The organism is Roseovarius halotolerans (assembly GCF_900172255.1).
GTDB classification, from domain to species: Bacteria; Pseudomonadota; Alphaproteobacteria; order Rhodobacterales; family Rhodobacteraceae; genus Roseovarius; species Roseovarius halotolerans.
This window is the reverse complement of sequence record NZ_FWFU01000001.1, coordinates 452,919-508,237: the sequence shown is the minus strand read 5'-3', so window position 1 is coordinate 508,237 and position 55,319 is coordinate 452,919. Positions and strand designations below refer to the sequence as shown.

Annotated in this window: 56 protein-coding genes and 1 riboswitch (2 of these 57 cut by a window edge); of the genes, 28 read left to right on the top strand and 28 right to left on the bottom strand. The window is 65.7% G+C overall.

Going from position 1 to position 55,319, the window contains the following annotated elements:
* Positions 1–305, top strand: partial view of a metal-dependent hydrolase gene (locus ROH8110_RS02435; RefSeq protein ID WP_085816184.1) — the end only. 388 nt of this gene lie to the left of the window's left edge; only the last 305 of its 693 coding nucleotides appear in the window; its start codon lies off the left edge, out of view; it ends in the stop codon at positions 303–305.
* On the opposite strand, the gene ROH8110_RS02430 is transcribed toward ROH8110_RS02435, so the two are convergent.
* Positions 302–757, bottom strand: a complete 456-nt coding sequence (locus ROH8110_RS02430) for a nucleoside deaminase (protein WP_085816183.1) — start codon at positions 755–757, stop codon at positions 302–304. The two genes, ROH8110_RS02435 and ROH8110_RS02430, sit on opposite strands and share 4 nt — an antisense overlap.
* A gap of 65 nt (positions 758–822) precedes the next feature.
* On the opposite strand from ROH8110_RS02430, the gene ROH8110_RS02425 reads away from it, so the two are divergent.
* On the top strand, positions 823–1,647 hold the full coding sequence (locus ROH8110_RS02425; RefSeq protein ID WP_085816182.1) for a pseudouridine synthase: 825 nt from the start codon (positions 823–825) through the stop codon (positions 1,645–1,647).
* A 243-nt stretch (positions 1,648–1,890) separates the two neighbouring features.
* On the opposite strand, the gene ROH8110_RS02420 is transcribed toward ROH8110_RS02425, so the two are convergent.
* On the bottom strand, positions 1,891–2,907 hold the full coding sequence (locus ROH8110_RS02420; RefSeq protein ID WP_085816181.1) for a GlxA family transcriptional regulator: 1,017 nt from the start codon (positions 2,905–2,907) through the stop codon (positions 1,891–1,893).
* 258 nt (positions 2,908–3,165) lie between these two features.
* Here ROH8110_RS02420 and ROH8110_RS02415 point away from each other — a divergent pair, with 258 nt between their 5' ends.
* The 6 genes from ROH8110_RS02415 to ROH8110_RS02390 all read left to right on the top strand — a co-directional run bounded on the left by ROH8110_RS02415 (position 3,166) and on the right by ROH8110_RS02390 (position 9,274).
* Positions 3,166–4,065: a 5-bromo-4-chloroindolyl phosphate hydrolysis family protein gene (locus tag ROH8110_RS02415; RefSeq protein ID WP_085816180.1), complete on the top strand. Its 900-nt coding sequence runs from the start codon at positions 3,166–3,168 to the stop codon at positions 4,063–4,065.
* A 10-nt stretch (positions 4,066–4,075) separates the two neighbouring features.
* Positions 4,076–5,275 (top strand): toxic anion resistance protein, encoded by a 1,200-nt coding sequence (locus ROH8110_RS02410; protein ID WP_085816179.1) that lies wholly within the window; start codon positions 4,076–4,078, stop codon positions 5,273–5,275.
* Positions 5,276–5,301: 26 nt separating this feature from the next.
* Positions 5,302–6,243 (top strand): DUF2927 domain-containing protein, encoded by a 942-nt coding sequence (locus ROH8110_RS02405; RefSeq protein WP_245962766.1) that lies wholly within the window; start codon positions 5,302–5,304, stop codon positions 6,241–6,243.
* A 20-nt stretch (positions 6,244–6,263) separates the two neighbouring features.
* Positions 6,264–7,388 carry an SPFH domain-containing protein gene (locus ROH8110_RS02400; protein WP_085816177.1) on the top strand — a complete coding sequence of 375 codons (1,125 nt, stop codon included), beginning with the start codon at positions 6,264–6,266 and terminating at the stop codon, positions 7,386–7,388.
* A 93-nt stretch (positions 7,389–7,481) separates the two neighbouring features.
* A complete protein-coding gene (locus ROH8110_RS02395; protein ID WP_085816176.1) occupies positions 7,482–8,600 on the top strand; it encodes a TFIIB-type zinc finger domain-containing protein in 1,119 nt (372 codons plus the stop codon).
* Positions 8,600–9,274, top strand: coding sequence for a nitroreductase (locus ROH8110_RS02390; RefSeq protein WP_085816175.1), 675 nt, complete (start codon positions 8,600–8,602; stop codon positions 9,272–9,274). The genes ROH8110_RS02395 and ROH8110_RS02390 overlap by 1 nt, the downstream gene beginning before the upstream one ends.
* 8 nt (positions 9,275–9,282) lie before the next feature.
* On the opposite strand, the gene ROH8110_RS02385 is transcribed toward ROH8110_RS02390, so the two are convergent.
* On the bottom strand, positions 9,283–9,699 hold the full coding sequence (locus ROH8110_RS02385; protein WP_085816174.1) for an Hsp20/alpha crystallin family protein: 417 nt from the start codon (positions 9,697–9,699) through the stop codon (positions 9,283–9,285).
* A gap of 146 nt (positions 9,700–9,845) precedes the next feature.
* On the opposite strand from ROH8110_RS02385, the gene dtd reads away from it, so the two are divergent.
* A complete protein-coding gene (gene dtd, locus ROH8110_RS02380; protein WP_085816173.1) occupies positions 9,846–10,283 on the top strand; it encodes a D-aminoacyl-tRNA deacylase in 438 nt (145 codons plus the stop codon).
* Between the two features lie 9 nt (positions 10,284–10,292).
* Here dtd and ROH8110_RS02375 read toward each other — a convergent pair whose 3' ends face one another.
* The 5 genes from ROH8110_RS02375 to ROH8110_RS02355 form a co-directional block, all read right to left on the bottom strand.
* Positions 10,293–11,549, bottom strand: a complete 1,257-nt coding sequence (locus ROH8110_RS02375) for a M24 family metallopeptidase (protein WP_085816172.1) — start codon at positions 11,547–11,549, stop codon at positions 10,293–10,295.
* Between the two features lie 88 nt (positions 11,550–11,637).
* Complete coding sequence (locus tag ROH8110_RS02370; RefSeq protein WP_085816171.1) at positions 11,638–12,831, bottom strand: HlyD family type I secretion periplasmic adaptor subunit; 1,194 nt, start codon at positions 12,829–12,831, stop codon at positions 11,638–11,640.
* Positions 12,832–12,834: 3 nt separating this feature from the next.
* Positions 12,835–15,042: an ATP-binding cassette domain-containing protein gene (locus ROH8110_RS02365; protein WP_121143661.1), complete on the bottom strand. Its 2,208-nt coding sequence runs from the start codon at positions 15,040–15,042 to the stop codon at positions 12,835–12,837.
* Positions 15,043–15,065: 23 nt separating this feature from the next.
* Entirely contained in the window at positions 15,066–16,334 is a 1,269-nt protein-coding gene (locus ROH8110_RS02360) for a TolC family protein (protein ID WP_085816950.1), read from the bottom strand.
* 116 nt (positions 16,335–16,450) lie between these two features.
* Positions 16,451–19,705: a hypothetical protein gene (locus ROH8110_RS02355; protein WP_085816169.1), complete on the bottom strand. Its 3,255-nt coding sequence runs from the start codon at positions 19,703–19,705 to the stop codon at positions 16,451–16,453.
* Positions 19,706–20,021: 316 nt separating this feature from the next.
* Between ROH8110_RS02355 and argE the strand changes: the two genes are divergently transcribed.
* Entirely contained in the window at positions 20,022–21,185 is a 1,164-nt protein-coding gene (gene argE / locus ROH8110_RS02350) for an acetylornithine deacetylase (protein WP_245962767.1), read from the top strand.
* A 27-nt stretch (positions 21,186–21,212) separates the two neighbouring features.
* Here argE and trmB read toward each other — a convergent pair whose 3' ends face one another.
* The 9 genes from trmB to miaB all read right to left on the bottom strand — a co-directional run bounded on the left by trmB (position 21,213) and on the right by miaB (position 29,954).
* Positions 21,213–21,926 carry a tRNA (guanine(46)-N(7))-methyltransferase TrmB gene (gene trmB / locus ROH8110_RS02345; protein ID WP_085816167.1) on the bottom strand — a complete coding sequence of 238 codons (714 nt, stop codon included), beginning with the start codon at positions 21,924–21,926 and terminating at the stop codon, positions 21,213–21,215.
* A gap of 106 nt (positions 21,927–22,032) precedes the next feature.
* Positions 22,033–23,199 (bottom strand): methionine adenosyltransferase, encoded by a 1,167-nt coding sequence (gene metK / locus ROH8110_RS02340; protein ID WP_085816166.1) that lies wholly within the window; start codon positions 23,197–23,199, stop codon positions 22,033–22,035.
* 8 nt (positions 23,200–23,207) lie between these two features.
* Positions 23,208–23,255, bottom strand: a riboswitch (SAM-SAH riboswitch).
* 39 nt (positions 23,256–23,294) lie between these two features.
* The gene (lnt, locus tag ROH8110_RS02335; protein WP_085816165.1) at positions 23,295–24,839 is read right to left on the bottom strand and encodes an apolipoprotein N-acyltransferase; all 1,545 of its coding nucleotides are present in this window, start codon (positions 24,837–24,839) and stop codon (positions 23,295–23,297) included.
* Entirely contained in the window at positions 24,832–25,722 is an 891-nt protein-coding gene (locus ROH8110_RS02330; RefSeq protein ID WP_085816164.1) for a transporter associated domain-containing protein, read from the bottom strand. Before ROH8110_RS02330 ends, lnt begins: the two co-directional genes overlap by 8 nt.
* A gap of 48 nt (positions 25,723–25,770) precedes the next feature.
* The gene (gene ybeY / locus ROH8110_RS02325) at positions 25,771–26,271 is read right to left on the bottom strand and encodes an rRNA maturation RNase YbeY (RefSeq protein ID WP_085816163.1); all 501 of its coding nucleotides are present in this window, start codon (positions 26,269–26,271) and stop codon (positions 25,771–25,773) included.
* Between the two features lie 85 nt (positions 26,272–26,356).
* Positions 26,357–27,370, bottom strand: a complete 1,014-nt coding sequence (locus ROH8110_RS02320; protein ID WP_085816162.1) for a PhoH family protein — start codon at positions 27,368–27,370, stop codon at positions 26,357–26,359.
* 148 nt (positions 27,371–27,518) lie between these two features.
* Entirely contained in the window at positions 27,519–27,818 is a 300-nt protein-coding gene (locus tag ROH8110_RS02315; protein ID WP_085816161.1) for a hypothetical protein, read from the bottom strand.
* Between the two features lie 13 nt (positions 27,819–27,831).
* A complete protein-coding gene (locus tag ROH8110_RS02310) occupies positions 27,832–28,404 on the bottom strand; it encodes an OmpA family protein (protein WP_370738106.1) in 573 nt (190 codons plus the stop codon).
* 209 nt (positions 28,405–28,613) lie between these two features.
* Positions 28,614–29,954: a tRNA (N6-isopentenyl adenosine(37)-C2)-methylthiotransferase MiaB gene (miaB, locus tag ROH8110_RS02305; protein ID WP_085816160.1), complete on the bottom strand. Its 1,341-nt coding sequence runs from the start codon at positions 29,952–29,954 to the stop codon at positions 28,614–28,616.
* A gap of 106 nt (positions 29,955–30,060) precedes the next feature.
* On the opposite strand from miaB, the gene ROH8110_RS02300 reads away from it, so the two are divergent.
* From ROH8110_RS02300 to ROH8110_RS02290, 3 genes are all read left to right on the top strand, one after another.
* On the top strand, positions 30,061–30,930 hold the full coding sequence (locus ROH8110_RS02300) for a glycosyltransferase family protein (protein WP_085816948.1): 870 nt from the start codon (positions 30,061–30,063) through the stop codon (positions 30,928–30,930).
* Positions 30,931–31,032: 102 nt separating this feature from the next.
* A complete protein-coding gene (locus ROH8110_RS02295) occupies positions 31,033–31,743 on the top strand; it encodes an ArsR/SmtB family transcription factor (protein WP_085816159.1) in 711 nt (236 codons plus the stop codon).
* 68 nt (positions 31,744–31,811) lie between these two features.
* Positions 31,812–32,255, top strand: coding sequence for a YqfO family protein (locus ROH8110_RS02290; RefSeq protein ID WP_085816158.1), 444 nt, complete (start codon positions 31,812–31,814; stop codon positions 32,253–32,255).
* Between the two features lie 30 nt (positions 32,256–32,285).
* Here ROH8110_RS02290 and ROH8110_RS02285 read toward each other — a convergent pair whose 3' ends face one another.
* Entirely contained in the window at positions 32,286–32,690 is a 405-nt protein-coding gene (locus tag ROH8110_RS02285; protein WP_139837377.1) for a hypothetical protein, read from the bottom strand.
* A gap of 123 nt (positions 32,691–32,813) precedes the next feature.
* Here ROH8110_RS02285 and ROH8110_RS02280 point away from each other — a divergent pair, with 123 nt between their 5' ends.
* Positions 32,814–33,350, top strand: a complete 537-nt coding sequence (locus tag ROH8110_RS02280) for a GNAT family N-acetyltransferase (RefSeq protein WP_085816156.1) — start codon at positions 32,814–32,816, stop codon at positions 33,348–33,350.
* Between the two features lie 117 nt (positions 33,351–33,467).
* Here ROH8110_RS02280 and ROH8110_RS02275 read toward each other — a convergent pair whose 3' ends face one another.
* Genes ROH8110_RS02275 through fabA form a run of 3 tightly spaced genes read right to left on the bottom strand, consistent with a single transcriptional unit; the run spans position 33,468 to position 36,035 of the window.
* Positions 33,468–34,259, bottom strand: a complete 792-nt coding sequence (locus ROH8110_RS02275) for an enoyl-ACP reductase FabI (RefSeq protein ID WP_085816155.1) — start codon at positions 34,257–34,259, stop codon at positions 33,468–33,470.
* Positions 34,260–34,265: 6 nt separating this feature from the next.
* On the bottom strand, positions 34,266–35,495 hold the full coding sequence (gene fabB / locus ROH8110_RS02270) for a beta-ketoacyl-ACP synthase I (RefSeq protein WP_085816154.1): 1,230 nt from the start codon (positions 35,493–35,495) through the stop codon (positions 34,266–34,268).
* 30 nt (positions 35,496–35,525) lie between these two features.
* Positions 35,526–36,035 (bottom strand): bifunctional 3-hydroxydecanoyl-ACP dehydratase/trans-2-decenoyl-ACP isomerase, encoded by a 510-nt coding sequence (gene fabA / locus ROH8110_RS02265; RefSeq protein WP_085816153.1) that lies wholly within the window; start codon positions 36,033–36,035, stop codon positions 35,526–35,528.
* Between the two features lie 176 nt (positions 36,036–36,211).
* Here fabA and irrA point away from each other — a divergent pair, with 176 nt between their 5' ends.
* Positions 36,212–36,628 carry an iron response transcriptional regulator IrrA gene (gene irrA, locus ROH8110_RS02260; protein WP_085816152.1) on the top strand — a complete coding sequence of 139 codons (417 nt, stop codon included), beginning with the start codon at positions 36,212–36,214 and terminating at the stop codon, positions 36,626–36,628.
* A 54-nt stretch (positions 36,629–36,682) separates the two neighbouring features.
* The gene (locus tag ROH8110_RS02255) at positions 36,683–37,672 is read left to right on the top strand and encodes an NADPH:quinone reductase (protein ID WP_085816151.1); all 990 of its coding nucleotides are present in this window, start codon (positions 36,683–36,685) and stop codon (positions 37,670–37,672) included.
* A gap of 34 nt (positions 37,673–37,706) precedes the next feature.
* On the opposite strand, the gene ROH8110_RS02250 is transcribed toward ROH8110_RS02255, so the two are convergent.
* Together ROH8110_RS02250 and ROH8110_RS02245 are read right to left on the bottom strand one after the other, a co-directional pair.
* Entirely contained in the window at positions 37,707–38,318 is a 612-nt protein-coding gene (locus tag ROH8110_RS02250; protein ID WP_085816150.1) for a hypothetical protein, read from the bottom strand.
* 176 nt (positions 38,319–38,494) lie between these two features.
* Positions 38,495–38,923 (bottom strand): FKBP-type peptidyl-prolyl cis-trans isomerase, encoded by a 429-nt coding sequence (locus tag ROH8110_RS02245; RefSeq protein ID WP_085816149.1) that lies wholly within the window; start codon positions 38,921–38,923, stop codon positions 38,495–38,497.
* Between the two features lie 242 nt (positions 38,924–39,165).
* On the opposite strand from ROH8110_RS02245, the gene ROH8110_RS02240 reads away from it, so the two are divergent.
* The 6 genes from ROH8110_RS02240 (at position 39,166) to adh (ending at position 45,789) form a co-directional block, all read left to right on the top strand.
* Positions 39,166–39,852, top strand: coding sequence for a haloacid dehalogenase type II (locus ROH8110_RS02240; protein WP_085816148.1), 687 nt, complete (start codon positions 39,166–39,168; stop codon positions 39,850–39,852).
* A 2-nt stretch (positions 39,853–39,854) separates the two neighbouring features.
* Complete coding sequence (locus ROH8110_RS02235) at positions 39,855–40,691, top strand: alpha/beta fold hydrolase (protein WP_085816147.1); 837 nt, start codon at positions 39,855–39,857, stop codon at positions 40,689–40,691.
* Positions 40,688–41,668: a threonine ammonia-lyase gene (locus ROH8110_RS02230; protein ID WP_085816146.1), complete on the top strand. Its 981-nt coding sequence runs from the start codon at positions 40,688–40,690 to the stop codon at positions 41,666–41,668. Before ROH8110_RS02235 ends, ROH8110_RS02230 begins: the two co-directional genes overlap by 4 nt.
* Positions 41,669–41,880: 212 nt before the next feature.
* On the top strand, positions 41,881–43,050 hold the full coding sequence (pobA, locus tag ROH8110_RS02225) for a 4-hydroxybenzoate 3-monooxygenase (protein WP_085816947.1): 1,170 nt from the start codon (positions 41,881–41,883) through the stop codon (positions 43,048–43,050).
* A 158-nt stretch (positions 43,051–43,208) separates the two neighbouring features.
* The gene (locus ROH8110_RS02220) at positions 43,209–44,165 is read left to right on the top strand and encodes a helix-turn-helix domain-containing protein (RefSeq protein WP_245962768.1); all 957 of its coding nucleotides are present in this window, start codon (positions 43,209–43,211) and stop codon (positions 44,163–44,165) included.
* Positions 44,166–44,268: 103 nt separating this feature from the next.
* On the top strand, positions 44,269–45,789 hold the full coding sequence (gene adh / locus ROH8110_RS02215; RefSeq protein ID WP_085816145.1) for an aldehyde dehydrogenase: 1,521 nt from the start codon (positions 44,269–44,271) through the stop codon (positions 45,787–45,789).
* A 53-nt stretch (positions 45,790–45,842) separates the two neighbouring features.
* Here adh and ROH8110_RS02210 read toward each other — a convergent pair whose 3' ends face one another.
* Positions 45,843–46,715, bottom strand: coding sequence for a helix-turn-helix transcriptional regulator (locus ROH8110_RS02210; RefSeq protein WP_085816144.1), 873 nt, complete (start codon positions 46,713–46,715; stop codon positions 45,843–45,845).
* Positions 46,716–46,837: 122 nt separating this feature from the next.
* Between ROH8110_RS02210 and ROH8110_RS02205 the strand changes: the two genes are divergently transcribed.
* The 6 genes from ROH8110_RS02205 (at position 46,838) to ROH8110_RS02180 (ending at position 52,230) form a co-directional block, all read left to right on the top strand.
* The gene (locus ROH8110_RS02205; RefSeq protein WP_085816143.1) at positions 46,838–47,734 is read left to right on the top strand and encodes a DMT family transporter; all 897 of its coding nucleotides are present in this window, start codon (positions 46,838–46,840) and stop codon (positions 47,732–47,734) included.
* A gap of 54 nt (positions 47,735–47,788) precedes the next feature.
* Positions 47,789–48,580 carry a 3-oxoadipate enol-lactonase gene (gene pcaD, locus ROH8110_RS02200; protein ID WP_085816142.1) on the top strand — a complete coding sequence of 264 codons (792 nt, stop codon included), beginning with the start codon at positions 47,789–47,791 and terminating at the stop codon, positions 48,578–48,580.
* Entirely contained in the window at positions 48,573–49,283 is a 711-nt protein-coding gene (locus ROH8110_RS02195) for an alpha/beta fold hydrolase (protein ID WP_085816141.1), read from the top strand. The genes pcaD and ROH8110_RS02195 overlap by 8 nt, the downstream gene beginning before the upstream one ends.
* A gap of 127 nt (positions 49,284–49,410) precedes the next feature.
* Positions 49,411–50,496 carry a zinc-binding dehydrogenase gene (locus ROH8110_RS02190; protein WP_085816140.1) on the top strand — a complete coding sequence of 362 codons (1,086 nt, stop codon included), beginning with the start codon at positions 49,411–49,413 and terminating at the stop codon, positions 50,494–50,496.
* Positions 50,497–50,605: 109 nt separating this feature from the next.
* Positions 50,606–51,838, top strand: coding sequence for a mandelate racemase/muconate lactonizing enzyme family protein (locus ROH8110_RS02185; RefSeq protein ID WP_085816139.1), 1,233 nt, complete (start codon positions 50,606–50,608; stop codon positions 51,836–51,838).
* Between the two features lie 113 nt (positions 51,839–51,951).
* A complete protein-coding gene (locus tag ROH8110_RS02180; protein ID WP_085816945.1) occupies positions 51,952–52,230 on the top strand; it encodes an ArsR/SmtB family transcription factor in 279 nt (92 codons plus the stop codon).
* A gap of 24 nt (positions 52,231–52,254) precedes the next feature.
* Here the strand turns inward: ROH8110_RS02180 and ROH8110_RS02175 are convergent, their stop codons facing one another.
* The 4 genes in view from ROH8110_RS02175 to ROH8110_RS02160 are tightly spaced (at most 21 nt apart) and all read right to left on the bottom strand, a layout consistent with a single transcriptional unit that may run on beyond the window.
* Positions 52,255–53,184: an AEC family transporter gene (locus tag ROH8110_RS02175; protein WP_085816138.1), complete on the bottom strand. Its 930-nt coding sequence runs from the start codon at positions 53,182–53,184 to the stop codon at positions 52,255–52,257.
* A 4-nt stretch (positions 53,185–53,188) separates the two neighbouring features.
* Positions 53,189–53,986, bottom strand: a complete 798-nt coding sequence (locus ROH8110_RS02170; RefSeq protein WP_085816137.1) for an MBL fold metallo-hydrolase — start codon at positions 53,984–53,986, stop codon at positions 53,189–53,191.
* Positions 53,986–54,792, bottom strand: coding sequence for a TatD family hydrolase (locus ROH8110_RS02165; RefSeq protein ID WP_085816136.1), 807 nt, complete (start codon positions 54,790–54,792; stop codon positions 53,986–53,988). The genes ROH8110_RS02170 and ROH8110_RS02165 overlap by 1 nt, the downstream gene beginning before the upstream one ends.
* A gap of 21 nt (positions 54,793–54,813) precedes the next feature.
* Positions 54,814–55,319: the final stretch of a DNA polymerase III subunit delta' gene (locus tag ROH8110_RS02160; protein ID WP_085816135.1), read on the bottom strand. The gene runs 667 nt beyond the window's last position; the window shows 506 of its 1,173 coding nt (coding positions 668–1,173); the start codon falls outside the window, past its right edge; it ends in the stop codon at positions 54,814–54,816.

Below are 55,319 nucleotides of genomic sequence, written 5' to 3'. Positions count from 1 at the left end.
GCTACATGATCGCGGGCGAGGGCCACACGATCTATGTCTCGGGCGATACCGACGTCATGGCCGACATGAAGATCTTCAATGACCTGCACGCCCCCGATATCGGCATCCTGTGTGCGGGCGGCCATTTCACGATGGACATGAAGCGCGCGGCCTACGCGGCCAGTAATTTCTTTGACTTCAAGACGGTTATTCCCTGCCATTACAAGACCTTCCCGATCCTCGAGCAATCCGCCGAGGCGCTGGTCGAGGCCCTGCCCGGCGTCGATGTGATCGAACCCGAGGTCATGACCGCGATCGAGATCTAGGGCGCGCGGCGCTCCTGGAAGAACCGCTTCAGGAGGGCCTCGGATTCGGCGGCGGCAATGCCGTCATAGATCTCGGGAACATGGTGGCATTGCGGGTGCGTGAAGACGCGCGCACCATGCGCCACGCCGCCGGACTTGGGATCGGACGCGCCGAAGTAGAGCCGAGCGATGCGCGCGGCGGCGATGGCTGTGGCGCACATCGCGCAGGGTTCGAGCGTGACGTAAAGCGCATGACCCGGCAGTCGCTCGCTCTTGGCGGCCGCGCAGGCGGCGCGGATCGCCAGGATCTCGGCATGGGCGGTCGGATCGCTCAGCTCGCGGGTGCGGTTGCCCGCTCGCGCCACGATACGCCCGGTGGGGTCGACCAGCACGGCGCCGACCGGCACCTCGCCCCGCGCTGCCGCCTGTCGCGCCTCGTCAAGCGCCGCGTCCATATGGCTTTTGAATGTCATGACGTCCCCTCTTGCCCCGCACTCTGCGCTTTCGCAAGCCCCCGCTTTGCGCTAAGCCCTGCGCCATGAACACCACCCCCCATAAGGGCGAGCGCATCGCCAAGGTCATCTCGCGGGCCGGGCTGGCCAGTCGGCGAGAGGCGGAAAGGCTGATCGAGGCGGGGCGGGTCGCGGTCAATGGCAAGGTGATCGACCGGGCCGCGCTCAATGTCACGCCTCAGGACCGGGTCAGCGTGGACGGGCGCGATCTCAAGGCGCCCGAACCGGCGCGGCTCTGGCTCTATCACAAGCCTGCGGGCCTCGTGACCACCACCAGCGACGAACAGGGCCGCCCGACCATCTTTGACGAGCTGCCCGAGGATCTGCCGCGGGTAATGAGCGTGGGGCGGCTCGACATCACCTCCGAAGGGTTGTTGCTGCTGACCAATGATGGCGGCATCAAGCGCAAGCTGGAGCTGCCCTCGACCGGGTGGCTGCGCCGCTACCGCGTGCGCATCAAGGGGCGTCCGAGCGATGAGACCTTCGCGCCGCTGCGCCAAGGCCTTGAAATAGAAGGCGAAAAATTCCAGCCCATGATCGTCTCGCTCGATCGCCAGCAAGGCGCAAATGCCTGGGCCACGGTCGGCATCCGCGAGGGGCGCAACCGCGAGGTGCGCCGAGCGATGGAGGCGGTGGGGCTGACGGTGAACCGGCTGATCCGCATCTCCTACGGGCCGTTCCAGCTGGGCAATCTCAAGCCCGGCGCCGTCGAGGAAATCCGGCCCCGCATCCTGCGCGAACAGCTGGGCATGGAGGAGCAGAAAGAGGCTGCTAAACCCGGCAAACCGGGGCGGCCCGGCAAACCCGGCAAACCGAAACCGACGCCGAAACGCACACGGCGGCGGAACTGACGGCGAATCATCTGCAAGAAACTGATTAACAACGAAAAACACCGATCTGCATCGCATCGGGCTCACGTCGGTATCGCGTCGGTGCGCGGCACCGAGACACCACGCATTAACAGGGCGCGCGCCCGATAAGCGTACAAAATCCGCGCCGTTTTGTACCAGACGCCCGCGCCTTCTTCTGTTCAGAAATATCCCGGGGGAGTCGCGCCTTGCGCGACGGGGGCAGCGCCCCCGCCCTGCCCTGCGCTAGCCGCCCGCGCCACGCCAGCTCTTGCGATAGGCGCGCGGCGAGGTGCCGAAACGCTTGCGAAACCGCGCGGCCATTTGGGAGGTGCTGTTGAAGCCGGTGGCGGCGGCGATCTCGGCGACGCTCAACTCGGTTTCGTTCAGAAGCGCATGCGCGCGCGATATCCGAAGGTCCATGTAGAACTGCGCCGGGGTGATGCCGACATGCGCACCGAAAAGCCGCTCGAGCTGTCGGCGCGAGATACCGATGCGCGCGGCCAGGTCCGATATCTCGAGTGGCGATTCGAGGGTTTCGTTCATCAGCCGCATCGCCGCGATCAGGTGGGGATTGCGGCTGCCAAGCGCAAAGGAATAGGCCGATCTCTGGCGGCTGTGCTGAAGGTTCGAGCGGAAATGCAGGCACATGTCCGCGACCATCGTGGCAAGATCCGCGCCGTGGTCGCGCTCGATGAGGTCGAGCATCATGTCGGTCGCGGCGCTGCCGCCACCGCAGGTGATCAGGCCACGATCGTTTTCATAAAGCGCGCCGGTTGGTTCCAGCCCGAAATAGCGCTCGACGAAGGCGGGCTGGTTTTCCCAATGCAGGGTAAAGCGGCGGCCCTCGAGAAGCCCCGCCTCGGCCAGCGCGAAAGCGCCGGTGCAGATCCCGCCGACCCGCGCCCCGAAGGCGCGCTGTCGCCGGGTCCATTGGGTGACGCGGGACGAGAGCGTATCGGCGGGTTCGATGCCTGCGCAGACAAAGGCCAGTGCCTCGCGCGGGATATCGGCAAGACCGCCGTCGGGTGTGATGTTCACCCCGCAGGAACAGACCACGGGCGCGCCGTCCTCGGTCATCACGAACCAGCGATAAAGCGCGCGCCCCGCCACCTGGTTGGCGACCCGCAGGGGTTCGAGCGCCGAGGTGAAGGCCAGGAGGGTCAGTTTGGGCAGCAACAGGAAATGCACGTCCCGTGGCGGTCCGTCATAAGCCACCTTAAAACTGGCGGCGCCGCGTGGCACGAAAACTTCCGTCGTCATGCGCCCGTCATAGCATCAAGCCGGCCCGGCGGTAAGGTTGTGCGCGCGTTTGCGCCGCCCGCCCCGCGCGGCGGCGGGACACCCCGGTGATCTGGCGGCAGGCGGGCCATCTTCCCCCTAGAATGCTTTGCCTGCATCGCCTAAGTTCAGAATGTCTTTGGGGGTGTACTTGCCTATGTCCGATACCGGTCTGCAAAAACTGGCCTTTTTCCTGCTGGTCCTGCTGATCCTCTATGTCTCGTTGACGGGGGGCGGCTGATGGCGCGGCGCTATGGCGGAAAGTTCAGCCCCGATACGCAATCACAGGTGACATCCGGCCCGGACCAGGGCGGCTATCAGGGCGCGCGGCGCACCCGCGCGGGCGGGCGCGTGAACCTGCTGTTCCTGGCGCCTCTGCCCCTGATCTGGGCGGCTTTCACCGCAGGGCCGGTGGGGCTGGCGCTCAATCTCGGGGCACTTGGAGTCCTGCTGCTGGCGGCGTGGCTGACGCGGGAGGGAATTCTGGCGCAGGAAGCCTATGAGGGGCGCAAGATCGCCCGCCGCCCCGGCTTCCCCCGGAAGATCGCCGCATCGGTGCTGACCGGGATGGGGCTGGCGCTGGCCGGTTTCGCGACTGCGGGCGGCATTGTTGCGCCGGTCATCTATGCCCTGCTGGGCGCGGCGCTGCATTCCTTCGCGTTCGGGCTTGATCCCTTGAAGGACAAGGGGATGGAAGGGGTGGATCTATTCCAGACCGATCGCGTGGCGCGCGCCGTGGACGAGGCCGAGAAGCATCTTGCCGTCATGACCGATGCGATCAAGCGCGCTGGCGACCGGCAGCTCGAAGCGCGCGTCGAGCGGTTCGCCGCCACGGCCCGCAAGCTGTTTCGCACCGTCGAGGAAGACCCGCGCGACCTGACGGCGGCACGCAAGTACCTGTCGGTCTATCTGATGGGCGCACGCGACGCGACGGTGAAGTTCGCCGATATCAATGCACGCAACCGCGACAGCGGCGCAAAGGGTGATTACACCGCGCTGCTGGACGATCTGGAGGGCAATTTCGCCGCCCGCACCGAAGCTCTTCTGCGCGACGACCGGGTCGATCTCGATATCGAGATCGAGGTTCTGCGCGCGCGCCTGCAACGCGAGGGCATCCGCCCGCCCATCACCAGTGAGTAAGGGGACCACCATGTCAGATACCACCCGTCAGAAAGCCGAGGCCACGCTGGCCGAGGTCGAGCAAGTCAGCCGCACCATCCTGCCCGAGCCCGCCAAGGCGGATGAGGTCATCACGCTTGATAAGGCCGATGCGGCGATCGGCGGTGAAATCCGCCGCCGCATGGACGAGATCGACATGAGCGACACCAATTCGATCGTCTCGTTCGGTTCGGGCGCACAGGCCGAGTTGCAGGAAATCAGCCAAGCCATGCTGAACGGCGTGCGCAACAAGGATGTCGGCCCGGCGGGCGACAGCCTGCGCGGGATCGTCACCACGATCCGGGGCTTTTCGGTCAGCGAGCTGGATGTGCGCCGCCAGCGCAGCTGGTGGGAAAAGCTGATCGGGCGCGCCGCGCCTTTCGCCAAGTTCACCGCCCGTTTCGAGACGGTGCAGGCGCAGATCGACAAGGTGACAGACGATCTGCTGCATCACGAGCACAGCCTGCTCAAGGACATCAAGTCGCTTGACCTGCTGTATGAAAAGACGCTGCAGTTCTATGACGAGCTGGCGCTGTACATCGCCGCGGGCGAAGAGAAGCTGCGCGAGCTCGACAGCACTGTCATTCCCGCGAAGGAAGCCGAGGTAAAGGCCGCGCCCGAGGCGGATCAGGTGATCCGTGCGCAGGAATTGCGCGATCTGCGCGCCGCGCGCGACGATCTCGAGCGCCGGGTGCATGACCTCAAGCTGACGCGCCAGGTGACGATGCAGTCGCTGCCCTCGATCCGGCTGGTGCAGGAGAACGACAAGAGCCTCGTGACCAAGATCAACTCGACGCTGGTCAATACCGTGCCTCTGTGGGAAACGCAGCTGGCGCAGGCGGTGACGATCCAGCGCTCGACAGAGGCGGCGGCGGCGGTGCGCGACGCCAATGACCTGACCAACGAGCTGTTGACCTCCAATGCAGCCAACCTGCGCGAGAGCAACAAGATGATCCGCGAGGAAATGGAACGCGGGGTGTTCGACATCGAGGCCGTCAAGAAGGCCAATGCCGACCTGATCGGCACGATCGAAGAAAGCCTGCAGATCGCCGACGAGGGCAAGGCGCGCCGCGCCGCTGCCGAAGAGGATCTCAAGAAGATGGAAGCCGATCTGCGCGACACGCTGGCCTCGGCCAAGGCCCGTCGTGATGGCGTGGGCGACAATGCCGGCACCGCCGTGCCGCAAAGCTGAGGACCAAGGTGCGCTGGACGGGAGTGATGCGGGGAATGGCAGGAGGGCTGGCGGCGCTGGCCCTTGCTGCTTGCGAGTTGCCCGGCGGCGCGCCGGGCCCGAGGCCGGCGGAGCGCCCGCCCGGCCTTGTGCCGCCCGAACCGGCGCCCGCGCGCGCGCAGTCTGATGCCAGCCGCGCCTTGCAGCGGTATTATGCGGCGGTGCAGGCGGACCTGCTGTCGCAGGGCTTGCTGCGCACCGATGGCGGGGGGGCGGATACGCCCTATACCGACAACACGCTGATGCGCAATTTCGAGCGGATCGCCTTTTACGACGAATACGAGCGTGACGCCGGGCTGCAGCCTTCGGGCGGCGAGGCGGTGGGGCTGCGCAAGTGGACGCGCCCGGTGCGGATGTCGGTCGAGTTCGGCGATTCCGTGCCCGAGGACCAGCGCGCGGTGGACGAGGACATGGTGCGCGATTACGTTGCGCGGCTGGGGCGGATCACCGGGCATTCGATATCGGTGGTGCGCGGCAATCCCAATTTCCACGTGCTCTACATGGGCGAGGACGATCGCGATCAGGCGGTTGCGCGCATCAGGGAGGTCGTACCCAATGTGAACCCGGCGACGCTGCGCCTGTTCCAGACCCTGCCGCGCACGATCCATTGCCTTGTCATCGCCTTTTCGGAGCCGCAGAACGAGAACAGCTACGGGCGCGCCATCGCCTTCATCCGCGCCGAGCATCCCGAGCTGATGCGCCGCTCCTGCGTGCATGAAGAGCTGGCGCAGGGGCTGGGGCTGGCCAATGACAGCCCCTATGCGCGCCCCTCGATCTTCAATGACGACGACGAATTCGCGCTGCTGACCGCGCATGACGAGATCCTGCTGCGGCTTCTCTATCACCCCGACCTGACCCCCGGCATGACCCCCGATCAGGCCCGCCCCATCGTCGCGCGCATCCTGGCGCGGCGCGACGGGCCGGTCTGACGGCAAAGGAGACCACTATCATGGGCATTTTCGATTTTCTGACCGGCGAGTTCATCGATGTCATCCACTGGACCGACGACACCAGGGACACGATGGTCTGGCGCTTCGAGCGCGAGGGCCACGAGATCAAATACGGCGCCAAGCTGACCGTGCGCGAGGGCCAGGCGGCGGTGTTCATTCACGAGGGCCAGCTGGCGGATGTGTTCACCCCCGGCCTTTACATGCTGGAAACCAACAACATGCCGGTGCTGACCACGCTCAACCACTGGGATCACGGGTTCCGCTCGCCGTTCAAATCCGAGATCTATTTCGTCAACACCACCCGCTTCAGCAATCTGAAATGGGGCACCAAGAACCCGATCATGCTGCGCGACCCGGAATTCGGCCCGACGCGCCTGCGCGCCTTTGGCACCTACACGGTCAAGGTGGCCGATCCGGCGCGTTTCCTTGCCGAGATCGTCGGCACCGACGGCGAATTCACGATGGATGAGATCAGCTTTCAGATCCGCAACATCATCGTGCAGGCCTTTTCGCGCATCATCGCGGGCGCGGGCATCCCGGTGCTGGACATGGCCGCCAACACCGCCGACCTTGGCAAGCTGGTCGCAAGCGAGATTTCCAAGGTGGTCGCGGAATACGGGCTGACGATCCCGGAATTCTACATCGAGAACATCTCGTTGCCCCCGGCTGTGGAAGAGGCGCTGGACAAGCGCACCTCGATGGGGCTGGCGGGCGATCTGGGAAAGTTCACCCAGTATTCCGCCGCCGAAGCGATGACCGCCGCATCGAAGAACCCCTCGGGGGGTGCCGGGATCGGTGCGGGGCTGGGCATGGGAATGGGCATGGCGATGGCGCAGCAGCTCAATCCGCAGCAGGGACCGTGGGGCGCGGCCCCCGCGTCGAGCGAGGCCGCAGCGCCACCGCCGCCGCCGCCACCCGTCGAGCATGTCTGGCACATCGCCGAGAAGGGCGAGACCCGCGGCCCCTATTCCAGGGCCGCGATGGGGCGCATGGCCGCCGATGGCACGCTGAGCCGCACCGCGTATGTCTGGACCGCCGGGCAGGACGGGTGGAAACGGGCCGAGGACGTGGCCGAACTGGCGCAGCTGTTCACCATTCTGCCGCCGCCCCCGCCCGAGGCCTGAGCCAAAGCAAGGGGGGGGCGCGGACACGCGTGCTCCCGCCCTGCCCCGCACCCAGAGCAAGACCCGATTTCACGCAGTCCCGATGGTTGCTTCATGCCCTTCTCCGACGCAGCATCCCCGATCGAAGAACACCGCTTTCCCTGCGATCAATGCGGGGCGGATTACCGGTTTGATCCGGCTTCGGGGCGGCTGGTCTGCGATCATTGCGGTCACAGCGAAGAGGTGGCGCAGTCCGGCCCCTGGGAGAGCACGATCCGCGAGCTGGATTTCCGCCAGGCGTTGAACAGCGAGCTTCCGGACGAGGACATCGAGGAGACCCGCGTCACCAGCTGCCCCAATTGCGGTGCGCGGGTGGAATTCGACGAGACACTGCATGCTGCCGAATGCCCGTTCTGCGCAACGCCCGTGGTGACGGATACCGGCACGCATCGCCATATCAAGCCGCGCGGGCTGTTGCCCTTTGCGCTGGATGAAGAGGCGGCGCGCGGGGCGATGAATGACTGGTTGGGGCGGCTGTGGTTCGCACCGGGTGGCTTGCAGGACTATGCCCGCAAGGGGCGCAGGATGCAGGGTATCTACGTGCCCTACTGGACCTTCGATGCCGACACGAAATCCGCCTATCGCGGCGAGCGCGGCACCGTCTATTACGAAAACCGCACGGTCACGCGCAACGGCAAACGCGAGACCGTGCGCGTCGCCAAGGTGCGTTGGCGGTCGGTCTCGGGACGGGTGGCGCGGTTCTTCGACGATGTGCTGGTGCTGGCCTCGCGCAGCCTGCCCAAGCGCTTCACCGACGGGCTGGAGCCCTGGGACCTGTCGGCGCTGGAACCCTATGCGCCGCAATACCTGGCGGGGTTTCGCGCCGAGGGCTATGCGGTGGAACTGGACGAAGGGTTCACCGAGGCGCGCCAGATCATGGACCGCGTGATCGCGCGTGATGTGCGTTTCGATATCGGCGGCGATCGCCAGCGCATCCATGACATCCAGACGCAGATCAGCGATGTGACCTTCAAGCATGTTTTGCTGCCGGTCTGGCTGGCGGCCTACAAATACCGCGGCGAGAGCTATCGTTTCGTCGTCAACGGGCGCACCGGGCGGGTACAGGGCGAGCGGCCCTGGTCGGCATGGAAAATCGCGCTGGCGGTGATCGCGGGGCTGTTGGTGGCGGGTGCCATCGGCTACGTGATCGCGATGGAACAGGGGGCGCTGTGATGAGTGAGGCCTATGATACACTGAACGCGCTGTTGCGGGCGCGCCATTCCTGCCGCGCCTTCAAGCCGGAGCCGGTGCCCGAGGACACCGTCGCGCGCATCGTGTCGGCGGCCGCGCAGACGGCGTCGTGGTGCAATGCGCAGCCCTGGCAGGTGACGGTGACACGCGGCGCAGCGACAGAGAGGTTTCGCGCGGCGCTTGTCGAGGCGGCCACATCCGATGCGCCCTGCCCCGACCTGCCCTGGCCCGAAGGCTTTCCGGGTGTCTATGGCGAGCGGCGGCGCGCCTGCGGCTATCAGCTTTACGAGGCGGTCGGCATTGCACGCGACGACCACACGGCACGGGCCGAACAATCCATGCTGAATTTCTACCTGTTCGGTGCGCCGCATGTGGCCATCGTGCATTCCGAGGCCGCACTTCGGGCTTACGGGGCGATGGATACCGGCGGGTTCGTCAGCAACTTCATGCTGGCGGCAAAGGCGCTCGGCGTGGACACGATCGCGCAGGCCTCGGTTGCGGGCCATGCGCCCATGATCCGCGCGCATTTCGGCCTGCCCGAAAGCCGGATGATCCTGTGCGCGATTTCCTTCGGGATCGGCGATGCGGATCACCCGGTGAACAGGTTTCGCACCGCGCGGGCCGATCTTTCCGATATCCTCGACCCGCGCGACTGATGCGCCGGTCAGCCCTTGTTGATGGCGATCTTGCGCGCCGCGCTTTCATCGGGGCCGCGCTTGGGCACCGAAAGGGACAGCACGCCATCCTTGAGGCTGGCCGAGACCGACTCGCCATCGGCATCGGCAGGCAGGCGGAAGGTGCGGCTGAAGGCGCCGTACTGGCGTTCGGAGAAGAACCAGGTATCGCCTTTTTCCTCGCGTTCCTGGGTTTTCTCGCCGCGTACCGTCACCACCCCGTCATGCACCGAGATGTCGATATCGTCTTCGGCGACGCCGGGCAGTTCCATCGTGATGCGATAATTGGACTCATCCGCCGAGGCATCCGAGGCGGGCGAGAGCCAGTCGGCGACACGCTGGCCAAGGTGGCGGAAGGGTTCGTAAAAGGACGGCCACAGGCCGGAGGATTGGGACTTTTCAACCATGTCTGCAACTCCTCTGGTTAGAATGCGTGACGCAGTCTCGCGCGATCAGGCGGGGCGCGCCTTGATGCGCATCAACGCGCGATACTTGCATCGCGGCGCGGTTTTGCGCATTGCGTTCACGAGAACTGCGAAAAGGAATATAGGCAATGCGCGCTCTGCTGCAACGAGTCACCCGGGCCGAAGTCAGCGTCGGGGGCGAGGTGATCGGACGGACTGGTCCGGGCCTCATGGTGCTGGTCTGCGCGATGCAGGGCGACGATGAGGCCGGGGCCGACCGGCTGGCCGCGCGGATCGCCAAGCTGCGCATCTTCAAGGACGAGGCGGGCAAGATGAACCGGTCGCTGCGCGACACGGGGGGCGGCGCGCTGGTGGTGAGCCAGTTCACACTGGCCGCCGACACGAGCCGCGGCAACCGCCCCGGTTTTTCAAGTGCCGCACCGCCCGAGGAAGGCAAGCGCCTTTACGAGCATTTCGCCGCGGCGCTGGCGGCTGAGGGTGTGGCGGTGGAGACCGGCGCCTTCGGGGCCGACATGCAAGTGTCCCTGACCAATGACGGCCCGGTGACGATCTCGATCGAGAGCTGAGCGCGGCGCTCAGCGCAGGAGATCCTCCTCGAAGGGGAAATGCGACAGGAGTTCGATCCCCTCCTCGGTCACCAGCACCTGCTGTTCGAGTTTCACGCCCTCCTGCCCGCCTTCGGCGCCGATATAGCTTTCGACGCAGAGGGTCATGCCGGGCAGGATTTCGCCGTCATAACCGGCATCGGGAAAATCACCGCGGTGGTAGAGATAGGGATATTCCCCGGTCATGCCGCAGCCATGGGCGCTGAGGTAATAGCGGTTAGCGTGAAAGCGCGCGGGAATGTCCCAGGCGGCCTCGGCATAGTCCCGAAAAGACATGTGGGGGCGCAGGATAGCCATGTTGTGATGCACCTGCTCATACGCGACCTTGTAAAGCTCGCGCTGCGATTGGGTGGGTGCGTCGGGGCCGGAATGGAAGCTGCGCGAGAAGTCGGCGTAATAGCCGTGGCAGCCGACCACATCGGTATCGAGGGCGATCAGTTCGTTGGGACCGATCACATTGTCCGAGGTTTCCTGAAACCAGGGGTTCGTGCGCGCACCTGCGTTGAGCAGCCGGGTTTCGACATAATCGCCGTTCTGGGCGATTACCGACTGGTGGAGCACGGACCAGAGCTGCGCCTCGGTGAGGCCGGGGCGGATCGCGTCGCGCAGCTTGCCGACAGCGATCTCGGTGGCGCGCAGCGAGGCGATGACGCATTTCATTTCCTCGGCGGATTTGATCGCGCGGGCCATCTCGACGGGCTCCTGCGCATCGACGATGCGAAATCCCTGAGCCTGAAGCGCGATGGCGCTGCCTGCGTTCAGGCGTTCCAGCCCCACGGTCGCACCCTTGCCGACAAGTTCATGGATGAGGTCGGCCATCCCGGCCGCCCACGCCTGTTCGCGCGTGGCGATATCGGGGCCTGCGGCAACGTAGCTCGCGGTGCGGGCGGGGCGCACCTCGTCCACGGTCTCGAATCCCTCCGCCAGGTGAAGGCAGCCGGTGAATTCAAACAGGATCGCGCGCGATTGCGTCAGCAGCAGATAGCGCGATGGCGCGTTGCGCATCGAGAATACCTGCATGTTGCGGGTGCCGGTGGCGTAGCGGATGTTGACCGGGTCCGACAGGATCACCGCATCGACCCCGCGCGCGGCCATTTCGGAGCGGACCCGGCCCTGCCGGTAGAGGCGCACGGCGGCAAGGTCGATCCCCTCGCTCTCTGGCGCGCGGTCAAGCTGGGCGAGGCCCGCAAGATCGCTGCGTTCTGCGTGCCAGTCGAATTCGGCCATCGGTCGCGCTCTCCCCGTCCCTGTCGCAGCCCTGTTCTGAATCTCTTGCAGATTCCGCAGCCGCCGGAAAGGTCGGAAATGCGGGGCGTCAGGGTTCGTGCATCGCCTCGCGGGATTTGAAGAGCGGCTTGAGCAGGTATTGAAGCACGGTCTTTTCGCCGGTGTGCAATTCGACCTGCGCCTGCATGCCGGGGCGCAGCTCGATCGCGGACTGACGCGGCGAGAGGTCCGAAAGGTCCAGCCTGAGCCTGACCTTGTAATGCGGATCGCCATCCGGGGCGCGCGTGTTTTCGTCCTCGAACGTATCCGCCGAGATCACATCGACCTTGCCCTTGAGGGTGCCGTGAATGGTGTAGTCATAGGCGCTGAGCTTGATCGTGGCGGCCTGACCGGGGCGGATATTCGCGATGTTCTGCGGCGCGACGCGGGCCTCGACCAGAAGTTCCTCGTCCAGTGGGATGATCTCCATGATCTGTTCGCCGGGACGCACGACGCCGCCGATGGTGGTGACGTTGAGGTTGTTCACGATGCCGCGCATCGGGCTGGTCAGGACGGTGCGCTCGAGCTGGTCGAGGCTGGCCGAGAGGTTCTGACGCAAGGTCGCGAGTTCCTTGAGCGTGTCGGAATATTCCTGTGCGCGTTCAAGTTCGGTTTGCGTGACGATCTCGTCATAGCGTTTCTCGGCATCGGCATGTTCCTTGCGCGCACGGGTCACTTCGATCAGCGCGACGATCTTCTTGGCAAGCAGGTCTTCGAGCAGGCGACGTTCCTCGGCGGCCTGCGCCAGCACCTTGCGCGCGCCCTGACTGCGCTTGACGAAATCTTCCTGCCGGGCCTTGAGAAGCACCTTTTCGGAGGCGGCCATTTCGGGGCTGCGGGCGGCAAGCTTCGCGGGGATATCGAAATCGAACTGCCCGGCGAGTTCCGCCTCGAGGCGCAGGCGGCGGATATCATGCGCGGTGATCTGATCGCGCAGGTCTTCGACCGAGGATTTGAATTGCGTGCCGTGCAGCCGCGCCAGAACGGCGCCGCGCGCCACAACGTCGCCTTCCTGCACGAGGAGCTCGGAAAGGATGCCGCCTTCGAGGTTCTGGATGATTTGCGGGCGCGAGGATGAGATGATTTCGCCATCGGCACGCACGATCTCATCGAGCCATGCGAAAGCCGACCAGAGCAGGAACAGCCCCACCACCCCCGCGCAAAGCCGGATCATCAAGCTGGAGCCGCGCAGGCGGGCGTTGAACTGCCGCGCCAGATCGGTCGAGGATGCTGCTGCGGCCATGAGCTATCCCTTCGCCCCGCCAGCGGCACCGGCCTGCGCCAGGTGGGCCAGAACCTGATCGCGCGGCCCGTCCACGGCAAGGCGGCCGTTTTGCAGGATCATGGTGCGGTCGGTCAGTTGCAGGATCGGCACCCGGTGGGTGGCGATGACGGCGGTGCGCCCGTCGAGCCATGTTTCAAGGCGGCTGACAAGGGTGCGCTCCAGCGTCTGATCGAGCGCGGCGGTCGGTTCGTCCAGAAGGCAGATCGCCGGATCCTGAAGCCAGAGCCGCGCCCAGCCGATGGACTGGCGTTGCCCCTGGCTGAGCCCCTGCCCGCCATCGCGGATCTCGAGGTCGAGCCCCTTGGGGTGGGATTTGACGAAGGGGCCGAGCCCGGCGAAATCGAGCGACGCGAGAAGCCGGTCGTCATCGCCTTCGAGCAGCGTCAGGTTGAGGTTGTCGCGCAGGGTGCCGCTGAAGAGGCGCACGTCCTGCCCGAGATAACCGATGAAGCGGCGCAGATCGCGCGGGGCGATATGGGTCATATCGGTGCCATCGACCATCACCCGTCCCTGCGTGGCCGCATAGAGGCCCGAGAGCAGTTTGAGGAAGGTCGATTTGCCCGAGCCGTTGGCGCCAAGCACCGCCAGTTTCTGACCCGGCTGGATGGTCAGTGCGGGAATGTCCAGCACGGGTGGCAGGTCCGGGTCATAGGCGAAGCGGACCTCGCGAAGGTCGAAACCGCCGTGCAGGGCGTCGCGGCGCAGGTAGCTGCGCTCGGGCGCGGTGTCCTGTTGCGCGGTGGCGATGGAGTCGAGGCCGTTGAGAGCGGATTTCACATTGCTCCAGCGCGCCATCGTTCCCGCCAGCTGGGTCAGCGGTGCCAGCGTCCGGCTGGTCAGGATGCTGACTGCGATAATCGAGCCGACGGTGAATTCGCCCGAGAAGACAAGGTAGGTGCCCATGATGATCGCGCAGATATAGGTCGCCTGCTGAATGCCCTGACTCCAGAATGTCAGGCCGGAGGCAAGGCGGCGCTGTGCGCTGGTTGTGAGCGCCTGAAGGGTGGTCAGTTCGACCCAGAGGCGGCGAAAACGATCCTCGGCGCGCTGCGTCTTGAGGGTGTCGAGCTCGAAGATCGCCTCGTGAAGCAGGCGCGAGGCCTTGGACGAGGCGCCCTGTGCGCTTTGAGTAAGGGCAATCATGCGGCGTTGCAGGAAAAGACCGGGCAGCACCATCAGCACCGCACCCAGCACCAGAAGCCAGACCACGTTGCCCGCGATCAACGCCACCAGAAGCAGGAACACGAAGATGAAGGGGACATCGGCAAGACTGCCGATGGTGGCCGAGGTGAAGAACTCACGCACCGAGCCGAATTCGCGCATGGCGCTGAAGAGCTGGCTGGGTGCCCGCCCCGCCAGTTCCGAGCGCATGCCCAGAACGCGATTCATCAGGAGGGTCTGCACGCCGAGTTCGATCTGCTGGCCAGCACCATCCATCAGCCGCGCACGCGCCAGTTTAAGCGCGGCCTCCATCAGGAGCGCCAGCCCGGCGCCGCCCGCCAGCACCCAGAGCGTGGATTCGGATTGATGGGGGATCACGCGATCATAGACCTGGAGCGCAAAGAGCGCGACGGCGACCGCAAGAAGGTTGGCGACGAAAGACCCCAGCACCACTTCGGCGAAGGCACGGCGGAACCCGGCGAATTGCCCCCAGAACCAATGCGCATCTGCGCCGGTCGGGCCATGCACGTCGGACAGCTGGCCAAGGGGGATTTCGGCGCGGATGGTCTCGCCGGTGAAGAAGGGTGCGAATTCGGCCAGCGGCACGATGGCGCGGTTATCGCGACAGGTGCGGTCATAGATCACCAGCCCCGCATCGCCCTGTTCGAGCACGAGGATCATCTGCCCGTTGGTCATGCGCGCCAGCGCCGGCCAGGCGTCGCGCTGACAGGTGACGTCGCAGGCGATTTCGCTCAGGAAACCGGCGGCACGCAGGGCTTCGGCAAGCGCCTGCGAGGTCGGCGCGTCGGCGTGGCGAACGAGGGTCTCGACGATGTCGCGGGGCGGGACGCTCTGCCCCAGCAGCCCGGCATAGACCGCCGCGAGCGCCGCGAGACGTTCGGTGCGGGCCTGGGTCGGTGCCGCGTTGCGCGGCGCTGCGGGAGCGGCGGAGGGCGGCGCGTCGCGGTTCGAGACGGCCCGAAGACGGCCGCGCAGGGCGGCGGTCATCCCGGCTGCGCCCTCGGGCAGCTTCATATCCGGCTCCCTTCGGCCAGGAGGCCCAGATGGCGCGCGATTTCAAGTTGGGTGCGCGCACGTTCGTATTTCAGGTCGATGCTCGCGGCCTGCCGGGTGGCGAAGGTTTCGTAGACGCCGACCACGTCCATCACCTGGCGCTGCCCGGCCTTGTACTGGCGCTGGAACAGATCGAGATTGACCTTGGCGCGCCCGGCGAGGTCTTGCGCCTCGCGTTCCTGGCGGCTGAGTGCGGCAAGCTGGGCATGCAGCCGATTGAGGCGGCGGGCGGAATCCTCTTCTGCCTGCGCCACGCGGCGCGCGGCGGCGTCGCGTGCGGTTTCGGTGGCGTCGAGGCTGTCCCCGGTGCCAAGGCCCAGAAGGCGATCCGAAGAGAGGTTGAGCCCGATGCCGGAGCCGTTCTGGCCAAGGGTGCCGCCCGCTGTCAGCGCCGGCAGAAGGCCCGCGCGCTCCATCCGTGCGCTGGCGATGTCGCGCTCTTTCTCGGCCTCGGCGCGCAGGACGTCGAGCGATCGCGCGGCGGGATCACCAAGCGGCAGGTCCGTCAGCCCGGAGACGTCGTCAAGTGGGCCGTCGGACATGGCGTTGAGTTCGGCAAAGGCGGTGGCCTCGGCCTCTTGCTGAGCGGCAAGGGTCGAGCGGATCTCGGCGAGCTTCTGGCGCAGGACATGAAGGTCGGAGCTGTCCGAGACCCCCCCGCGCACACGTTCGGCCATGATCCATTCAAATTGCTCCATATCCGCCAACGTGCGGGATTCGACGACGGCGCGGTCACGCGCCTTCATCGCATCGAGATACAGCCCAAGCGCGGTCAGGATGCGGTCGTTGGTGTCCTCGACCATCGTTACAGCCGCGATTTCCACGTCGGCGCGCGCAAAGGCGCGCTCGGCCTTGCGGTGGCCATTGTCAAAGAGCATTTGTTCGACCACGAGCTGCGAAACGATCTCGCTCAGGCTGTTGAGGCTGATATTCGGTCCGACCTTGGGCAGCCAGTTCTTGGAAGCAGCCTCGGCCCTGAGCCGCGCGCCACGCAACTCGGCCTCGGCGGGCCTGCTGGCGGCGGCGAGCACGGGGGCGCTGATGCGCGCATAGGGGCTGTCGGGCGGCAGGATGCTGCGCCGCGCCTGAAGATCGGCGATGATGGTCGATTGCGTCTGGTTGTCAGCAGGCCCGATCGTGAAGCGTGACACCTGGCCCGCGCCGCGATCGAGTGACATGCAGCCACTCAATGCCAGTGCCGCCAGAATCCACACCCCGCGTTGCATCGCTCCGCCCTTCTGCCTCGTGATCGCCTTTTGACAGGCTTGTTTTTTGTTCTGTCCGCTGCGCGCGGGCCGGTCCCCGCGCGCAGCGATTGTCATTCGTCCGTCCCGACCGAGCATCAGGTGTCGATGACGTTGATCCTTTCATCGACAATGATGGTCGCATCGTCGCCAAGCGTATAGATGTCGTAGCCCACGGGTTCGGCAGCGCCGCCATTGACCTGTTGCGCGCCGAGCGCGATCAGCGTGTCATCCGTGCCGCCCTCGACCAACAGCGTGTCGGAGGTGTCCGAAAGGGCGAGAATCTGCTCTTCGGTGACCGTCAGCTCGGCGCGGTCCGCGAACTGCAGGTCGATGGTTTCGATACCGAGACCGGCGAGATCGGGGTTGTCGAGGTTTACCGAAGAGGTGTTCACCTCGTCGGGGACGAGATAGGTGGCGGAACTGTTCCCGGCGGTATCGGTGCTGGTCACGACCAGGTGCGAGCCATCGGGAATCGAAGCGGCGTTCCCCTGATCGTCGAGGAAGATGTGGTCGGTCTCGCCAAAGAGCGGATTGTCATCCGAATGGATCGGCACCGCATTCACCGAGCCGTCCGAGGCGACCTCGTGAACGGTGATGTCGTCGGCCGTCATGTCGGTGGTGACATAGCGATACCCGCCGCCCTGACGGAAATACCCAACGATATCCGGCTGGTCGGGTGCCACGAAGTCGAAGGTGAGCGAACCGGGGATGCTCTCGAAATTTCCGGCCGTGTCGGTCACGTTGATGGTCACGCCGACGGTGCCCTCCTGGGCGGGCAGATCATCTTGCGGGATGGTGACCGCCCAGTCGCCGTCTTGGTCGCTGGTGGTGAGATAGCGCCGGTTGAACAATACCAGTTCGACCCGCGAACCCGGCTCGGCGGTTCCGTTCATTTCAAGTCCGCCTTGCGCGGCAGCAAGGTTGGCGATCCCGTTGAAGGATCCTGTCACCTCGCCCTGCGAGACATCCTGCACGACGGTGTCGATGAAGATCGTCTGTTCGAGAGTCGAGATATTGCCCACCGGGTCCATGACTTCGATATGGAGATCCGCGTCGTGCTGCCCGCCGGGAATTGCGCCCGGTTCGAAGGTGACGTGCCATTGCCCGTCATCGCCCGCCGTGAACTGGCGCGTCACATCGTCGATTGTGACCCAGACCACGGAATGCGGTTCAACCGTGCCACTGATCTGAAAGCCGTTGTCGACCGAGTCGCGGTTGATCACAGTGCGCCCGCCCGTCGTGGTCGGAAGCTGCAGCGGCGCAAGCGAAAGGTCGTCGACCCGCGTATCGACATGAAGCGTGCTGCTGACCGTTGCGCTGTTCTCGTAGGGATCGGTGATCGTGGCCGTGACAACCGGGAAATGCTCGCCCGGCGTCAGATCCTGTGTGGAGTAGAACTGCTGCCAGTTGCCGCTGCCGTTGGCGCGCGTCGTGTATTGCACGCCGTCAAGATCCACCTCGACCCAGGCATATGGATCGGCGGTGCCCCGCACCATGACGCCGTCCTGATAGACATCGTGGTTGATGACGCCCTGATCGCCGATGGAAGCAGCATCGAGCGTCAGCGTCCCGGCCTCGGTATCGACATTGATCATGCGCGTCAGGGTCTTGACGTTCTGCGCAGAATCCTTGGCCGTGATGGTCAGCAATTCGCTATAGGTGCCGGGCGGAAGCTGGCTTCCGGCGACGGTTGCGGTCCAGGTTCCGTCGGGAAGAAACTGCACCGGAACGGACTGGTTGCGGAACATCATCGTCACGGTTGAACCGGCCTCGACCGTGCCCGAAAGGGTGAAGCCGCCGCCGATCTCGTCGCCGTTGATATAACCGTCAAGCCCACCCGGCTGCCCGCTCTGGGTGAAGGAATTGACCTCGAGATCGATTCGGACATCCTCGGATGCGGTGCTGATATTGCCCGCAAGGTCCTGCGTATGGGCGCTGATGGTGGCGTCGAATTCGGTTTCGGGGAACTGGGCGGCGTCGAAGGTGACCTGCCAGGTGCCGTCATCGCCAACCAGCATTTCGCGCTGCTGCCCGGCCATTTCGACATAAACGCGCACGCCGGGTTCGGCCGTGCCGGTGACGACCAGCCCGCCGGGTTCCACGAAATCCCCGTTGATCACCCCGTTCGCGCCAAGCGCGCCGGCGTTGATCGCCAGTTGCGGGTGGATCGTGTCGACCGAGACGGTCTCGGTGATGGTGGTCGTGTTGCCCATGGCATCACCCGTCACGATCGTCACGTCGGCGTCGTAATCGCCATCAGGCAGCAGGCCCGGCGCGAAGCTGACCGACCAGCTGCCGTCTGCCAGCACTTCGGTTTCGCGGGTGACGTTCTCGATGGTGACACTGACCCAGGCTTCCGGCTCGCCGGTTCCCGAGATCACCACGCCGTCTTCGTTATATTCCTGGTGGTTGACGATATCACCTGCGGCCACGGTGCCTCCGGTCACGTCGATCACCGGCGGCGTCGTGTCGATGACGACCTGGGGGCCGTCGAGCACGGTTTCGGTGCCATCGGGTTCGGTGATGGTGACCTCGACCGGATAATCGCCGTCCTCGGGGAAATCATCGCCCTCGAACACCACTTCCCAGTTTCCGTCGGCGTCGGCGGTGGTCTCGAGTTCCTCGTCGCCGATTGTGACCACCACGTTCGAGCCGGGTTCGGCCGTGCCGGTGATGGTGATGGAGTCCTGCTGGTTGTCGTCGCCGCCGATGGCGACCTGGCCATTCTCGTTGACGCTGGGCGCGATGCCGTCATCGTCATCGGGCGAAACCGCGGGCACGAAGCCAGCTGCTGGTGTGCCGCCGCTGCCACCGCCAACGGCCTGCATCAGGGCCGAAGAGGCCACGAGGCCCGCGGCACCGGCGCCAGCAGCACCGAACAGGCCCGTGCCGCCCAGAAGACCAGCGCCGAGCATCGAGACGGTTTCCTCGCCCTCGGCCGCGCCCGGCGCAACGGGCGCGATGATCTCTGCGCTGTCGAGAAAGATCAGGTCGTCCGACGGGCTCCATTTGCCCCAGATTTCGGTCGGGCCGTATTGAGCGTAGACCGCGCCCTCATCGCCCTCGATCAGCGTGACCTCGTTCAGGTAGCCGTCGGCGCTGATGAACAAGCGCGATTGCGGCGCGCCGTCGGCGTCGAAATAGCCCTCCAGCACGACGACACGGCCATCCGCGAGGGTGATCTGCAGATCGCTCCCGTCCCGTTGATACCTGTCGATTTCGAATTGTCTCAGATTGAGAGAGATTTCCTGACCGCCACCGCCTGAAATCCCAGTCGTTGCGCTTTCGTCTGAAATCGCACCGCGAACCACTCCGCCCGCATTGGAGCGAGCCACATACTCGATACCCATTTTCCCACCACTTGCTACCTCGTGGGCGACGCATCATAAGGCGGCACCCTTGTTATACGGTTTTCATACCCCGAGGTTGATTCAACTTCTAGTAATTTTTTCACCCGGACCACCAAATGAAGCCTCAACGGGCAGATATCGTGGGGTTTTCGGCCATTTTCGCCACGAGTGAGTCTTTGATGCAACGGGTGCAGCGATGCCCCCGCGCGCCCGGTGGCACCGCCGCTGGCTGGGTCGGCGGGGCGTTTATGGGTTGACGCAACGCAGGCACGGCAACACAGTCGCAAAGGTTTTCCGGCAGCCCGAAGAGGACGTAGTGACGACACAACTTTCCGATACCGTTGCGCTTCTTGGCGATCTGATCGCGTTCCCGACCGTCTCCGAGGTCAGCAATCTGGACATGATCGCCTATCTTGCCCACCGGCTGGAGAGCGAGGGGGCGCGGGTCGAGATCTTTCACGACGAGATCGGGCATAAAGCCAATCTTTTCGCCACGATAGGGCCGGATACAGATGGCGGCATCGTGCTGTCGGGCCATTCGGACGTGGTGCCTGTGGATGAACAGGACTGGGCCAGCTATCCGTTCGAGATGACCGAGCACCAGGGGCTGCTCTATGGGCGCGGGGCTTGCGACATGAAGGGGTTCATCGCCGCCGCCGTGGCGATGGCGCCCTATTTCCGCGAGAAGGTGCGCGACCGGCCGGTGCATTTCGCCTTTACCTATGACGAGGAGGTCGGCTGTCTTGGCGGGCAGGCGCTGGTGGAGAGCCTGAAGGAACAGGGCATCCGACCCGGCGTTGCGATCATCGGCGAACCTACGATGATGCGCATCATCGAGGGGCACAAGGGCTGCTATGAATATACCACGCATTTTCATGGGCTTGCCGGGCATGGCTCATCCCCCGACCGGGGCGTTAACGCGGTGGAATACGCGGTGCGCTATGTCAATCGCCTGCTGGAACTGAAGGACCGCCTGCGCGCCCGCGCCCCGGCGAGCAGCCGGTTCGATCCGCCCTGGACCACGATCAACACCGGCAGTCTTTCAGGCGGGGTGGCGCATAACGTGATCGCCTCGATCGCCAAGCTGGAATGGGAGATGCGCCCGGTGCAGGCGTCGGATGCGCAATTCGTGAAGGACGATCTGCGCAATTATTGCGAAGAGGTGCTGCTGCCGGCGATGCGGGCGGTTTGCCCGGATGCGGATATCACCACCGAGGTCATCGGCGAGGTCGAGGGGCTGGAACCGGCGGATGCCAACGAAGCCAAGGAAATCCTTATGGAATTGACGGGTTTGCGCAGTTGCGAGCTGGTGCCGTTCGGGACCGAGGCAGGGATTTTCCAGCAATACGGGATGTCGGCGGTGGTGTGTGGGCCGGGGTCGATCGATCAGGCGCACAAGCCGGATGAGTATGTTTCGCTGGACCAGTTGCAGCAATGCGTCGATATGCTGGGCCGGTTGGGCGACAAGCTGGCGGCATGAAACCCGTTAGAGAACAGGCGCTTACAATCAGGTCTTGATGAACGTCAGGTAATGGGGCCTGCGCCCTTCGCGCAGGGCCTTTTCCTCGTAACGTGTTGAAATCCAATCATTCCACGGCTCACGCCAATCGGCGGGGCGCTCGGCCAGCCATTCAAAGCCGTGGCGCGGCACCTGCTCGAGCGTCTGGCGCACATAGTCGGGAATATCCGTCGCCACACGAAAAATAGCGCCTTTTTTCAGCACCTTGGACAGAGGCTCAAGATGCTCGGGCGTGACGAAGCGGCGGCGGTGATGGCGCTTCTTGGGCCAGGGATCGGGATAGAGAAGGAAAGCGCGCGAGATGCTGCCGGCGGGCAGAACATCGAACATATCGCGGACATCACCGGGGTGAACCGCTATATTTTGTGCGCCGGAGTCGCGGATCTTGCCGAGGAGCATGGCGACGCCGTTGATATAAGGCTCGCAGCCGATGATCCCGACATCGGGATTGGTGACGGCCTGATGAACCATGTGCTCCCCGCCGCCGAAACCGACCTCGAGCCAGACATCGCGATCCCCGAAAAGCGCAGCGAGATCAATATTTTGGCGCTCGGGGTTCACGTCCCAATCGACTGGGCCGGGTGAGAGTTTGGCGAGGTCCTCGTCAAGATAGGCCTGCTGCGAGGGGCGCAGGCCCTTGCCCTTGAAACGGCCGTAGAAATTGCGCCACGGGGCGCCGGATGGGTGCTTGTCCTGGGTCATGATAACTGTACGAAACGTCCGATTTGTACATGGGTTCTGTACATAAACCCAAGGGTGTGGGCGGAATTTCGTACAGGATGAACGAAATTCCGCAAGTGCCACAAGGTCAGACGGATTTTTTCAGCGTCTCGACGAGGTCGGTTTTCTCCCAGCTGAAGCCGCCATCGGCCTCGGGCTCGCGCCCGAAATGGCCATAGGCCGCGGTGCGCTGGTAGATCGGCTTGTTGAGGTCGAGCGTCTCGCGGATGCCGCGCGGGGTGAGGTCCATCGAGGCGCGGATGGCCTTCTCGATCTCTTCCTCGTGAACTTCGCCGGTGCCGTGGGTGTCGACATAGATCGACAGCGGCTTGGCGACGCCGATGGCATAGCTGAGCTGAAGGGTGCAGCGTTCGGCCATGCCGGCGGCGACCACGTTCTTGGCGAGGTAGCGCGCGGCATAGGCGGCCGAGCGGTCGACCTTGGTCGGGTCCTTGCCCGAGAAGGCCCCGCCGCCATGCGGTGCGGACCCGCCATAGGTATCGACGATGATCTTGCGCCCGGTCAGGCCCGCGTCGCCATCGGGGCCGCCGATGACGAATGTGCCGGTCGGGTTGACCCACCACTCGGTCTTGTCGGTGATCCAATCGGCGGGCAGGACTTCGCGGATGTAGGGTTCGACGATGGCGCGAATGTCGTCGCTGGTCTGACTCTCATGCTCGTGCTGGGTCGAGAGCACGATCTGCATGACCTCGACCGGCTTGCCGTCTTCGTAGCGCAGCGAGAGCTGGCTCTTGGCATCCGGGCGCAGGGTCGGTTCGGCACCGGATTTGCGGGCCTCGGCCAGACGGCGCAGGATCGCGTGGCTGAACTGGATCGGGGCGGGCATGAGAGCGTCGGTTTCGTTGGTGGCGTAGCCGAACATGATGCCCTGGTCCCCTGCCCCGTCACGATCGACCCCTTGGGCGATATGGGCGGATTGTTCATGCAGGAAGTTCAGGACATGGCAGGTGTTCCAGTGGAACTGTTCCTGCTCGTAGCCGATGTCGCGGATGCAGTCGCGGGCGATCTGCTGAATGCGGCCCATGTAGTTGCGCAGCATTTCCTGATCCGAGAGGCCGACCTCGCCGCCGATCACGACCATGCCGGAGGTGGCGAAGGTTTCGGCGGCAACGCGGGCGTTGGCTTCCTCGGAGATGAAGGCGTCGAGGATGGCGTCCGAAATCCGGTCGCAGACCTTATCCGGGTGGCCCTCCGAAACGGATTCGGAGGTGAAGATGTAATTTTGGCGAGACATGTGTGAGTTGCTCCATTGGGTTTAGCCGTCACGCCAGGAAGCCGTTGTGACGGATTGATGTCGTGGTTACGCCCCGCCCGCGGGCGCGTCAATCGCTATCTATGTCGCGCGGTGCGGCGGTGTTGCAGGAAAGACAGCACCAGAACGAAAGCGGCCAATGCGAGAATGGGCGCATCGCCCATACGCGCATAGATTGTAGGCGCCAGCGGTGGCGGCAACCGGACATCGCGCCAGCCCGCCTGCCCAAGCGGGATCGAGTCCACCACGCGCCCCGCCGGGTCGATCAGGGCCGAGACGCCGGTATTGGCGACGCGGATCATCGGCAGCCCCTGTTCGGCGCTGCGCAGGCGCGCCTGTGCAAGGTGCTGGTAAGGCCCGGACACCTGTCCGAACCATGCATCATTGGTGATGAGCAGAAGCATGTCCGGGCGCGCGGGGGCTGCGCGCACGTCCTGGGGAAAGACGCCTTCGTAGCAGATCAGGGGCAGCGCCTGCCCCAGATCGCCAAGATCGACCAGCCGCGCCCCCGGCCCCGGCGAATAGCCGTTGCCCGCCTGGGCGGCGAAGGCCGAGATGCCGAAATGCTGGAGCGTGTCGCCAAAGGGGATGTACTCGCCGAAAGGGACAAGGTGGTGTTTGTCATAAAGCGCGCCGACCTGCCCGGTTTCATCGAGCACCACCAGGGAGTTGAAGAAGCGCTGCCCGTCGATGCGCTGCATCCCCAGCACCACCGGCACGCCATCGGCGGCGTCGGCAATGACGTCGAGCGTGGGACCGGCGCGGTTGAGCAGCACCGGCACCGCCGTTTCGGGCCAGATGATCAGCGAGGGGGGCGGCGCGCCGGTTGTTTCGGGAGGCGCGGCGGTGAAGCGGATCTGACGGTCGAAGAAGACCGGGATCTTTTCGGGGTCCCATTTTTCGTGCTGGGGGGCGTTGGGCTGAATGATGCGCAGGGTGGGCGCGCTGGTATCGGTGGCGGGCGCGGGTGTGAGCATCATGCCGGCGCCATGCAGGGCGGCGAATGCCGCCAGCGTGAAGGCAGCGGCGAGGCGCGGGCCGGTCAGGATGTGCCAGAGCGCAACGGCGGCCGAGGCGACGAGCGCGCTCAGAAGCAGCGAACCGCCGAACGAGGCCCAATGGAGGAAAGGCGTCGCAATCAGGGCATGGCCGGTCTGCGCCCAGGGAAAGCCGGTCAGAAGATAGGTGCGCGCGGCCTCGCCAAGCACGAGGGCGGCGACGAAGGCGGGGGCGCGCCCGCCCGCGCACCGCACCAGGGCGAAGGCGGCGCCCCAGAAGAGCGCGAGCCCGACGGAAAGCCCTATCAGCGCGAAAGGCGCCATCCAGCCATGGCGGGCGATATCGACGAGGAAGGGTTCGACGATCCAGTTGAGCGAGAGCGCGAAATAGCCGCTTCCGGCGGCGAGGCCGATCCAGAACGCGCCTTTCCAGCCGGTTGCAGTCGTGGCGAGGCGCAGCACCGCATAGAGCAGCGCAAGGCCAGCGATGGTCAGCGGCCAGAGGCCCCAGGGCGCCTGCCCGAGCGCCGCCAGCGCCCCGAGAAGCCCCGAGAGGACCAGGCGGTTGCGCGGACGCAGCCCCGCGATCCAGGCGGCGATGCGGCTGGCCCTGCTGTCAGCCATCCGTATGATCGGGCAGGCGGACGCGCAGGCGCTTGATGCGGCGCGGGTCGGCGTCGATCACCTCGATCGAGACGCCGGAGGGATGTTCCACCACCTCGCCGCGCACCGGCACGCGCCCGAGCAGCATGAAGACAAGGCCGCCGAGCGTGTCGATCTCTTCCTCGTCGACCTCTTCGGTTTCAGTCAGCGAGAGGCCGATTTCGGATTCGAACTCTTCAAGCGGGGTCTTGGCCGCGGCGAGGTAGCTGCCGGGACTTTCGCGGGTGAAATACTGATCGTCGTCGATATCGTGCTCGTCCTCGATCTCGCCGACGACCTGTTCGATCAGGTCCTCGATTGTCACGAGCCCGTCGACCCCGCCGTATTCATCGATCACCAGCGCCATGTGGCGGCGTTCGGCCTGCATCTTCTGCAGGAGGACGCCGATGGGCATCGAGGGGGGCACGAACAGAAGCGGGCGCAGCATCTGCTTGAGCGAGAAGCGCCCGCCCTTGCCGTTGAAGCCGTGGCGCAGGGCGAAATCCTTGAGGTGGACCATGCCGATGGGGGTGTCGAGCGTGCCATCATAGACCGGCAGGCGGGTCATGCCGCTGTCGCGGAACATCTCCACCAGCTCGTCGCGGGTGATGCTGGCGGGGACCGAGACGATCTCGGCCTTGGGGATGGCCACGTCCTCGACCGCCATGTCGCGCAGGTTGCGCAGACCCGGCATGCCGCCGAGCGGCGCACCGGCGCCGGATTCCTCTTCGGCCTCGCTGTCGTCGCCGGAGCTGAGCGCCCCGATGATGCGGCGGAAGAAACCGCCATTGTCCTCGTTACCGTCCTGCCCTTCGGGCTGCGCGCTTTGCGCCGCGTTAGAGGAGTCGTCTGTACTGTCGCCCATCGTCTCTTTTTTCCGTTGGCGGGGCGCGGCGCGCCCCTTTCTCGTGGTTCAATATGGGTCACCGACCCCCAGTTTGCCAAGTATGGCGGTTTCGGTTCGTTCCATCAAAGTGGCATCCGGGTCACGGATGTGGTCATAGCCCAGCAAATGCAGCACCCCGTGAACGACCAGATGCGTCACATGGTCCGGCAGGGATTTGCCGCTGGCGGCGGCTTCGCGCTGGCAGGTGTCGAAGGCGATGGCGATGTCGCCAAGGGCGTTGTCGGCATCCGGACCGGTGCCCGGCACGGGAAGATCGGGGCGCGCGCCGGGGGCCGGGGGCGCGAAATCGAGGGCGGGCCAGGAGAGGACATTGGTGGGCGTCGGGCGGTCGCGGAAATCGGCGTTGAGCGCGGCGATGCGGGCGTCGTCGCAGCCAAGCAGCGCGATTTCCCAGGCGTCCGGGTCGAGCCCGAGATGGGCAAGAGCCGCGCGCGACGCGGTCTCGGCGAGCGCGGCGAGATCCACCGCCTGCCAGCGGTCATCCTCGAGAATGGTATCGGTCAGCATGAGTCAGATCCCCGGGGGCGCTGCCCCCGGACCCCCGGGATATTTGCGAACAGAAGAAGACCCATCGCCCGCGCGGGCGGGAGCGTCAAGAGGGGGTATCGGCTTCATAGGCCTCGATGATGGCGGCGACGAGCGGGTGGCGCACCACGTCACGGGCGGTGAAGTAGTTGAAGGCGATGCCGGGAATGTTGCCGAGCAGGCGTTCGGCGTCATGCAGCCCGCTGGTGACGCCGCGCGGCAGGTCGATCTGGGAACGGTCCCCGGTGATGACCATGCGCGAGCCTTCGCCGAGGCGGGTGAGGAACATCTTCATCTGCATGGAGGTGGCGTTCTGGGCCTCGTCGAGGACGACGAAGGCATTGGCCAGCGTGCGCCCGCGCATGAAGGCGAGCGGCGCGATCTCGATACGCTTTTCCTCGATCAGCTTGGCGAGCTGCTTGCCGGGCAGGAAATCGTTGAGCGCGTCGTAAAGCGGCTGCATGTAAGGATCGACCTTTTCCTTCATGTCGCCGGGCAGATAGCCGAGCTTCTCGCCCGCCTCGACGGCGGGACGGCTGAGGATGATGCGGTCGACATGGCCTTCGATGAACATCGACACGCCCACCGCCACGGCGAGATAGGTCTTGCCGGTGCCCGCCGGGCCGATGCCGAAGCCGAGTTCGCTGGCGAAGAGCGACTTCACATAGGCCTTCTGCGCGTCGGTGCGCGGTTCGACCAGTTTCTTGCGGGTCTTGATCTCGACCCGGCCGCCGCGGAACATTTCGAGCTGATCGCCGTCGCGGGTGCCGGTCTGATCCGCGCCCGCGCCCATGCGCAATTCGCGGTCCACGTCACCCGATTCGACGCTCTTGCCGGTTTCGAGCCGCTGGTAGAGCGCCTGGAGCACCTCGATCGCCTCGCGCGCGACGCTTTCCTCGCCGACGACGGCGAGCTGGTTGCCGCGGCGCAGGATCTGGACGCCGAGATTCTGTTCGATTTCCGCTAGGTTACGGTCATATTCGCCGCACAGGTCGATCAGCAACCGATTGTCAGGGAACTCTACCAACGCTTCGTGAAGCGTTTCGGGGCCGGGAGGCGATGGCAGTTCGGTCGTGACCAAGCAAATCTCCTGCGAACGAGTGTCTGGAAAGGATGGTGCCAAGTGGCGCGAGAAGGTGCAAGCGTGTTGGTGGAAATGTCATCGTTCCGAAACAAAAAAGCCGCAGGCGGGTGCCTGCGGCCATTTTTTTCACCCAAGCGGCGCGATGTCAGAGAAGGTCCGCGAGACCGCCGCCACGCTTGAAGTCGCCGGTGGCCACGGTGGGCGGTGCGACGCCCGAGCAGACCGGCTTGCCATAGCGGTCCGTCCGGGCCGAGAGGTAGCCCTCGACGCCGTCGTCGATGATCCAGTGGTCGCAACCGTTGGGATCGACCCAGATGCCGGCCTGGAGCTGGCTGAGATGCTTGGAATCGTTCCCCCTGTCGCGGGTCTTGTCGGGGCCGACAGAGGAACAGGCCGCCAGAAGGCCGATGGCGGGAAGGATCAATGCGATTTTAAAGTTTCTCATGGTTACAACCCCTTCAGCGCCAGCACATGATTTCGACACGGCGGTTCTGCGCCATGCCTTCGGCAGTATTGTTGGATGCCTTGGGCATCCGCTCACCGTAACCCCGCACCGAGGTGATGCGGGCGCCCATCGAGCGGGCCACGCTGGCGACCGCGTCGGCGCGGCGCTGCGAGAGGCGCATGTTGTATTCATCCGAGGCGCGGCTGTCGGTATGGCCGACGATCGAGTAGGAGACCGCGTTGGCGCTGCGGAAGAACTGTTGCAGATGGGCGCGGCCAGAGGCACCGATGCGGGCGCTGTCGGTCGCGAAATACTGATCGGTTTCGATGGTGCCGCAGAGATTGACCTCGTGGCAGACCGGGCGGCCATCGCGGGTCACATGGGGCGACATGTAGCCTTCGGCGCCGTCATCCATCACCCAGTGTTCACAGCCATCGGGATCGATCCAGATGGTAGGGATATATTGCTCGCCCTTGACGGTGCGCTGCTGCGCGATCCCGGCATCGGCGGTTACCGCAAGTCCCAGGGCAATGGCGGCCAGGCCCCCCAGAACACCTCGTACGCTTTCGTAATACTGTCTCGCCACGGCAAGTGCCCCTTCTACTTGTGCAGACGCTGCGCGTTATCAGGGCCACACTCGCCCCGCCGCGGCAGCTATTGCCAGTTTTACCAACCGGGGCGGTAAAGTGAAGGTATTTTATCGGCTTATTGTTGCTCTTGTGACAACAATGCCCTGAAAACGCCACAATTGGGGTCAGGCGGCAGCCAAAGCCGCCGCCGGAGGGCGCTCGCCTCTCAGCGGGCGGCGGTGCCGGTCAGCCGCCCGGCCAGCGAATTGGGGCCGCTCGCGGTGATCTCCACCTCGGCGAGGTCGCCGGGCGAAAGGGCGCAGTCGTCCACATGGACCGCGTGGAGGTAATCCGACTTGCCGACCATCTGCCCGTCGAAGCGGCCGGGTTTCTCGAACAGAACGCCGACACGGCGCCCGACCATCGAATCCTGCGCGGCGCGCTGGTGGTGGGTGATGCGCGCCTGCAGGCGCTGCAAACGGTCGGATTTCACATCCTCGGCCAGCTGTTCGCGCTCGGCCGCCGGGGTGCCGGGGCGGGTGGAATACTTGAACGAGAAGGCATAGCCGTATTTCACCTCTTCGATCAGGTCGAGCGTGGCCTGGAAATCGGCCTCGGTTTCCTCGGGGAAGCCGACGATGAAATCGCCCGACATCAGGATGTCGGGGCGCGCGGCGCGGATGCGTTCGATCAGGCGCAGGTAGCTTTCGGCGGTGTGCTTGCGGTTCATCCGCTTGAGGATGCGGTCGGAGCCCGACTGCACCGGCAGGTGCAGGTAGGGCATCAGTTTCTCGCAGGTGCCATGCGCCTCGATCAGGTCGTCGCTCATGTCGTTGGGATGCGAGGTGGTGAAGCGGATGCGCGCGAGCCCGTCGATGCCATCGAGCGCGTGGATGAGCCGCGCCAGCGACCAGTCGGCACCGTCCGGCCCGGTGCCGTGATAGGCGTTGACGTTCTGCCCCAGCAGGGTGATTTCACGCACCCCGCGATCCACCAGTTCGCGCGCCTCGTCGAGGATGCGGGCGGCAGGGCGGCTGGCCTCGGCGCCGCGGGTATAGGGGACGACGCAGAAGGCGCAGAACTTGTCGCAGCCCTCCTGCACGGTCAGGAAGGCTGTGGGGCCGCGGCGCGCCTTGGGGCCGCGGGATTTCAGGGACTCGAACTTGTCGTCGAGCGGGAAATCGGTATCGAGCGCCTTTTCACCGCTGCGGGTGCGGGCCTCCATCTGGGGCAGGCGGTGATAGGATTGCGGGCCGACCACGAGATCCACCAGCGGCTGGCGGCGCATGATCTCCTCGCCCTCGGCCTGGGCGACACAGCCGGCGACGCCGATCTTGAGGTCGGGATTGCCATCCTTGAGGCTGCGCAGGCGGCCAAGTTCGGAATAGACCTTTTCGGCGGCCTTCTCGCGGATATGACAGGTGTTGAGCAGGATCATGTCTGCATCATCGGGGCTGTCGGTTTCGACATAGCCGGCGCCGCCCATGGCCTCGGCCATGCGCTCGCTGTCATAGACATTCATCTGACAGCCATAGGTCTTGATGTAGAGTTTCTTCGCCTCGGCCATGAGGGCGGCTCCTGCGTTTGTGTCAGGGGGTTGGGTTACATCGAATCCGGGGTGTCTTGCAATGCGTGAAGAATTGGCGGAGTCTGCGCCAAAACGGATGAGTGCGATGCGGTATTCGAGCCTGGACGATTTTCTGAAATACGGTGGCGAGGCGCTGGCCAAGGGGCCGGTGGCCGTGGTGCTGGTGGAGGACGAGGTCGAGTTGGGATCGACCATGCGCCACCATCTGGATTGCGGGTTCCGCGAGGTGCTGGTGCTCATGCCCGAGGCCTTTGCCCTGCCCGAGGACGTGGCGCCCAAGCTGCGGCGGATCGACCATGACGTGACCCTGCGGGGCGACGGGATCGCGGCGATCAACCGGCTGATCGCGGCGGCGCCGGGGATCTGGATGTATTACTGCTACAATGCGGAATACCTGTTCTATCCGTTCTGCGAGACGCGCACGGTGGGCGAGATGCTGAGCTTTCACGCCGAGGAGCGGCGCGATGCGATGCTGACCTATGTGGTCGATCTCTATGCCGGGGATCTCGGGCGCCATCCCGGCGCGGTTTCGCTGGAAGATGCGCATCTGGACAGGTCGGGGTATTACGCGCTGGCGCGCAACGACGCGGGCCATCACAACCACCCCAAGGAACGGCAGCTGGATTTCTATGGCGGGCTGCGCTGGCGTTATGAGGAGCATATCCCCGCGCCGCGCCGCAAGATCGACCGGATCGCGCTGTTTAGGGCGCGCGACGGGCTGACCCTGCGCGAGAACCACACGTTTTCCGACGAGGAATACAATACCTATGCCTGCCCCTGGCATCATAACCTGACGGCGGCGATCGTGTCGTTCCGCACCGCCAAGGCGCTGAAGCGAAACCCCGGATCGACCTTCGATATCGACACGTTCAAGTGGCACAACTCGACCCCTTTCGAGTGGCATTCGCGCCAGTTGCTGGACCTTGGGCTGATGGAACCGGGGCAGTGGTTCTGAGGTGACAGCCTGCCGGTGACTCCCGAGCCCCTGCCAGACGTTTCGCCCGTGACCGAAGCGTTGATGCTGGGCGGTGGGGGCGAATGGCGCTAGGCTGGCGGCATGACGAGCGAACCCAGACTGGACATCATCGGCGCGGCGCTGGGCGATCCCAGCCGCGCGCGTATCCTGTGCGAATTGATGGACGGGCGCGCCTTTACGAACAAGGAGCTGGCCAGTGCCGCCGGGATCACGGCGCAGACCGCGAGCGCGCATCTCGGCCGGTTGGGCGGTGCGGGGCTGACGACATCGCTGCGCAGCGGGCGCCATGTCTATTACCGCATTGCCAGCGCCGAGGTCGCCGAGGTTCTGGAGGCGCTGGCGACCCTGTCGCCGAGGGATCACCTGGCGCGGACCGGGCCGAAGGGCGATGACACGCGGCGCGCGCGCAGTTGTTACAACCATCTGGCCGGGCGGCTGGGCGTACAGATCGCCGAGCGGCTTTGCGCGATGCAGGTGCTGGAACACGAGGGCGAGAGCGAGGCGCTGCGCCCCGGCGCGCGATACGGCGGGTTCGTCAGGGAACTGGGGCTGGATGTTGCACCCCGAAGAGGCGCGCAGCCGGTGGCGCGGCTGTGCCTCGATTGGAGCGAGCGGCGGCATCATATATCCGGGCCGCTGGCGATCGCGATCATGCAGAAGGCGCTGGCGATGGGCTGGCTCGAGCGGCGCAGGGCCAGCCGCGCACTGATCGTCACCGCGCCGGGCGTCGATGCCTTCGGGCGCTGGTTCGGGCTGTCGCGCGACGATCTCGAGCAAGAGTTCGACCGATAGCGAAGCGTCTTTTCGCCGGGGTGCGCCAGGGCGTGCCAAGCTGAGCATGTCAGCAACCGGAGACAGAGATGACATTGCCAGAGATCGTTTCAGAGAGATTCACCACCGAAGAGGGCCTGCGGGTCTTTGTGCAGGTGCCCGAGGCCCATGCGGAGGAGATCATCGCCGCGGTCTGTGCGCAGAATGCGCTGGTTTACGGAGATTATGACAGCGTGAGCTATACCGGCGCACCGGGGGTTCAGCGGTTCAGATCACTGGGCAGCGGGCGCAATCCGGCGACGGCGAACACGGTTACGGTGGATTGCGTGGAACTGTCGTTTTTCCTGCCCTGCGACAGCGCGGCGGCGCGCGAGGTCATTCGCGCGATCTATGACGCGCATCCCTATGAGGAGCCGGTGATCCTTGTGCAGCCCTGCCTGCGGACGCGGCATGTGCGCGGCATGGACGAGGGCAATCCCAACCGGTTCTGGAACCGCGCGCCCCAGGATTGGGTGCCTGACGAACACAGGTGACGCCTGAAGGACGCGTAAACGCGCCCTGCCCTATTGGCGAAGTTTGTTGGTCAGAGCCCCGGCAAGGCCGGTATCGGCCGAGGCCGAAAGCCGGTCGCTGCGCGGCAGATAGGCCGCGAGGGTATCGGAGCGGGCGATGTAATCACCGGCCAGTGTGGCCAGCGCCTGCATCCGGTCATGCACCGGCGGGGCAAGCGCCCGTTCCTGCCAGATCGCGGCCATCACGGTCGCATAGAGCGCGAGTTTCATCCAGCGCGCGAGCGAACGGGCGCGGGCGCTGCGCCTGAGGCGGCGTTCCTCGCGGGACTCGGACGGATGTGGCGCGTAGCGTTGCATCCCTACGGGATGGCAGCGCGGCGTGTCATTTCCGTGGCGGAAACCCGGCGCGAAGCGGGCGTTGGGTTTGCGCGTCCCGAGGAAAGGGCGTTTTCGCACGGCGATCCGAGGAGGTCGGGTGACCAGAGGAGCATGCGCTTGATTTCCTGCGCGCGTCAGACATGATGCGCGGTGCCCGACCGCAGATTTTCAACCTGACTTTCGTTCCAAGGGGTCTATGAGATGGACCACGCATCCCTGGTGCCGACAATCGAAACCGAGCGCCTGGTTCTTCGCGGACACCGGGTGGGCGACTTTCCCGACAGCGCGTCGATGTGGGCCGACACGAAGGTTGTTGCACATATATCGGGACAGCCCGCGACCCCCGAGCAATCGTGGTCACGCCTGCTGCGCTATGCGGGTCATTGGCACCATCTGGGCTACGGGTATTGGGTTGTCACGCTCAAACGCGATGGCGGTTTCCTGGGGGAAGTCGGTCTTGCCGATTACCATCGGGATACGGAGCCATCGCTGGATGGAAAGCCGGAAGCCGGTTGGGTCTTCAAGGCGAGCGCGCATGGAAAGGGCTACGCGACCGAGGCGGTGGCCGCGATGATGGAATGGGCCGATGCCAATCTGTGTTGCACGCATTTCTCTGCGATGTTCGACCCGGCCCATTCAGCGTCCATGAATGTTGCGAGAAAGGTCGGCTTCTCCAACGAGGTGCTGGGGCGGTATGGAAACCAGGAAGCCTTGTTCATGGAACGCGCACGGCCATAGCCATATTCCGCACGGCAGAGTCGGGTGACGATCACCGGAAGGTCGGCACGCCAGACCGGCAGGGGCGCACCACCCCCGCGAGGGGAACGGTGATACGCCTTAGCCAAGGGCCGGTGTTCAGAGGTTCTCGGCCTGGGGCATGCCCAGCACGTGATAGCCGCCATCGACATGGATGATTTCGCCACTGGTGCAGGCGCCCGCATCCGAGGCGAGGTAGACCGCCGTGCCGCCGATCGCCTCGAGCGTTGCATTGGCGCGCATCGGGGCGTTGAGGTCGGTATGCTTGTAGGTGCGCCGCGCGCCGCCGATGGCCGCGCCCGCCAGCGTCTTCATCGGGCCGGGGGAGATGGCATTGACGCGGATACCATCGGGGCCGAGATCGTTGGCAAGGTAGCGGGTCGCCGATTCAAGCGCGGCCTTGGCCACACCCATGACGTTGTAATTCGGCACGACCTTGTTGGAGCCCTGATAGGTCATGGTCAGCAGCGTGCCGCCGTTTTCCTTCATCATCGGATAGGCGCGGCGCGCCACGTCGATGAAGGAGTAGGCGGAAATCTCCATCGAGTGCTTGAAGTTCTTGCGGCTGGTGTTGATGAAACGGCCGGTCAGTTCGGACTTGTCCGAATAGGCGATGGCGTGGACCAGGAAATCTATCGTGGGCCAAGTCTCGGCCAGCTGCGCGAAGGCCGCATCGAGCGAGTCGTCATCGGTCACGTCCACATCCAGCAGGATGTCCGACCCAAGGCTCTCGGCCAGCGGCTGCACGCGTTTGCCAAAGTTGTCGCCCTGGTAGGAGAAGGCCAGCTGCGCCCCCGCCTCGTGCATCGCACGGGCGATTCCCCAGGCGATGGAGCGGTCATTGGCCACCCCCATGATGAGGCCGCGCTTGCCTTGCATCGAATTGCTCATGTCGATTTACCCACGGTATTTGCTGAGAAGCATTGATCCATTGGTGCCGCCAAAGCCGAAGCTGTTGGTCATCACCGTATCGAGCCCGGCATCGTCAACGCGCGCGGTGGCGATTTCGCCGTCATGGATGGCGGGATCGAGCGTTTCGACATTGATGGAGGGAATGATGAAGTCGTTTTCCAGCGCGAGCAGGCAATAGATCGCCTCCTGTGCGCCGGTGGCGCCCTGGCTGTGGCCGGTCATCGACTTGGTCGAGCTGATCGGCGGCGTGTTGCCCTCGCCGAAGATGCGGCGCACGGCCTCGACCTCGCCGACATCGCCGACGGGCGTCGAGGTGCCATGGGCATTGATATAGCCAACCTTGCGGTCTTCGGGCAGGGTCTGGAGGGCGAGGCGCATGGCGCGTTCGCCGCCCTCGCCGGAGGGCGCGACCATGTCATGACCGTCCGAGGTGGCGGCATAGCCGGTGACCTCGGCATAGATGCGCGCGCCGCGCGCCAGTGCGTGATCGAGATCCTCGAGCACGACGATGCCGCCGCCGCCCGAGATCACGAAGCCGTCACGGTCGGCGTCAAAGGCGCGTGAGGCACGCGCGGGCGAATCGTTGAACTTGCTGCTCATCGCGCCCATCGCGTCGAAGAGGCATGATAGCGTCCAGTCGAGCTCCTCGCCGCCGCCCGCGAACATCACGTCCTGCTTGCCCATCATGATCTGCTCGGCGGCATTGCCGATGCAATGCAGCGAGGTCGAGCAGGCCGAGGTGATGGAATAGTTGATACCCTTGATCTTGTAGGCGGTGCTGAGATTGGCCGAGATGGTCGAGCTCATGCATTTGGGCACGGCGAAGGGGCCGATCCGCTTGGGGCTGCCCTTTTCCAGCACAGTCTGATGCGCGGCCAGCATGGCAGAGGTGGACGGCCCGCCCGACCCGGCCACGAGGCCGGTGCGCGGGTTGACGATGTCGCTTTCCTCGAGCCCGGCATCCGCGATCGCCTGGCCCATCGCGATATGGGCATAGGCCGCGCCCGGCCCCATGAAGCGCAGCGTGCGCTTGTCAACGTGTTCGCTGACATCCAGTTTCAGCGTGCCCGCGACCTGCGAGCGAAAGCCATGCTCTTTCATTTCCTCGCTGGCGACGATGCCGGAGGTGCCGGATTTCAACGCGGCAAGCACTTCCTGGGCATTGTTGCCGATGGACGAGACGATTCCGAGACCCGTGACGACGACGCGACGCATGTTGGGCTTCTCCTTAGATTTGCGGTGGATTCAGCTTTCGCTGAGCGCGACTTTCATGTCCTTCACCTGATATATCACCTCTCCGTCGGCTTCGACACGCCCGTCGGCGACACCCATGGTCAGGCGTCTTGTCTGCACCGCTTTCGTGAAATCCACGTAATAGGTCAGCATCTTGCGGTCGGGGCGGACCATGCCGGTCAGCTTGACCTCGCCCACGCCCAGCGCATAGCCGCGCCCCTGCCAGCCGCGCCAGCCGAGGTTGAAGCCGGTCAACTGCCAGAGCCCGTCAAGGCCGAGGCAGCCGGGCATGATCGGGTTGCCGGGGAAGTGGCATTCGAAGAACCACAGGTCAGGATGGATGTCGAACTCGGCCACGACATGGCCCTTGCCATGCGGGCCGCCATCGCCGCTGATATCGGTGATGCGGTCCATCATCAGCATCGGGGGTTCGGGAAGCTGCGCATTGCCGGGGCCGAACAGTTCGCCCCGTGCGCATTTCAGCAGGTCATCCTTGTCGAAGCTGCTCGGGTAGTCGGCCATGCAGACGGGCCCTTTCGTGACTTTGCGTATCGGTTGGGAAACCCTGTATCACCGCCCGAAAGGGCCTTGCAAGCCTGTCGGCATGGCGCGGCCCCGCCGGGCGGCTGCGGATTTTGTTTGAAATCATGGGGGTCGCGGCCCTATATTGCCCAGTGACCCACGCAACAGAGGCGAAAATGGACCTGCAAGCAACGACCCGTGGAACCGAGTGGCTGGCCCAGGCGGGCATGCGGCCCACGCGGCAGCGCGTCGCGCTGGCGACGATGCTGGTGGGCGACGGGCAACATCGCCATGTCACCGCCGAAAGCCTGTTCGAGGAAGCCCGCAAGCGCGGCGACAGTGTGTCGCTGGCGACCGTCTACAACACGCTGCGCGCCTTTTCGGATGCGGGGCTGATCCAGGAAGTTACGGTGGACGGATCGAAGAGCTATTTCGACACCAATACCCATGACCACCCCCATTTCTATTGGGAAGACGAGCAGCGCCTGTCCGACGCCCCCTCCGAGGAGCTGGAGATCGCGCGCCTGCCAAAGGCGCCCGAGGGTGCCGAGATCTCGAGCGTGGACGTGGTGATCCGCCTGCGCCGGACCTGAAGCAGCGCCCGCGCGGGGCGGCCTGCCCCGGCGAACCATTCATGGAGAACAGCGATGCGAGCGGCAAGCTATGCGCGGTTCGGCCCGGCGGCCGATGTTCTTGAAATCGGCGATATCGACACCCCCGCGCCCGGCGCGGGCGAGGTGCTGGTGCGGCTGCGCTGGTCAGGGGTGAACCCCTCGGACGCGAAGGCCCGCGCCGGAAGCCGCCCCGGTGTCACCCGCCCCGACCATGACCGAATCATTCCCCATTCCGATGGCGCGGGCGTGATCGAGGCCGTCGGCGAAGGCGTCGATGCGCACCGCATCGGCCAGCGGGTCTGGATATGGAACGGCCAGTGGAAACGCGCCTTCGGCACCGCCGCCGAGGCCATCGCCCTGCCGCAGGATCAGGCCGTACCGCTGCCCGAGGGGATCGACCTGGAGACCGGCGCGACGCTGGGCATTCCGGGGCTGACCGCCTGCCAGACCGTGTTCGGGGGCGGGCCGGTCGACGGACAGACCCTGCTGATTTCCGGGGGTGCGGGCGCGGTCGGGCACAACGCCGTGCAACTGGCGCGCTGGGGCGGCGCGCGGGTGATCGCCACCGCATCGCCCGATGCAGCCGGACGGGTGCGCGACGCGGGCGCCGATCACGTTTTCGATTACCGGGACCCGGCGCTCGGCGAACAGATCATGGAGGCAAGCGGCGGGCGCGGGGTGGACCGCGCCATCGAGGTCGAGTTCGGGCAGAACGCCGCGCTGCTGGCGGAGGTCATGGCGCCGCTGGGCACCATCGCGGCCTATGGCTCGGGCAAGGACATGACGCCCACCCTGCCCTTCGGCCCCTTCCTTTTCAAGGCGCTCAAGATCGACATCACGCTGATCTACATCCTGCCCGACGCCGCGCGCGAGGCAGCCATCGCAAAACTGCACGCGGCGCTGAGCGACGGCGCGCTGAAGCCCGCCATCGCAGCACGCTACCCGCTGGCCGATTGCGCCGCCGCGCAGGATGCGGTGATGACGCCCGGACGCGCCGGCGCGGTGCTGCTGGATATCGGCTGAAGGGCTGGCGGCACGTCCCAAGCCCCCCCCCCGCTCAGGTGTCGGGGTCGATGCCGGAGAGGCCGGGGCGGGTGATGCGGGTGCGCGCGGCGCTGAGGCCGGGGCCGAAGCCTTCGGCATCGCCGTAATCCACGAACTGGGCATAATAGGCATGCATCGCGCCGGTCCGGGCGGCGTGTTTGATCGGGCACCAATAGGCTTCGGTGCGCCCGGCGATCTCCTGCACGTAGCCGATCAGCCCGTTGCAATAGCCGCAATAGACGCAGTTCAATTTCTGAAGCGCATTGAGATAGGCCAGGTGGTGGCGGTCGATGCGGATGAAATCGGCGCGCCGGACCTTCTCGATGCGATAGACCGGAAAGCAGACCGCCTGATAGAGCGTCGCGAAGAGATCGAGCAGCGCGAAGGGCAGGATCAGCGAATAGATCACCGGGGCGGTAAGAACCACCATCGGCCGGGTCTGGCGCAGGAACGTGCCGAGGCCCACACGCAGCGCGCGGTGGCGGCGGCGGATCTCGGTCTCGAACACCACGCGGCCATTTTCCAGCTGATAGCTGAATTCGGCACGGCGGCGGTGGAATTCGGCGTCCAGTTCGCCCTGGAGGTCACGAATCCGGGCGAGCAGCTTTTCGGTGGGCGAGGTCATCGGCGGGCTCCGTCAATTGCGACGCCAGCCTAGCGCGGGCCGATGCCAATGCGCCAGCGACTTGCACGGGGGGCGCGCGCCTGCCCTGCCCCTTCGCAAAGCAAGGGCGCGCGCAAGTACCCCTGCGCGCGCCCGGATAATACAGCTCTGCGATCGCCGGAGCGACCGCGCGCCGGTCAGGAAATATCAACCAGTTCGATGGCGAAGGTCAGATCCTTGCCCGCCAGCGGATGGTTGGCGTCAAGCGTCACCTGCTCGTCGGTCACTTCGACCACGGTCACGGGCATCACCTGCCCCTGCGGTGTCTGCACCTGCAGTTGGGTGCCCAGATCAAGCGGGATATCCTCGGGGATGTCGGCGCGCGGCACCGCCTGCTGGGCGCTCGGGTCGGGCTGGCCATAGGCCTGGTCGGCGGGCACTTCGACGGTTTTCTTGTCGCCCACAGCCATGCCGGGCAGCGCCTGGTCGAGGCCGGGGATGATCTGGCCGGAACCGACCTGGAATTCCAGCGGGTCACGCCCTTCGCTGCTGTCGAAGGTCGCGCCGTCTGTCAGCGTGCCGGTATAGTGAATGCGGACGGTATCGCCCTCTTTGACTTGCGTCATGCGTCTTTTCCAATCTGTCGTGGAGTGAATTTGCAAGGCCGCGTCCCGCGCGGGTGCTTGTGCGTGTCGAAGAACAATTTAGTGATTCACTCGAGGGATTGCAAACCGACTGCGCTGAACGCCTGTCGACCGGGGCGCAGCGGGGACGCGGCGGCCTGCCGATGGGCGCTGCAGCGCGCGGGCGGGGCTTTCGGTGCCGGGCGATCCGTGCCAGTGTCGTGTTCAGACCACCCGGAGGACCCATGCCGATCACAACATGCATATTCGACGCCTATGGCACACTGTTCGACGTTTCCGCCGCCGCGCGGACCGTCGCAGAGGAGCCGGGGCGCGAAGAATTCGCCAAGCACTGGCCCAGTCTTTCTGAGAACTGGCGCCGCAAGCAATTGCAATACACATGGCTGCGCGCCGCGATGGGCGCGCATACCGATTTCTGGAACGTCACCCAGGACGGGCTTGACTGGGCGCTGGAAGCCGAAGGGCTTGACGGCGACGACGAGCTGCGCGAGCGGCTGCTGATGCTCTACCGCGAGCTTGATCCCTATCCCGAGGTTCCCCCTATGCTCGAGGCAGTCAAGGCGCAGGGCATGGCGACGGCGATCCTGTCGAACGGCGCGCCGGGAATGCTGTCGGATGCGGTGGCATCGGCGGGGATCGGCGCGCATCTAGATGATGTGCTGTCGGTCGAAAGCGTCGGCGTGTTCAAGCCCGCGCCGCAGGTCTACGACATGGTGAGCGAGCGGTTCTGCTGCGACATCTCGGAGGTGCTGTTCGTGTCCTCCAATGGCTGGGATGCCTGCGCGGCGGCGGCCTATGGGTTCATCGCGGCCTGGGTGAACCGCACCGGCGCGCCGATGGACCGGCTGCCGGGGCGGCCGCATCACGTGCTTGAGGACCTGAGCGCCATTCCCGCCCTGACCGAGGGCTGAACATGGCGCGTTTCACCAGCTCGGACGGGCTGAGCCTCTATTACGAGGATGAGGGCGCAGGGCGGGCGGTGCTGTGCCTTGCGGGGCTGACGCGCAATGCGCGCGATTTCGATCCGCTGGCGCCGCATCTGGCCGGCATGCGGATGCTGCGGCTTGATTATCGCGGGCGCGGGCGCTCGGATCATGACCCGGAGTTCACGAATTACAACATCATGCGCGAGGCGCAGGATGTGATCGAATTGCTGGACCATCTCGGCCTCGAACGGGTCACGCTGATCGGCACCTCGCGCGGCGGGCTGATCGCGATGGCGCTGGCGGCGGGTCACGGGGGGCGACTGGACGCGGTGTTGCTCAACGATATCGGCCCCGAGGTCGCGCCCGGCGGGCTTGAGCGGATCATGGATTATGTCGGCAAACCGCCGCCTTTCGCCGATCTCGATGCCGCCGCTGCGGCGCTGGAGGCGGCACATGGCGCGGATTTTGCGGGCGTTTCGCGTGCGCGCTGGCGCGCGCAGGCCGAGGCCATGTTCGCCCCGCGCGCCGAAGGCGGGCTGGCGCTGCGCTATGATCCCAAACTGCGCGATGCGCTGGTCGGCCAGGCCGGCGCGGGCGAGTCCGTGGACCTCTGGGCGCTGTTCGACGCGCTGCGCGACACGCCGCTGGCGGTGGTGAGGGGCGCGAACTCGGACCTTCTGAGCGCGCAGACGCTGACGCGCATGCAGGAGCGCCATCCGGGGCTGATCGCCGCGACGGTGCCCGATCGCGGGCATGTGCCCTTTCTTGACGAAGCAGAGGCGCTGGCCGCGCTGCATGAATTGCTGGAGACCTCCGAGACATGAGCGATATCGACATGATCCGCGCCGCCGCCGGGCGGCTAGAGGGCCATGCGCGGCGCACGCCGCTGCTGTCCTCGCCTTTCCTTGACGAGATCGCCGGGCGGCGGGTGCTGGTCAAGCCCGAATGCCTGCAACATACCGGCAGCTTCAAGTATCGCGGCGGGCGCGCGGCGGTGTCGGCGCTGGAGCCGAAGATTCGCGCCAAGGGCGTGATCGCCTTTTCGAGCGGCAACCACGCGCAGGGCGTGGCGCTGGCGGCGCGCGAATTCGGTGTGCCGGCAGTCATCATCATGCCCGCCGACGCGCCTCGCCTGAAGATCGACAATACCCGCGCCCTGGGCGCCGAGGTGGTGCTTTATGACCGCGCGGGCGGTGAAAGCCGCGAGGAGATCGGCGCGGCCCTGACCGAGGAGCGCGGTCTCACGCTGATCAAACCCTATGACGAACCCGAGGTGATCGCCGGGCAAGGCACCTGCGGGCTCGAGATCGCGGAGCAGGCGCGCGACGCAGGCGTGGAGCGCGGCGATGTGCTGGTCTGCTGCGGCGGCGGGGGGCTGACATCGGGGATCGCGCTGGCGCTCGAGGCCGATGCGCCGGGCCTGCGGGCGCGGCCCTGCGAGCCCGAGGGGTTCGACGACACAGCGCGCTCGCTTGCGGAGGGGCGGATTCTCGCGAATGCGACCGGCGCGGGAGGTATCTGCGATGCGATCGTGACGCCGCAGCCCGGCGAGATCACCTTCGAGATCATGTCGCGACTGTGCGGGCCGGGGCTGGTGGTGAGCGAGCACGAGGTGCTGGCGGCAATGGCGCTGGCGTTCCAGCGTCTCAAGCTGGTGGCCGAACCGGGCGGCGCGGTGGCGCTGGCGGCGGCTCTGTTCCATCCCGGAGAGATCGAGGGCGATGCGGTGATCTGCACCATCTCCGGGGGCAATGTGGACGCCGCCATGTTCATCCGCGCCCTGCAGACCGCCAAGGGCTGAGCAACGGGGGGCCAGCCCCCCGGACCCCCCGGGATATTTCCGAACAGAAGAAGCCGGGATGCGCGCCCTGCCCTTCTTCTGTTTGAAATCATCCCGGGGTGAATTGGCCGCAGGCCAAGAGGGGCAGCGCCCCTTTGCGCCAGATCATGGACAGAATTCCGCCGGTCGGGTTCCCTGTCAAGGAACATGGACGCGACGAGGAGGGAAACGTCATGCGCACTCAGGTGGCTATCGTGGGGGGCGGTCCGGCGGGGCTTTTGCTGGCGCAGCTGCTGCATCGGCAGGGAATCGATACGGTCGTATTGGAGCGGCACAGCCGGGCGCATGTGCTGGAACGGGTCCGCGCAGGGGTGCTGGAGACCGGCTTTGTCGAGATGATGCGCGAGGCGGGCGTGGCCGAGCGCATGGAGGCGGAGGGTATCGCCCATCACGGCGCGCGCATCGCTTATGGCGACGAGGTTTTCCGGGTGGATTTCGCGGCGCTGACCGGGCAGCAGGTGATGATCTACGGTCAGTCCGAGGTGACGCGCGACCTTTACGAGGCGCGCGATGCGGCGGGGCTTGAGACCTTGCATGAATGCGCCGGCGTGCGCCCGCATGACATCGACGGCGCGCAGCCTTTCATCACCTTCCTGCATGGCGGCAAGATGAACCGGCTGGATTGCGATTTCATCATCGGCTGCGACGGGTTCCACGGCCCCTGCCGCGAGGCCATCCCGCAGGAGGCGATGCGGGGCTACGAGAAAACCTATCCGTTCGGCTGGCTGGGGGTTCTCTCGGAAACACCGCCGGTGGATGACGAGCTGGTCTATTGCAATTCCGAGCGCGGTTTCGCTCTGTGTTCGATGCGCAACGAAGGGCTGAGCCGCTATTACATTCAATGTCCGCTGGCCGACAGCCCGGACGACTGGAGCGACGACATGTTCTGGGAGGAACTGGAGCGACGCTTGCCGCAGGAAATGTGCGCGCGCCTCGTCACCGGGCCGTCGATCTGGAAATCCATCGCGCCGCTGCGCTCTTATGTCTGCGAGCCGATGCGCTGGGGCAAGATGTTTCTGTGCGGCGATGCCGCCCATATCGTGCCGCCCACCGGCGCCAAGGGGCTCAATACCGCCGCAAGCGACGTGCATTACCTCAGTCAGGCGCTGATGCGCCATTACCGTGAGAGCGACGAACGCGGGCTCGAGGAGTATTCCGGGCGGGCGCTGGCGCGGATCTGGAAGAACGCGCGGTTCGGCTGGTGGATGACCAACCTGCTGCACCGCTTTCCCGAGCAGAGCGCGTTCGATCTGCGCATGCAACAGGCGGAGCTGGCTTACTTGCACGAGAACGAGACGGCGCAGCGCGCGCTGGCGCAGAACTATGTTGGCCTGCCCTATTGAGGGATGCGGCTGCGCTGGCGGCTTGCCGGATACGTGCGCTTGGCTTAGTCTGCGGGCAATCCGCCCGGGGCGGTCCGCACGGGCCGAGGAGAGGCCGGGCGCAGGGCGTTTGCCGACGGGAGGAGACCATCTCTTACGCCACGCAGCATATCGACCGGGTGCTTGACACCCTGTCCTCGGGTTCGGCGGCAGCGCATTCGCGTCTGGCGGCGTCTTGGCAGCGCTCGGCGCGCGCCCACGGGCTGGACCCCGCGCGCCCGGAGGGCGGGCAGAGCGTCGAGGCGCGCGAGCTCAGGCATCGCCGCGAGGCGCTTGGTGCCTTCCTTGGCGTCGCGGCGCCGCGTCTCGACAGCCTGTTCGGGCTGATCGGCCATTCGGGCTGCGGGGTGCTGTTGACCGATGCCGAGGGCGTCGTGCTTGAGCAGCGCTGTTCGGATGGCGATGCGGAGGTGTTCAAGCGTTGGGGGCTTTGGGCTGGGGCCGACTGGAGCGAAGCGGCGGAAGGTACCAACGGGATCGGCACCTGCCTTGCGGAGAACCGGCAGGTGACCATTCACCGCGACCAGCATTTCCTGGCGCGCAATATCGGCATGAGCTGCATGGATGCGCCCATATACGGGCCGGACGGGGCGTTGATCGCGGCGCTGGACGTCTCCTCGGCGAGGGCCGACCAGACCGAGAGTTTCAACTGCCTGATCGCCGCCATCGTCGCGCAGACTGCGCATCAGATAGAGGCGGCGGCGTTTCGTGCCGCCTTTGAGGGGCGGCGCATCGTGGTGGCGGATGGCGGCACTGGCGGCAACGGCCCGGCCGCGCTGCTGGCGGTGGATGACGACGACATCGTGGTCGGCGCGACACGCGCCGCAAGGCGCAGTTTCGGGCTGGCGATATCGGGCGGGTTCAACCCGCTGCCCGCAAATGACCTGCTCAATGGCGATGCGGGCGCGGGCGGGTTCGAGCGCGCCGAACGCGCTGCCGTCACCCGCGCGCTGGCCCGGGCGGGGGGCAATGTCTCGAAGGCGGCGCGCGCGCTCGGGATCGGGCGCGCAACGCTTTACCGGCGCATGGCGCGGCTCGGGATCGCACCTGACGGGGGCAGACTGTCCCGGAATTGAGACAGTCGCCCGCGCTGCCCTGCAAGGCGGGGCTATCGCGCCCGCAAGAAGCGCGCATGATCCATTCGCACCGGCGCAACGCCGCGTGAATGGAGGAGATCACATGAACGAGATGACACAGCTGGCAGGCAAGCATGCCTCGCCCTTCAAGACCCGTTACGACAACTTCATCGGCGGCACGTTCGTGCCCCCCGTGGAGGGGCAGTATTTCGACAACATCACGCCGATCACCGGCGCCAAGGTCTGTGAGGTCGCCCGCTCGGGCGCCAGGGACGTGGAGCTGGCACTGGATGCCGCCCATGCCGCCAGCGCCGCATGGGGCAAGACCGCCCCGGCCGAGCGCGCCAACGTGCTGTTGAAGATCGCTGACCGGATGGAGGAGAACCTCGATCTGCTGGCACAGGCCGAGACATGGGACAACGGCAAGCCGATCCGCGAGACGACCGCCGCCGATATCCCGCTGTCGGTCGATCATTTCCGCTATTTCGCGGGCGTCCTGCGCGGCCAGGAAGGCACCATGTCGGAAATCGACGCCGATACCGTGGCCTATCATTTTCACGAGCCGCTGGGCGTCGTTGGGCAGATCATCCCGTGGAATTTCTCGATCCTGATGGCGGCCTGGAAGCTGGCCCCGGCGCTGGCGGCGGGCAATTGCATCGTGCTGAAACCCGCCGAGCAGACCCCGGCGGCGATCATGGTGCTGGCCGAGCTGGTGGCCGACCTGCTGCCCGCGGGCGTTCTCAACATCGTCAACGGTTATGGCGCCGAGGTCGGCGCGCCGCTGGCGCGCAGCCCGCGCATCGCCAAGATCGCCTTTACCGGCTCGACCGAAACCGGACGCAAGATCATGCAGGCCGCGACCGAGAACCTGATCCCGGTGACGCTGGAACTGGGCGGCAAGAGCCCCAATATCTTCTTCTCGGACGTGATGGCCGAGGATGACGCGTTCCTCGACAAGGCAGTCGAGGGTTTTGTCCTCTTTGCCTTCAACCAGGGCGAGGTCTGCACCTGCCCCAGCCGCGCGCTGATCAAGGAGGACATCTATGAAGAGTTCATCGCCCGCTGCATCGAACGGGTGAAGGCCATCAAGCAGGGCGATCCGCGCGAGATCGAGACCATGGTGGGCGCGCAGGCGAGCCAGGAGCAGCAGGACAAGATCATGTCCTACCTGACCATCGGGGTCGAGGAAGGCGCCGAAGTGCTGGTGGGCGGCGATGCCGCGCGGTTCAACGGCGAACTGTCGAACGGGTTCTACATCCAGCCCACGATCCTCAAGGGCCACAACAAGATGCGGGTTTTCCAGGAGGAGATCTTCGGCCCGGTCGTATCCGTCACCACCTTCAAGGACGAGGAAGAGGCGCTGGCGATCGCCAATGACACGATGTACGGGCTTGGCGCCGGGGTGTGGTCGCGCGATGCCAATCGCTGCTACCGCTTCGGGCGCGCGATAGAAGCCGGACGCGTCTGGGTCAACAACTACCACGCCTATCCGGCACATGCGGCCTTTGGCGGTTACAAGCAATCCGGCATCGGGCGCGAGACCCACAAGATGATGCTGGACCACTACCAGCAGACCAAGAACATGCTGGTCAGCTACAACCCCAACAAGCTCGGCTTCTTCTAGAGGCGTCGAGGTTGGTTACGAGTGACGGGCGGCCCCTTGCGGGCCGCCCTTTTTCATTCGGACGGGAACGGGACATGACGTGGCCCCCTGCCCTCGCCCAGCAAGTCGCGGTATTGCGCGGGGGTGCGGCCCGTCTGCCTGCGGAACACGCGGGTCAGGTGGCTTTGGCTGGAAAATCCGCAGGCTGCGGCGATCCTGGCAACCGGGACCGGGCCGCGCAGCATGTCGCGGGCGCGGTCGATCCGGCGCGCGGTGATCCAGCCATGCGGCGCGATCCCCCGCGACAGGCGGAACATGCGGTGAAAGTGATATTCGGACATCGAGGCCAGCGCCGCGAGATCGGCGAGGCGAATGGTGTTTTCCATCTCTGCCGCGATCCACTCGTCCACCCGGCGCAGCACATGGGGCGCGAGACCACGCCGCAGCGTGACGCGCCCCCGTTCAAGATGCGCAACGAGGTCGCTGGCGGCACTGTCAGCCAGCAGGATATCGCCATCCTGCGCCGCCAGCGCGAGCTGCCGCAGCGGCCCCGCGAGCGCAGGGCGATCCGCATAGCTGACCTCATGCAGGTCCAGTAGGCGCGCGTCGCAGTCATGCATGCGTGCGAATGAAGCGCGCAGCGTCGCATCGGGCATGTGCAGATGCACGAACCGGAAGGGCCGGGTGATGTGCCATTCCGAACGGTGCCCCTCGGGCATGACGCAGACCGCACCGGGCCAGCCACTTGCGCCGCCCCCGTCCACCCGGCGCGTGCCCGTGCCGCCCTGCAGATAGAGGCTGAACGTGTGGCCGCTGGTATCGTCGTAAGAGACCCGGTCATCGTGGTTCTCCCAGATCGTCACGCTGCGCCCGCCCCCCAGGTCAAGCCGGTGGGTGGCATGTGCGGCGCGCGAACGGCCAAGGAAATCCTGCACGGTGTGACGCATGGCGGAACCCTAGCGCAGCGTCCGGCACGGCGGGAAGGGGCGCGCCCGATTTTAGCGCAAGATCGTGCAAAACCCGACGGATCGGATGCGCTAGAGCAAGCGCAACACGGAGCTCCACGCCAATGACCACAGCCATCCTGTTTGCCGCCACTGTCCTGATCTGGGGCACCACATGGATCGCCATCGCCGCACAGATCGGCGATGTGCCGGTAATGGTGTCGGTCTTCTACCGCTTTGTGCTGGCGGCGCTGGTGATGCTGGCGGGACTGGCGGCCATCGGCCACCTTAAGCGTCCGGCACAGTGGCGCTTTGTCGTCATTCAGGCGTTATGCCTGTTCTGCTTCAATTTCGTCGGACTATACAACGCGGCGGCCCTGATCCCGTCAGGGCTGGTTTCGGTGATCTTTTCGCTGGCCTCGATCTTCAACGCGCTGAACGCGCGGCTGATCTTTGGCGAGCCGGTCACCGGGCGCACGGTTCTGGCCGGAGCGATCGGCCTCTGCGGCCTCGTGCTGCTGTTCTGGCAGGATATCGTGGTGACGCCGGACAGCGAAACGCTGCGCGGAATCGGCTGGGCCGTTTTCGGGACGCTGGTGTTCTCATGGGGCAACATGGCGTCGCGCCAGAATGCGCGGCTGGGCGTCACGCCCGTCACCGCCAACGGCTGGGGCATGGGGATCGGCGCGCTGGCCCTGCTGGGATTGATCGCGGGCACCGGGCAGCCGATGGTCGCCCCCTCGGGCACGGGTTACTGGGTGGCGCTGATCTACCTTGCCGCCATCGGCTCGATCATCGGGTTCACGACCTACCTGATGCTCGTGGCCCGGATCGGATCGGCGCAGGCGGGCTATGCCACGGTGCTGTTCCCGGTGGTGGCGCTGGCCATCTCGACGCTGTTCGAGGGCTATACCTGGAGCGCAACCGCGATTGCGGGCGTGGCGCTGGCCGCGCTTGGCAACGTGGTGATGTTCTGGCGAGGACGGCGGCGCCGCGGCAGCGCAGCCCGGACGCCTACTTGACCCCGGCAACCGCTTGCCAGCATGTAGTGTGCGGGACAGCGCGAAGGAAACTCTATGCAGATGGCCGATCTCGGGGATATTTCCCTGCATTACCGCGAGGATGGCGACCGCCACGGCGCACCTGTGGTCTTTGCCAACTCGTTGGGCACCGATCTGCGGCTCTGGGACAGGATCATGCCGCTCTTGCCCGAGGGTCTGCGCATCATCCGCTATGACAAGCGCGGCCACGGCCTGAGCGACTGCCCGCCGGCACCTTACAGGATGGGCGCGCTGGTGCGCGATGCCGAGCGGTTGCTGGACCTGCTGGAGGTGCGCGACTGCGTTTTCGTCGGCCTTTCGATCGGAGGCATGATCGCGCAGGGGCTGGCTGTCAAACGCTTCGACCAGGTGCGCGCGCTGGTGCTGAGCAACACGGCCGCCAAGATCGGCCAGCCGGAGATGTGGCAGGAGCGCATCGATACCGTGCGCGCGGACGGCACCGGGGCGCTGGCCGATTCGGTGATGGAACGCTGGTTCCCGAAGAGCTTTCGCGACAATGCCCCGGATTTTCACGGCTGGCGCAACATGCTTTCGCATACCCCGGCCGAGGGTTACATGGGCTGTTCCGCTGCCATTGCCGGCACGGATTTCTACACCCCGACAAGCGGGTTGCGCCTGCCGACGCTGGGCATCGCGGGTTCCGAAGATCGCGCGACGCCGCCGGACCTCGTGCGCGAAACCGTGGCGCTGATCCACGGGTCGCGGTTCGAGCTGATCCGGGGGGCGGGCCACCTGCCCTGCGTCGACCGCCCTGAAGACTACGCCACGCTGCTGGGCGGCTTCCTGAAGGATATCGGCCATGTCTGACTTCCTGCTGGTGCACGGATCCTGCCACGGCGCCTGGTGCTGGCGCGACCTCATCCCGGCGCTTGAACGGCTGGGTCACCGGGCGCGGGCCATCGACCTGCCGGGACATGGCGATGCGCCCTGCCCGGTCGAGGACATCACGCTTGAGGCCTACGGGGATGCGATCCTGGCGGCGATCGATACGCCGGTGATGCTGGTGGGGCACTCGATGGCGGGATTCGCGATCTCGGCAGCCGCCGAAAAGGCGCCTGAGTGGATCGCGCGGCTGGTCTACCTCTGCGCCTACGCGCCGCGCAACGGTGTCTCGCTGGTCGAGATGCGCCGCGAAGCGCCGCGCCAGCCGCTGCTCGAGGCGATCGAGAAAACCGACGACGGGCTGGGCTTCACATTTCGCGACTCGCATCTTCTCGATGCGCTCTATCATGACTGTCCGGACGGGACCGTGGAGTATGCCCGCGAGCGGCTCTGCGTGCAGGCGATCCGCCCGCAGGCGACGCCGATCCGGCTGGGGACGAATTACGCGGGCGTCGCGAAATCCTACATCCGCTGCAGCGAGGATCGCGCGATTCCGCCCGAATACCAGGCCAGCATGACCGAAGGCTGGCCCAGGGGTGACCTTTACGAGATGCCCACAGGCCATTCCCCCTTCTTCGCCGATCCCGAAGGGCTGGCGAGGCGGCTCGACCGGATCGCGCGCGGCTGACTCCCGGCGCGTCGCCACTTTCGCGCGATCCGCCCCAAAACCGGCTTGCACCACCGCGTCAGAGGCGTAACCCTGAGCGCCAATGACGCGGCCCGCGAGAAACGGACCCGAACCGAGGGGAGAGACCATGCAAACCATCAAGGCGGCGGTGTGCCATCAATTCGGGCAACCCCTCGTGATCGAGGACGTGCGCCTGCGCGCACCCGACATGGGCGAGATCGAAGTGACGCTCGATGCGGTGGCGATCTGCCACTCCGACATCTCCTATGCCGACGGAGCCTGGGGCGGCAGCCTGCCCGCGGTCTATGGCCACGAGGCGGCCGGGCGCATCAGCGCCACCGGCGCCGGGGTCACGGGGCTGGCCACGGGCGATCCGGTGGTGGTGACTCTGATCCGCGCCTGCGGCGCCTGCCCCAGCTGCGGCGCCGGTCGGCCCACCGGCTGCGAGGCGCCCCGTGACGGCGATCACGGCCCGCTCAGCACGATTGACGGCGGCACGCTTCATCAGGCGATGGCCTGCGGCGCCTTCGCCGAAAAGATCGTGGTGCATCACAGCCAGGCGGTGAAGATCCCCGGCGACATGGCGATGGATGCCGCCAGCCTGCTGGCCTGCGGCGTGATCACCGGGGTCGGCGCGGTGGTGAACGCGGCCGCGCTGCGCGCCGGACAGGACGTGGTGGTGATCGGCGCGGGCGGTGTCGGGCTCAACGCGATCCAGGGCGCGCGCATCGCCGGCGCGCGCCGTATCGTCGCCGTCGACATGAACGCGGACAAGCTCGAGGACGCCATCGCTTTCGGCGCCACCGACACGGTGCTCGCCGCGCAGGACCAACCCTGGAATGCCGCCATCAAGGCGATGGGCCGGGGCGCGGATGCGGTGCTGGTCACGGTGGGCGCCGCCCCGGTCTATGATCAGGCCCCGAACTACCTGGCGCCGGGTGGCAAGGTGATCATGGTCGGCATGCCCGCGAGCGGCGCCTTTTCCAGCTTCGAGGCGGGCAATCTCGCCGCCGCCGGACAGTCCATGATCGGCTCCAAGATGGGCGACGTGGTGATCGCACGCGACATCCCCTGGATGATCGACCTCTACCGCCAGGGCCGCCTCAAGCTCGACGAACTGATCTCGAACCGCTGGCGGCTCGACCAGATCAACGAGGCCATCGCCGATACCCGCTCGGGCAGCGCGCGCCGCAACGTCATCATGCTTAAATGACCCGCCCCTTCATCTGGCCCCAAATACCTCGGGGGGTGTGGGGGGCAGCGCCCCCCACCCGGTCGGATCGCAAAGCGATCCGAGCCTCCAAAACCGGAAAGGCCCGTCCATGAAACTCAAAGATCTCGACATCATCGTCACCGCGCCGCCCGCACCGGGCTGGGGCGGGCGCTACTGGATCCTGGTCAAGCTCACCACCGATAACGGGATCACCGGCTGGGGCGAATGCTACGCCGCCTCGGTCGGCCCGGACGCCATGCGCGCGGTCATCACCGATGTCTTCAGCCGCCACATGCAGGGCGAGAACCCCGAGAATATCGAGCTCATGTTCCGCCGCGCCTATTCCTCGGGTTTCACGCAACGGCCCGACCTGACCGTGATGGGCGCGTTCTCGGGGCTCGAGATCGCCTGCTGGGACATTCTGGGCAAGGCGCGCGAGCGCCCCGTCTGGGCGCTGCTCGGGGGCAGGATGAACGAGCGCATCCGCGCCTATACCTACCTTTATCCGCTGGATCGTCACGTGATGCTGGATTTCTGGACATCGGCCGAGATGGCCGCCGAATCCGCTGCCGATTGCGTGGCGCGCGGCTATACGGCCATCAAGGTCGATCCCGCCGGTCCCTACACGATGCGCGGCGGGCATATGCCGGCGATGTCGGACATCTCGATGTCCGTCGCCTTCTGCCGCGCAATCCGCGAGGCGGTGGGGGATCGCGCCGATATCCTCTTTGGCACGCATGGGCAATTCACCACCGCCGGGGCGATCCGGCTCGGGCGGGCGATCGCGCCCTATGACCCGCTCTGGTACGAAGAGCCGATCCCGCCCGACAATATCGCCCAGATGGCCGAAGTGGCGCGCGCCACGGGCATTCCGGTCGCAACCGGTGAGCGCCTTTGCACCAAGGCGGAATTCGCACCCGTGCTGCGCCAGGGTGCGGCCAGCATCCTGCAACCGGCGCTGGGGCGCGCGGGCGGTATCTGGGAAGCGAAGAAAATCGCGATCATGGCCGAGGCCTATAACGCGCAGCTGGCGCCGCATCTTTATGCCGGGCCGGTGGAATGGGCGGCCAATATCCATCTTGCCGCCTCGATCCCGAACCTGTTGATGATCGAAACCATCGAGACCCCGTTCCACAATGCCCTGATAAAAGGCAGTTTGCGGGTCGAAAACGGCTTTGTGACCCCGCCCGAGACGCCCGGTCTTGGTATCGAGCTTGACGAAGCGCTGGCGCGTGCCCACCCTTACAGGGGCGACGGGCTGCATCTCGAAATGCAGGACGCGCCCTGCGACTATGTCGAGGGCAACGCCTTTCAGGGCGGCGCGCCGCCGCTCGAGCAGTAGGATCGCGCTTTTCCGGCAGGCATGCTAGAAAACGCGGATAAGGATCAGGACGGGACGCCGGAACATTGGATACCAAGGACATATTGGACAGCGCACCGGTCACCCCGGTCGATATGAAGGAAAACGCCAAGACAGCGGCGGCCTTTCTGAAGACGGTGGCGCATGAGGGGCGTCTGATGACGCTGTGCCATCTGGGTTCGGGCGAGAAATCGGTGGGCGAGCTCGAGCAGCTTCTGGAGATGCGCCAGGCGGCGGTCAGCCAGATTCTTGCCCGGCTGCGCGAGGAGGGCCGCGTCAAGACCCGGCGTGACGGCAAGACGGTCTATTACCGGCTCGCCGACGACAAGACGCGCGAATTGATCGAGCTGCTCTATCGTCAGTTCTGTTGCTGAGCGCGCCGCGCCAAGGCGCGCTGCTCAGGGCAGGAAACCCAGCCACAGCCAGACGCTGAAGATCGACAGCGCGGTCGCGACCAGCACCGTCGTTGCCGCCACCCGGCGCGCACGACCATACATGTTTGCGAAGATATAGGCGTTGACCCCCGGCGCCATCGCCGCCGTCAGCACCGCCGAGCGCGTCGCCTCGACCGGCAGCGACAATGCGCGCCCCAGCCCGCTGGTGATCAGCGGATGCGCCACCAGAGCCACGAAACAGGCATAAAGCACGATGCGAAGATCGCCTTCGGGGCGATAGCGCACCAGCATGCCGCCAAGGCCGAACAGCGCCGCGGGCAGCGCCGCGCGCACCATCAGGTCCAACCCCTCGTCGACGACGGTGGGCATCGCGAGCCCGCTGAGATTAACGGCGAAACCGGCAGCCACCCCAAGGATGAGCGCGTTCGAGAACATCGCCTTGAACACCTGACGCAGCAGCGCCATGCCCGCGCGCCCGCGCGCCCGAACGATCTCCATCGCCGAAATCCCGACCGCGTAACAGAACGGCGAATGCATCGCGATGATCGCGTAATTGCCATCGAGCGCCGCCGCGCCATAGGCGCGCTCGGTGATCGGCAGGCCCAGCAGAAGTGAATTGGAAAAGAGGCAGCAGAACCCGATCGCGACCGCATCTTCCCAGTCACGTCCGAACAGGAACCGCGCCCCCAGCATCCCCAGAAGGAACCCCGCCATCGCGCCTGCGTAATAGCTGCTCAGCAGGCGCCATTCGAAATGCTGGCCAAGGTCGAGCCGGGCGATGGCGGTGAACAGGAGGCAGGGGATCGCAAAATTCTGGGTGAAGGTCATCAGCCCGTCCAGCCCGGACTCCGAAAACCAGCCGCGCCAGACTGCTACATAGCCGAACCCGATCACGAGGAAGACCGGCAGGATGATCTCTATCAGGGCCTGCATCGCATCAGACCGTGTAGGTAATCGTCATCCCGTCATGGGCGGGGGTGATATGGGCAGGCGTTTCCGCATCGAGCGTGCGATAATCGAGATCGATATGCATGTTGGTCAGCACAGCGCGGCGCGGTGCGACGCGCGCGATCCACTCGAGCGATTGCGCAAGATGCGAGTGGGTCGGATGCGGCGTGCGGCGCAGCGCGTCGAGGATCCAGCAATCCAGCCCCTCGAGCAGCGGCCAGACATCATCGGGAATCTGCGCCACGTCAGGCAGGTAGGCCAGATCGCCGATGCGGAATCCCAGCGCCTCGATAGAGCCGTGATTGACTTCAAACGGGGTCAGGGTGACAGGGCCGCCGGCACCGTCGATGGTGACATCCCCGTCGATCGTGTGCATGTCGAGGATCGGTGGATAGGGGCTGCCCTCGGGCTGCATGAAGGCATAGCCGAAGCGCGCATAGAGCGCATTCTGGGTGTCGCCATCGGCCCAGACCGGAATGCGCTTCTTCATGTTGTAGACCACCATGCGCAGGTCATCGATGCCATGCACATGGTCGGCGTGGCTGTGGGTGTAAAGCACCGCGTCCAACTCGCCGACCCCGGCATCCAGAAGCTGCGCGCGCAGGTCCGGCGAGGTGTCGATCAGCACGCGGGTGGTGCCGTTCGCACCCTCCTGTTCGATCAGAAGCGCGCAGCGGCGCCGGATGTTGCGCGGCTCCTCGGGGTCGCAATCGCCCCAGTGGCCGCCGACGCGCGGCACACCGCCCGATGAGCCGCAACCCAGGATGACGAAGCGACGCTCGCCCATCACGCCGCCGCCCGGTAAAGGGCGGCCTTTCGGAACAGGCGGTCGAAATTCTGTTGCGTCTGCGCCGCGAAGTCCGGCCAGTCCATGCCCAGCGCCTGCGCCCCGGCCTGCGCCGTGTGGATGCTGTAGGCAGGCTCGTTGCGCTTGCCGCGATAGGGCGGCGGCGCGAGGTAGGGCGCATCGGTTTCCACAAGAATACGATCGGGGGGCGCCGCGGCGAAAATCTCGCGCAGGGAGGCGCTTTTGGGGAAGGCGGCGATGCCCGACATCGAAAGGTAGAAGCCAAGGTCAAGTGCCACCCGCGCCAGCCCCGCCCCGGACGAAAAGCAATGCATGACGCAATCATAGGCGCCGTGTGCATGTTCCTCGGCGAGGATGCGGGCCATGTCCTCGTCGGCGTCGCGGGCATGGATGATCAGCGGCAGGCCGGTTTCGCGCGCGGCGGTGATATGGATGCGCAGGCTGTCCTGTTGCACCGCCTTGCTGTCGGCGGTGTAGTGATAATCCAGCCCGGTTTCGCCGATGCCGACGAATTTGGGATGCGCGGCCAGGCGGACCAGTTCATCGACGCTGGCCAGGGGTTCGTCGGCGGCGCTCATCGGATGCGTGCCGGCGGCGTAGAAGACCGGATCATACTGCTCGGCCAGGGCGCGCACCTGCGGTTCGAGCCGCAGCTTGGTGCAGATCGTGACCATGCGGGTCACACCGGCCTCGAGCGCGCGCGCGATCACCTGGTCGCGGTCCTCGTCGAAGGTATCGAAATCGAGATGGCAGTGGCTGTCGGTGATCTGGATGGTGTCGCTCATGTCGCCCCTGATGCGGGCGGATCAACCCGCCGCAGTTTGCTGAATCCTGAACACGGTATCTAGGACCAGCGAGGCAGGGTCAAGGTTGACCGCCCGCCCGTGGCGAGCCCGCGCGCCGATCTCCTGCGCGCAATCCGCCCAGGCCCGGCCCTGAAGCGGACCGGGAGAAAGCCGCGCCAGCAAATCGGCTTCACCGGGCACTGCCTCGGGTTCGGGCGGGCCCAGCGCGCCGGCGCGCGCCAGCCGCGCCAGGAAGAGGTCCGTCAGCCCCAGGAGCAAGTCGAAGCGCTCTTCGGCGCCACGGGTCGCGGCGGCCTCGGCCAGTTTGAGGGCGCGGGCGCGATCCAGCCGGGGCATGGTGCCTGCAATGGAGACAAGTTCGCGATACATCGCGACCCCGCCGAGGTTGATGAGGCGCACCGCCTCGCCCACCGAACCGCCCGACAGCGCGGCCAGCGTGGCGGCGTCGCCATTCTCGCCAAGGTCGATATTGGCCTGCGAAAGCGCGTGCGCCATGTCGTCGGGCG

Bases quoted from the DNA above. Each gene is read 5' to 3' on its own strand.
- ROH8110_RS02430 (WP_085816183.1), bottom strand. From the start codon at position 757: ATGACATTCAAAAGCCATATGGACGCGGCGCTTGACGAGGCGCGACAG.
- ROH8110_RS02425 (WP_085816182.1), top strand. From the start codon at position 823: ATGAACACCACCCCCCATAAGGGCGAGCGCATCGCCAAGGTCATCTCG.
- ROH8110_RS02420 (WP_085816181.1), bottom strand. From the start codon at position 2,907: ATGACGACGGAAGTTTTCGTGCCACGCGGCGCCGCCAGTTTTAAGGTG.
- ROH8110_RS02415 (WP_085816180.1), top strand. From the start codon at position 3,166: ATGGCGCGGCGCTATGGCGGAAAGTTCAGCCCCGATACGCAATCACAG.
- ROH8110_RS02410 (WP_085816179.1), top strand. From the start codon at position 4,076: ATGTCAGATACCACCCGTCAGAAAGCCGAGGCCACGCTGGCCGAGGTC.
- ROH8110_RS02405 (WP_245962766.1), top strand. From the start codon at position 5,302: ATGCGGGGAATGGCAGGAGGGCTGGCGGCGCTGGCCCTTGCTGCTTGC.
- ROH8110_RS02400 (WP_085816177.1), top strand. From the start codon at position 6,264: ATGGGCATTTTCGATTTTCTGACCGGCGAGTTCATCGATGTCATCCAC.
- ROH8110_RS02395 (WP_085816176.1), top strand. From the start codon at position 7,482: ATGCCCTTCTCCGACGCAGCATCCCCGATCGAAGAACACCGCTTTCCC.
- ROH8110_RS02390 (WP_085816175.1), top strand. From the start codon at position 8,600: ATGAGTGAGGCCTATGATACACTGAACGCGCTGTTGCGGGCGCGCCAT.
- ROH8110_RS02385 (WP_085816174.1), bottom strand. From the start codon at position 9,699: ATGGTTGAAAAGTCCCAATCCTCCGGCCTGTGGCCGTCCTTTTACGAA.
- dtd (WP_085816173.1), top strand. From the start codon at position 9,846: ATGCGCGCTCTGCTGCAACGAGTCACCCGGGCCGAAGTCAGCGTCGGG.
- ROH8110_RS02375 (WP_085816172.1), bottom strand. From the start codon at position 11,549: ATGGCCGAATTCGACTGGCACGCAGAACGCAGCGATCTTGCGGGCCTC.
- ROH8110_RS02370 (WP_085816171.1), bottom strand. From the start codon at position 12,831: ATGGCCGCAGCAGCATCCTCGACCGATCTGGCGCGGCAGTTCAACGCC.
- ROH8110_RS02365 (WP_121143661.1), bottom strand. From the start codon at position 15,042: ATGACCGCCGCCCTGCGCGGCCGTCTTCGGGCCGTCTCGAACCGCGAC.
- ROH8110_RS02360 (WP_085816950.1), bottom strand. From the start codon at position 16,334: ATGCAACGCGGGGTGTGGATTCTGGCGGCACTGGCATTGAGTGGCTGC.
- ROH8110_RS02355 (WP_085816169.1), bottom strand. From the start codon at position 19,705: ATGGGTATCGAGTATGTGGCTCGCTCCAATGCGGGCGGAGTGGTTCGC.
- trmB (WP_085816167.1), bottom strand. From the start codon at position 21,926: ATGACCCAGGACAAGCACCCATCCGGCGCCCCGTGGCGCAATTTCTAC.
- metK (WP_085816166.1), bottom strand. From the start codon at position 23,199: ATGTCTCGCCAAAATTACATCTTCACCTCCGAATCCGTTTCGGAGGGC.
- lnt (WP_085816165.1), bottom strand. From the start codon at position 24,839: ATGGCTGACAGCAGGGCCAGCCGCATCGCCGCCTGGATCGCGGGGCTG.
- ROH8110_RS02330 (WP_085816164.1), bottom strand. From the start codon at position 25,722: ATGGGCGACAGTACAGACGACTCCTCTAACGCGGCGCAAAGCGCGCAG.
- ybeY (WP_085816163.1), bottom strand. From the start codon at position 26,271: ATGCTGACCGATACCATTCTCGAGGATGACCGCTGGCAGGCGGTGGAT.
- ROH8110_RS02315 (WP_085816161.1), bottom strand. From the start codon at position 27,818: ATGAGAAACTTTAAAATCGCATTGATCCTTCCCGCCATCGGCCTTCTG.
- miaB (WP_085816160.1), bottom strand. From the start codon at position 29,954: ATGGCCGAGGCGAAGAAACTCTACATCAAGACCTATGGCTGTCAGATG.
- ROH8110_RS02300 (WP_085816948.1), top strand. From the start codon at position 30,061: ATGCGGTATTCGAGCCTGGACGATTTTCTGAAATACGGTGGCGAGGCG.
- ROH8110_RS02295 (WP_085816159.1), top strand. From the start codon at position 31,033: ATGACGAGCGAACCCAGACTGGACATCATCGGCGCGGCGCTGGGCGAT.
- ROH8110_RS02290 (WP_085816158.1), top strand. From the start codon at position 31,812: ATGACATTGCCAGAGATCGTTTCAGAGAGATTCACCACCGAAGAGGGC.
- ROH8110_RS02280 (WP_085816156.1), top strand. From the start codon at position 32,814: ATGGACCACGCATCCCTGGTGCCGACAATCGAAACCGAGCGCCTGGTT.
- ROH8110_RS02275 (WP_085816155.1), bottom strand. From the start codon at position 34,259: ATGAGCAATTCGATGCAAGGCAAGCGCGGCCTCATCATGGGGGTGGCC.
- fabB (WP_085816154.1), bottom strand. From the start codon at position 35,495: ATGCGTCGCGTCGTCGTCACGGGTCTCGGAATCGTCTCGTCCATCGGC.
- fabA (WP_085816153.1), bottom strand. From the start codon at position 36,035: ATGGCCGACTACCCGAGCAGCTTCGACAAGGATGACCTGCTGAAATGC.
- irrA (WP_085816152.1), top strand. From the start codon at position 36,212: ATGGACCTGCAAGCAACGACCCGTGGAACCGAGTGGCTGGCCCAGGCG.
- ROH8110_RS02255 (WP_085816151.1), top strand. From the start codon at position 36,683: ATGCGAGCGGCAAGCTATGCGCGGTTCGGCCCGGCGGCCGATGTTCTT.
- ROH8110_RS02250 (WP_085816150.1), bottom strand. From the start codon at position 38,318: ATGACCTCGCCCACCGAAAAGCTGCTCGCCCGGATTCGTGACCTCCAG.
- ROH8110_RS02245 (WP_085816149.1), bottom strand. From the start codon at position 38,923: ATGACGCAAGTCAAAGAGGGCGATACCGTCCGCATTCACTATACCGGC.
- ROH8110_RS02240 (WP_085816148.1), top strand. From the start codon at position 39,166: ATGCCGATCACAACATGCATATTCGACGCCTATGGCACACTGTTCGAC.
- ROH8110_RS02235 (WP_085816147.1), top strand. From the start codon at position 39,855: ATGGCGCGTTTCACCAGCTCGGACGGGCTGAGCCTCTATTACGAGGAT.
- ROH8110_RS02230 (WP_085816146.1), top strand. From the start codon at position 40,688: ATGAGCGATATCGACATGATCCGCGCCGCCGCCGGGCGGCTAGAGGGC.
- pobA (WP_085816947.1), top strand. From the start codon at position 41,881: ATGCGCACTCAGGTGGCTATCGTGGGGGGCGGTCCGGCGGGGCTTTTG.
- adh (WP_085816145.1), top strand. From the start codon at position 44,269: ATGAACGAGATGACACAGCTGGCAGGCAAGCATGCCTCGCCCTTCAAG.
- ROH8110_RS02210 (WP_085816144.1), bottom strand. From the start codon at position 46,715: ATGCGTCACACCGTGCAGGATTTCCTTGGCCGTTCGCGCGCCGCACAT.
- ROH8110_RS02205 (WP_085816143.1), top strand. From the start codon at position 46,838: ATGACCACAGCCATCCTGTTTGCCGCCACTGTCCTGATCTGGGGCACC.
- pcaD (WP_085816142.1), top strand. From the start codon at position 47,789: ATGCAGATGGCCGATCTCGGGGATATTTCCCTGCATTACCGCGAGGAT.
- ROH8110_RS02195 (WP_085816141.1), top strand. From the start codon at position 48,573: ATGTCTGACTTCCTGCTGGTGCACGGATCCTGCCACGGCGCCTGGTGC.
- ROH8110_RS02190 (WP_085816140.1), top strand. From the start codon at position 49,411: ATGCAAACCATCAAGGCGGCGGTGTGCCATCAATTCGGGCAACCCCTC.
- ROH8110_RS02185 (WP_085816139.1), top strand. From the start codon at position 50,606: ATGAAACTCAAAGATCTCGACATCATCGTCACCGCGCCGCCCGCACCG.
- ROH8110_RS02180 (WP_085816945.1), top strand. From the start codon at position 51,952: ATGAAGGAAAACGCCAAGACAGCGGCGGCCTTTCTGAAGACGGTGGCG.
- ROH8110_RS02175 (WP_085816138.1), bottom strand. From the start codon at position 53,184: ATGCAGGCCCTGATAGAGATCATCCTGCCGGTCTTCCTCGTGATCGGG.
- ROH8110_RS02170 (WP_085816137.1), bottom strand. From the start codon at position 53,986: ATGGGCGAGCGTCGCTTCGTCATCCTGGGTTGCGGCTCATCGGGCGGT.
- ROH8110_RS02165 (WP_085816136.1), bottom strand. From the start codon at position 54,792: ATGAGCGACACCATCCAGATCACCGACAGCCACTGCCATCTCGATTTC.